Source organism: Achromobacter dolens, from assembly GCF_902859745.1.
Taxonomy (GTDB): domain Bacteria; phylum Pseudomonadota; class Gammaproteobacteria; order Burkholderiales; family Burkholderiaceae_B; genus Achromobacter; species Achromobacter dolens.
Genome location: NZ_CADIJW010000001.1, coordinates 339,713 through 396,433 on the forward strand (window position 1 = coordinate 339,713; position 56,721 = coordinate 396,433).

Sequence of the window (56,721 nt, forward strand, 5' to 3'; positions counted from 1 at the left end):
GTACTCGGGAGCCGGCTCGCCGGCGGTGGGCGCATCGGCGGCGTGCACGGGGGCGGCAAGGGCGAACAGCGCGAGCGCGGCCAGGGTGTTGCGGGACATGGAATTCTCCTGTGTTGGACGGGATCGCCACAATAGGAGAAGCGGCATAAACGGCGAGACAAGACTCGCGCGGCGCGCGTAAAAGGCGCATCAATGGCGCGGCAGGTCGCGTCCGCCCCGTGCGCCGCGCGGCAACACAACGCGCCGCGCGGCCAAGCCTGGCTCATTCGAGCGCTTGCGTGCGGCTCCCGCCGTCAGCCCGCGAAGCGGTAGCCCACGCCGATCTCGGTCAGCAGGTAGGCCGGCTGCGCCGGATCGGCCTCGAGCTTCTGCCGCAGGTGCCCCATGTAGATGCGCAGGTAGTGGTTGCTTTCCACGTGCGATGGGCCCCAGACCTCGCGCAGCAGTTCGCGGTGGGTCATGACCTTGCCGCGATGGGCCAGCAGCGCGGCCAGCAGGCGGTATTCCATGGCGGTCAGGTGTACGTGCTGGCCGCCGCGCTCGACCACGCGCCTGGCGAAATCCACGCGCACGTCGCCGAAACTGATTTCGGCGGCGCTGCCGGCGCCGCCGCGGGCATGGCGCCGCAGCAGCACGCGCAGCCGCGCCAGTAGTTCGCTGACGCCGAATGGCTTAGTCAGGTAGTCGTCGGCGCCGGCGTCCAGCGCCGCCACCTTGTCGGCCTCGGCGGTGCGCGCCGACAGCACCAGCACCGGCACTTCGGTCCAGCCGCGCAGTTCGCGGATCAGGGTCATGCCGTCCTCGTCCGGCAGGCCCAGGTCCAGGACCACGGCGTCGGGCTGGCGGGTGCCGGCCTCGATCAGGCCGCGCTTGACGGTATCGGCTTCAAAAACCGCGCAGCCCTCGCTCTCCAGGGCCTGGCGCACGAAGCGGCGGATATTGGCGTCGTCCTCGATGATGAGGAGGGTGGGCTGAAAGTCGAACATGCGATGGACTCAGGCGATTTCGGGTTGGATCTGGGGCGGCGTGCCCAGCGGCAGCGTGAAGACGAATTGCGCGCCGCTTTGCTGGCCCGGCGCGTGTTCGACCCAGATGCGGCCGTGGTGCGCGCTGACGATGGCTTCGCATACCGCCAGGCCGAGGCCGACGCCGGGGGTGGCGGATTCGCGTTCGCCGCGGGTGAATTTCTCGAAGATGCGGCGTTCGGCGCCGGGCGCGACGCCGGGGCCGTTGTCGCAGACCGCGACGCGCAGCTCGCCGTCCTGCGCCACGGCGTGCAGGCGGATGGCGCTGCCGGCCGGCGTGTACTTGGCGGCATTTTCCAGCAGGTTGCAGAGCACCCGTTCGATCAGCACGCCGTCGCATTCGACCAGCGGCAACCCGGACAGGCTGTCGACCGTGACCCGATGCGCCGCCAGCGCTTCGCGCATGGCGGCCAGCGAGGCGCCGACCAGTTCCTCGATCGACTGCCACTCCAGCCGCAGCGGGGTGTCGCGGCTCTGCAGCCGCGCCATGTCGAGCAGGTTGGCGACCAGCGCGTGCATGCGCTGCGCCTGGTCGCGCATGGCGCGGATGGTGTCCTGGATGTCGGCCGGCAGCGCGTCCTGGCGCCGCGTCAGCGTGTCGGTCATGCCGACCAGGCTGGTGAGCGGCGTGCGCAGGTCGTGCGAGACCGCGGCCAGCAGTGAGTTTCGCAGCTTCTCGGATTCCATGCTGACCAGTGCCTGCTGCGCCACTTCCACGTAGTGCAGCCGTTCCAGGGCGATGGCGATGAGCGTGGCGTAGGCCTCGATCTGGCGGCGCGAGTCGGGCTGCGAGAACAGGCTGCGGCGCGGCGCCGCCAGCGCCAGCACGCCGCGGGTGCGCATCGGCGCCTTCAGCGGCAGGTACAGCAGGTCGCTGTTGGACAGCGTGGCGGTGCCGGCGCCCGCCGGCTGGCCGTGGTCGTAGACCCATTGGGCCAGCGCCGATTCCAGCGGCGGCATGTCGTCGGCGGCGGGCGAGGCCAGCTTCAGGCGGTCGTCCAGGCCCAGGATATAGAGCGCGCAGCGCGAGCCGAAGGTGGCGTGCACGAAGGCGCCGGCGGACGCGACGATCTGCTCGGGCAAGAGCGCCGATGACAGCTCGCGCGCGAACTCGTACAGGCTGCGGGCGTCGGCCTCGCGCTTGACCGAGGCCTGGGCCTGCAAGCGCAGGCCGGCGGTGAGCTGGCCGATCAACAGGCCCACGGCCAGCAGCACGCCGAAGGTCAGCAGGTACTGCACGTCGGACACGGCGAACGAGGCCAGCGGCTGCACGAAGAAGAAGTCGAACAGCCCCACGCTGACGACCGAGGCCAGCGCGGCCGGGCCGCGGCCATGGCGCAGCGCCACCGCCACCACCGCCAGCAGGAACAGCATGACGATGTTGGTCTGGTGCAGCGCGGGGAACGCCAGCGCCGACAGCGCCGTGGCCACTGTGCAATAGCAGAGCGCCCAGGCATAGCCGGCGAGCGCCTGCGGGCCGCGTTCGTCGGCCGCTTGTCGGCCGCGGCGCCCGAGCGTCAGCGGATCGCGGCCCGGCACGCTGGCGGCGGGCAGCGGCGGGGCGCCCAGGCGGATGATGTCGATCTCGGGGCAGCCGGCGGCCAGCATGTCGGCGAAGCTGTGGCGGCGCCACAGCCAGCCGGGGCTGATGGCCGCGGTCAGCAGCGCCGACAGCGACAGCCGCAGGCGCTGCAGGCCGCTGGCGCGGGTGCGGCCGACGATGGCCTTGGTGATGTTGTGGCGGCGCACGTAGCGCACCACCGCGTCGACCATGTCGCCGCCAGCCAGGGTTTCACAGCGCGCGCCGAGCGAGTCGGCCAGCGCCAGGCTGCGTTGCAGCCGTTCCTGCTCGGCCTGCGGCGGCGGCGCGGCGCGCGGCACGTCGATGGTGACCACATGCAGGTCGCATTCGAGCTGCTGGCTCAGGCGATGGGCGCTGCGGATGACGTATTCGGCGTCGGCGTCGGGGCCGATGCAGGCCACCACGGCTTCGCGCGTGCGCCACACCGGCTCGATGGCGCGGTCGCGGCGATAGGCCTGGACGTCGTCGTCGACGTGGTCGGCGGTGCGGCGCAGCGCCAGTTCGCGCAGCGCGATCAGGTTGCCCTTGCGGAAGAAGTTGCGGGTGGCGTGGCGCGCCTGCTCGGGCAAGTAGACCTTGCCTTCCCGCAAGCGGCGCAGCAGCTCGTCGGCCGACAGGTCGACCAGGATGACTTCGTCGGCGGCGTCGAAGACCTCGTCCGGCACGGTCTCCCAGACCCGCACGCCGGTGATGCTGCCGACGGCCTCGTTGAGGCTGTCCAGGTGCTGTACGTTGAGCGTGGTCCAGACGTCGATGCCGGCCGCCAGCAGTTCCTGGATATCCTGCCAGCGCTTGGCGTGGCGCGAGCCGGGCGCGTTGGAGTGGGCCAGTTCGTCGACCAGCACCAGGTCCGGGTGGGCGGCCAGCGCGCCGTCCAGGTCGAATTCCTTGAGCGCGTGGCCCCGGTAGGCGACGTCCTTGAGCGGCAGGACCGCCAGGCCCTCGAGCAGGGCGGCGGTTTCGCGGCGGCCGTGCGTTTCGACGATGCCGGCCAGCACGCGGGCGCCCTGCGCGGCGTGGGCGCGGGCGGCCACCAGCATGGCGTAGGTCTTGCCGACGCCAGCGGATGAGCCGAAGTAGACCCGCAACTTGCCGCGCACCGCCTGGCGCGCGGCGTCGTCGAGGTCTTTCAAGAGCGCGTCCGGATCGGGACGCTCGTCAGGATTGTCGGCCATGAACGCGCAAGCGAAGTGGGGGAGCGGCTGGCAATACTATACGCCGGCGTGTCATTTCACCGGCGCCAGTTGGTCCAGCGCCAGGTTGAGCTGGAGCACGTTGACGACCGGGTCGCCCAGCACGCCCAACCAGGGCTTGGAGGTGCTAGCCTCGATGAGGGCGTCGACCTTCTCACGCGGCAGATGGCGGGTACGCGCCACGCGCGCGGCCTGGTAGGCCGCGGCGGCCGGGCTGATGTGCGGGTCCAGGCCGCTGCCCGAGGCCGTGATCAGGTCCACCGGCACTGGCGTGGGATTGTCCGGGTCGGCCGCCTTCAGCGCCGCGATGCGCGCTTGCACGGCCTCGGCCAGGGCAGGATTGCGCGGGCCCAGGTTCGAGCCGCCGGAGTTGGCGCCGTTGTACGGCATCGGCGAGGTGGCCGACGGCCGGCCCCAGAAGTACTGGGGGGCGCTGAACGACTGGCCGATCCACTCCGAGCCGACCACCTTGTCGCCCTGGCGGATCAGCGATCCCGACGCTTCGTGCGGGAACACGGCGGCGGCGATGCCGGTGGTCAGGAAGGGGTAGGCCAGGCCGGTCACCAGCGACAGGGCGGCGAACACGACCAGCGCGGGGCGCAGGATGCCGCCTTGGCGCGGCAGGGGAAGAGCTTGTTTCATGAGGAGTTCCTTTCCAGTGACGAGCGCGGGTCAGACCCAGCCCAGGGCGGCCAGCACCATGTCGACCAGCTTGATGCCGGCGAACGGCACCAGCAGGCCGCCCAGTCCGTAGATCAGCAGATTGCGGCGCAGCAGGACCGAGGCGCCCAGCGGACGGTAGCGCACGCCCTTGAGCGCTAGCGGGATCAGCACGATGATGATGAGCGCATTGAAGATCACGGCCGACAGGATGGCCGAGGCCGGCGTGGCCAGGCCCATGATGTTCAGCACGTTCAACTGCGGGTACACCGTGGCGAACGCCGCCGGGATGATGGCGAAGTACTTGGCCACGTCGTTGGCGATGCTGAAGGTGGTGAGCGCGCCGCGCGTCATCAGCATCTGCTTGCCGATCTCGACGATCTCGATGAGCTTGGTGGGATTGGAGTCCAGGTCCACCATGTTGCCCGCTTCCTTGGCGGCCTGGGTGCCCGAGTTCATCGCCACCGCGACGTCGGCCTGCGCCAGCGCCGGCGCGTCGTTGGTGCCGTCGCCGGTCATCGCCACCAGGCGGCCTTCGCCCTGGTAGGCGCGGATCAGCTTGAGCTTGGCTTCCGGCGTGGCTTCCGCGAGGAAGTCGTCGACGCCCGCTTCGGCGGCGATGGACGCGGCGGTGAGCTTGTTGTCGCCGGTGATCATCACCGTCTTGATGCCCATGCGGCGCAGCTCGGCGAAGCGCGACTGGATGTCGGGCTTGACGATGTCCTTGAGCTCGACCACGCCCAGCGCGCGGTTGCCGTCGCTGACCAGCAGCGGCGTGCTGCCGCGGCGCGCCACGTCCTCGGCCAGGCGCAGCACCTGTTCGGGAACCGTCGCGTCCTGCTCGGCCAGCCAGGCGCGCACCGCGTCGATGGCGCCCTTGCGGATCATGCGGTCGTTCAGGTTGACGCCGCTCATGCGGGTCTGGGCGGTGAAGGGCACGTACTCGGCATCGGCGGCGCGCACGGCCGGCGCGTGGATGGCCTTGTCGGCCAACGCCACGATGCTGCGGCCTTCGGGCGTTTCGTCGGCCAGCGAGGCCAGGCGCGCCGCGTCCGCCAGTTCGCGCGGCGATACGCCGGGCGCGGGCAGGAAGGTCGAGGCCTGGCGGTTGCCGAAGGTGATGGTGCCGGTCTTGTCCAGCAGCAGCACGTCGACATCGCCGGCGGCTTCCACGGCGCGGCCCGAGGTGGCGATGACGTTGGCGCCCATCATGCGGCTCATGCCCGCCACGCCGATGGCCGACAGCAGCCCGCCGATGGTGGTGGGGATCAGGCACACCAGCAGCGCCACCAGCACCGTGACGGTGACGGTGGTGCCGCCGCCGGCGGCCGTGACCGAGTAGATCGAGAACGGCATCAGCGTCGCGACCACCAGCAGGAACACCACCGTCAGGCCGACCAGCAGGATCGTCAACGCCAGCTCGTTGGGCGTCTTCTGGCGCTTGGCGCCTTCGACCATGGCGATCATGCGGTCCAGGAAGCTCTCGCCCGGGTCGGCGGCGATGCGCACGAAGATCCAGTCGGACAGCACCCGGGTGCCGCCGGTGACGGACGAGAAGTCGCCGCCCGATTCGCGGATGACCGGCGCCGATTCGCCGGTGATGGCGCTTTCATCGACCGACGCGACGCCGGCGATGACCTGGCCGTCGCCCGGGATGGTTTCGCCGGCTTCCACCAGCACCACGTCATTGCGGCGCAGCAGCCCGGAGGCCTGCTTGACGGCCTGGTTGCGCCACAGCGCCGGCTCGGCGCGGGCGGCATCCTCATCGCGGAACCCCTTTAGCAGGCGCGCATCGATGGTGGTGCGCAGGCCGCGCAGGGTGGCGGCCTGCTGCTTGCCGCGCCCCTCGGCCAGCGCTTCGGCGAAGTTGGCGAACAGCACGGTGAACCACAGCCACACGGAGATCGCGAGGATGAAGCCCGCGGGCGCCTCGGCCTGGCCGCGCAACGCCATGATCCACAGGATGGTGGTCAGGATGCTGCCCACGTAGACCACGAACATCACGGGGTTCTTCAGTTGCGCCGCGGGCGAGAGCTTGCGCAGGCTGTCCAGCAGCGCGGGACCGACGAGCGCGCCCGACCACATGCCGAACTTGCGTTCGAGCGGCGCGGCCGACGGCGCGCGGGCGGCGCCGCCGCCCGCGCCTTGGGTTGGCATATCAATCTTGGCCATTTTCTTTCCTAGCCTGTTGCATTCAGGGTTGCAGGTGTTCCGCGACCGGGCCCAGGGCCAGCGCGGGCACATAAGTCAGGGCGCCCACCAGCAGGACCGCGCCGATCAGCAGCACCACGAAGAGGGGGCCGGTGGTCGGCATGCTGCCGGGGCCGGCGGGCAGGCGGCGCTTGGCCGCCAGCGATCCGGCCATCGCCAGCACTGCGACGATGATGGCGAAGCGGCCGAACCACATGGCGATGCCCAGCAGCACGTTGTAGAAGGGCGTGTTGGCGGACAGGCCGGCGAAGGCGCTGCCGTTGTTGTTGGCGGCCGAGGACAGGGCGTACAGGATCTCGGAGAAGCCGTGGATGCCGGGGTTGAGCACGCCGGCCTGGCCGGCCGTCACCGACACTGCCAGCGCGGTGCCGCCGAGCACCAGCAGCGGCGTCGCCAGGATCACGATCGAGACCATCTTCATGTCATAGGCTTCGATCTTCTTGCCCAGGTACTCGGGCGTGCGGCCGATCATCAGCCCGGCGATGAAGACGCCCAGGATGGCGAACGCCAGCATGCCGTAGAGCCCGGAGCCGACCCCGCCGTAGACCACTTCGCCCAACTGCATCAGCAGCATCGGCGACAGGCCGCCCATGGCGCTGAGCGAATCGTGCATGCCGTTGACCGCGCCGCACGAGGCCGCGGTGGTGATGGTGGCGAACAGCGAGGTGGCGGCGATGCCGAAGCGGGTCTCCTTGCCTTCCATGTTGCCGCCCGGCGAGAGCGCGCTCATGGCGCTGTCGACGCCTGTTTGCGCGGTCATCGGATTGGGCTGTTGTTCGTAGTAAGCCGTGGTCAGCGCGAATACGACGAACAGCACGGTCATGGCCGCCAGAATGGCGACGCCCTGGCGCCGGTTGCCGACCATTTCGCCGAAGCTGAAGCACAGCGCCGCCGGGATCACCAGAATCGCCAGCATCTCCAGGAAGTTCGACAGGGCCGTCGGGTTTTCAAAGGGATGCGCGGAGTTGGCGTTGAAGAAGCCGCCGCCGTTGGTGCCCAGCATCTTGATCGCTTCCTGCGAGGCGACCGGGCCCATGGCCAGCGTCTGCGTCTGGGTGACCGCGGGGTCGGTCACGGGCTGGCCCTTGGCATCGAGCACCGGCTGCCCCTGGGCGTCCACGCGCGGTTGGTCATAGTGCAGGGCTTCGACCGTCTGCACGTCCTGATAGAGGCTGAAGTTCTGGATCACGCCCTGGCTTACCAGCGCCAGCGCCAGCACCAGCGACAGCGGCAGCAGCACGTACAGCGTGCTGCGCACCATGTCGGCCCAGAAGTTGCCCACCGTGGCCGAGCAATGGCGCGCCAGCCCGCGGATAAGCGCGAACAGCACCGCAATGCCGGTGGCGGCCGAGACAAAGTTCTGCACCGTCAGCGCCAGCATCTGCGTCAGGTAGCTCATCGTCGATTCGCCGCCGTAGCCTTGCCAGTTGGTGTTGGCCACGAAGCTGATGGCGGTGTTGAGCGAGGAATCGGGCGAGACGGCGCCCATGCCGGCCGGGTTCAGCGGCAGCAAGCCCTGCAGGCGCTGCAGCGCGTAGACCGCCACGATGCCCAGGATGTTGAAGGCGAGCACGGCCAGCGCGTAGCGCTTCCAGCCCATTTCGGCTTGCGGGTCGATGCCCGCCAGCCGGTAGATGCCACGTTCCAGCGGGCGGCCCCAGGCGGTCAGCCGGGATTGCCCGTTTTCCATGGCGACGCGGATATAGCGCCCGAGAAAGGGCGCGATCGCGAGCAGGACCGCCAGGTACACGACCAGCAGTCCGATGAATTCGGCAGTCATCAGAACTTCTCCGGTTTGAACAGCGCGACCAGCAGGTACACGAACAGCAGCGCGGACGTGATGCCGCTCAGCCAGTAGAGCCAGCTCATGGTTGCTCTCCCGAGGACAAGGCTTCGCAGAACGAGACCAGGGCGTAGGTCAGCCCGGCCATGACGGCGAAGATCGCGATATAGATGGCATCCACGTTTTTCCTCCCGGGAGCGGCGCTCCCTTCGAACGACGGGCCCGGGCGGCAAAAGGGGATGCGGACCGCGCGGGCGAAGTGACCAATCAGGACATCGGCAGGTTACGGAGCAGGGGGTAAAAACGGGGTATAGCTTTGGCGGGGGGGTGTAAACGGAACGTAAAGACGCGCTGTCATCCTCCGGTTCGTGGATGCGCCGCCATGGCGCGGCGCGGGTGCCCGGAAGCGGGCGGCGGGGTCGGCGGTAGTTGAGGCTGGCTCAAAATGGGTCCCGCCGGCAGCCCCTGGAATGCGGGTTGGGGCCGAATAAATCCCAATATTTAGAACACGAGCCTTAAAATGCACTACTGTGGTGCATGGAATATGTAAATGAATGCGCCGAATTAGGGCATTCCCCTAGTGTGGCATTCCCGCATCTGGTGCAGAATCTCTTCCCATGCAGGTGAGGAGACAAAGCCCTGCATGGGCAATTACCGGCGGCACCGGTACATAAAAAAGTAGCAGTACTCAAGAAAAGCAAAACGCACAACGGCTGGCACCAGGCAGTGCCGGCCGTTGTCGCATAAAAAGCCCGTATTCCGCACGCCAGGGTTTTTTCCAGCGCCGCGTTTCGCGTTATTCCCCAGGTTTCGCTCACGCCAGCTATGCCGGAATCCCGCGCTTCCTCCAAACCTGTCCCCACGCGCTACTGGCGCCGCAACGTGCGGCTGATCGTGCTGTTGCTGGCCGTTTGGGCGGCGCTGACCTTTGTCCCGTCCTATTTCGCCCGCGGCCTGTCGTTCGACTTCATCGGCTGGCCGTTTTCGTTCTGGATGGCGGCCTACGGCGCGCCGCTGGCCTATCTCATCCTCATCGGCATCTACGCGCGGATCATGAACCGCGCCGACCAACGCTCGGAAGAGGGCAAGGGGGACGCCTGATGCCGTTCGGCGGAGACACCCCGCAGCAATTCAGCATCCGGCTGCGCCGCATCTACGTGCTGTATACGGCTGGCTTCGCGCTGATGATTCTGCTGATGGCGCTGGCCGAGATCCTGGGCCTGCCGCGCAACTGGATCGGCTATGTGTTCCTGCTGGTCACGGTCAGCCTGTACGCGGGCATCGGCATCGTCTGCCGCACCTCGGACCAGGTCGAATACTACGTGGCTGGCCGGCGGGTGCCGGCCTTCTACAACGGCATGGCCACCGCCGCCGACTGGATGTCGGTGGCCTCCTTCATCGGCGTCGCGGGCACGCTTTACCTGACGGGCTACGGCGGGCTGGCCTACATCATGGGCTGGACCGGCGGCTACGTGCTGGTGGCGATGCTGCTGGCGCCGTACCTGCGCCGCTTTGGGCAATACACCATTCCCGATTTCATGGGCGCGCGCTACGGCGGCAACCTGCCGCGGCTGGCTGGCGTGGCCTGCGCCATCCTCTGTTCGTTCACCTACCTGGTGGCGCAGATCTATGGCGTAGGCATCATCACGACGCGCATGACCGGCATTTCGTTCGAGCTGGGCATCTTCGTGGCGCTGGGAGGCATGCTGGTCTGTTCGTTCCTGGGCGGCATGCGCGCCGTTACCTGGACCCAGGTAGGCCAGTACATCATCCTGGTCATCGCCTACCTGGTGCCGGTGGTGTGGCTGTCGATCAAGCATACCGACATGCCCGTGCCGCAATTGTCGGCTGGGGCGGTGCTGCAGCAAGTGACCGAGAAAGAGGTCTATCTGCAGAACGATCCGGCCGAGATCGAGGTGCGCCGCCTGTGGCAGGAGCGCGCCGACGAAATGGCGCAGCGGGTGCGCGACCTGCCCGAGTCCTGGGCGCTCGAGAAGGACAAGCTGCGCAGCCGCCTGGCCCAGCTCAATGCCGGTGATGCGCCGATGGTCGAGATCCGCTCTGTCGAGCGCGAGCTGGCGGCCTTTCCGCCCAATGTCGAGGAGGCCAGGATCGCCTGGTCTCAGGCCAAGGCCTCCTTCGAGGCGCGTGCCGCGCCACTGACCCCGCACGCCGAGCCATTTCCTTCCGAAGACCCGCAAGAGCGGCGCAACATGCGCATCAATTTCCTGGCGCTGGTGCTGTGCCTGATGCTGGGCACCGCGGGCATGCCGCACATCCTGATGCGGTCATACACGACTTCGTCGGTGATCGAGGCGCGCCGCTCGGTGTGCTGGTCGCTGCTGTTCATCCTGCTGCTCTATTTCATGGCGCCAGCGCTGGCGCTGCTGGTCAAGTACGAGGTCTATACGCAGGTGGTGGGGTCGAATTTCCTCAGCCTGCCGAACTGGGTGCATGCCTGGAGCGCGGTCGACAGCAACCTGCTGGATGTCACCGATATCAATCGGGACGGCGTGGTGCAGTTGAGCGAGATCAGTATCGGCGCCGACGTGGTGGTGCTGGCCATGCCCGAGATCGGCGGACTGCCCTACGTGATTTCCGGGCTGGTGGCGGCGGGCGGACTGGCGGCCGCGCTGTCGACCGCCGACGGCCTGCTGCTGACGTTGTCCAATTCGCTGTCGCACGACATGTGGTACCGGATGGTTTCGCCGCGCATGTCGGCGGCGCGGCGGGTGATGGTGTCCAAGATCCTGCTGCTGGTGGTGGCGTTCGGCGCGGCCTGGGTGGCGGCGCGCAAGCCGGCCGACATTCTCTTCATGGTGTCGGCGGCGTTCTCGTTCGCGGCCTCGTCGTTTTTCCCGGCGCTGGTGATGGGCGTGTTCTGGCGCCGCGCCAACAAATGGGGCGCCACGCTCGGCATGGCGGCGGGCCTGCTGGTGACCTTCGCCTACATGACGCACACGCATCCGTGGCTGCGCGAGTGGGTGCTGGGGATTTCGCGGACCCAGCCGGTGGACCTGTGGTGGGGCATCCAGCCGATCGCGGCGGGCGTGTTCGGCGCGCCGGTGGCGTTCCTGACGATCGTCGTGGTGTCGCTGCTGACGCCGCCGCCGGATCGCGCCACGCTGGCGCTGGTGGATTATCTGCGTCATCCGGGCGCGCCGAAGCCGCCAACGGAGAACGGCACGGTCTGAAACGGAGGCAGGCGCCGGGTGGCCCGGATATATGCCCGGCGCGGGCCGGATCCGGGCTCGCGCCTGGAACGGCTCAGTGCGACACGGACTTCGAGAAGACGTTCATGACCACCACGCCGGCGATGATCAGGCCGATGCCGACCAGCGCCGGGGTGTCCAGGTGCTGCTTGAAGAATAGCGCGCCGATCAGGGAGATGAGCACAATGCCCACGCCCGACCAGATGGCGTAGGCGATGCCGACCGGCACTTCGCGCAACGTCAGCGACAGGAAATAGAACGAGATCATGTAGCCGAACACCGTCACCACCGACGGCACCAGCCGTGAAAAACCTTCGGAGCTTTTCAGGGCGCTGGTGGCGAAGATCTCGGCGACGATGGCGATGCCCAGGTAGAGCCACTTCATTTGCGCGGCCCCTCGGATTGGCGCAGCAGCACCAGCAGGGCGCCGGCGCCGCCTTCGCGCTCGGGCGCCTCGGAGAATGCCAGCACTTCGTTCTTCTGCACCAGCCAGGTGCGGGCCTTGTCTTTCAGCACCGGTTCCAGGCCCTGCGAGCCATAGCCCTTGCCGTGCACGATGCGCACGCAGCGGATGCCGTGTTCCTGGCATTCGTCCAGGAACGACAGCATGGCGTGGCGCGCCTGTTCCACGCGCAGGCCGTGCAGGTCGAGTTCGGCGCCGGCGCGCCACTGGCCGCGGCGCAGGTTGCGCGCGGTGTCGGGCGCGGCGTCGCCGCGCACGAAGGCGGTGCCGCCTTCGGACAGCAGGTGCGTGATTTCGCCGCCGTCCGAGACGCCGGCATCGGCGCGCGTGGCGGTCTCTCCCAAGGCGTTGGCGCGGCGCAGGGCCGGGGCCGGCTGCGGCACAGGCTTGTGCTCGGCGCGCGCGACCTGCCTGATCGGCTTGACCGTCTGCATGCTGCGCCGGAACGCGGCCATGTCGTCGGCCGGATCGGCGTCCGCGCCGGGCGCCGGCGCGGTTTTCTTCAGCGCCGCCACGCGCTGGGCGAGGGCGGCGCGCTCCAGCTCGGCCTGCAGGTCTTTCTTGAGGCGTTTCAGGTCGGCCGCGCCGACCTTATTGCCCCGCATTCTCCAGCCACCGTTGTGCGTCCAGGGCGGCCATGCAGCCCGTGCCGGCGCTGGTGATGGCCTGGCGGTAGACGTGGTCCTGCACGTCGCCGGCGGCGAACACGCCCGGGACCGAGGTCATGGTGGCCATGCCGGACAGGCCGCTCTTGGTGACGATGTAGCCGTCCTTCATTTCGAGCTGGCCCTGGAAGATCTCGGTGTTGGGCTGGTGGCCGATGGCGATGAAGGCGCCGGTGGCCTTCAGGTCTTCGGTGGCGCCGGTGTCGACGTGGCGCACGCGCACGCCGGTGACGCCACTGTCGTCGCCCAGCACTTCTTCCAGCGTGTGGAACAGCTTCAGTTCCATGTTGCCGTTTTCGACCTTGCTCATCAGCTTGTCGACCAGGATCGGTTCGGCGCGGAACTTGTCGCGGCGGTGGATCAGGGTGACCTTGCGGCAGATGTTGGACAGGTACAGGGCTTCCTCGACGGCGGTGTTGCCGCCGCCGACCACGACCACGTCCTGGTTGCGGTAGAAGAAGCCGTCGCAGGTGGCGCAGCCGGACACGCCGCGGCCCATGAAGGCCTCTTCGGACGGCAGGCCCAGGTACTTGGCCGAGGCGCCGGTGGCGATGATCAGGGCGTCGCAGGTGTAGACCTTGCCGGTGTCGCCGGTCAGGGTGAACGGCCGCTTGGACAGGTCGACCTTGGCGATGTGGTCGAACAGCATTTCGGTGTTGAAGCGCTCGGCGTGCTTCTGGAAGCGCTGCATCAGGTCCGGACCCTGCACGCCGTCGGCGTCGGCCGGCCAGTTGTCGACGTCCGTGGTGGTCATCAGTTGGCCGCCTTGGGCCAAACCTGTAACAAGGACGGGGCTCAGATTGGCGCGTGCCGCATAGACGGCCGCCGTGTAGCCGGCGGGGCCGGATCCGAGTATCAAAACTTTAGCGTGCGTAGGCGTGGACATGGGCGGGTATCTTTAGGTTAACGCCCAATTATAATGAGCCGCATGCCGCGTATCTCGACTGCTTCTCCGCGCGCTTCGCGCAACACCCGCAACGGGCCCTCGCCACTGCAGACGCGTATCTCCGCGTTGCTGCGCGAAGCCCGCTGGATCCTCTTCGCCGCCCTGGCGGCCTGGCTCACCCTGGTGCTGGCCACCTGGAGCGCCGCCGACCCGGGCTGGTCGCACTCCGTCCCCGCCGGCGTCATCCACAACAAGGGCGGGACGCTGGGCGCCTACCTGGCGGACATCCTGCTGTACCTGTTCGGTTTCTCCGCCTGGTGGTGGGTGATCCTGCTGCTGCACCGCGTGCGGGCGGGTTACCGCCGCCTGGCCAGCCATCTTCGTGTTACCAATGGTAAGCAGCCTGAGGTGTTACCCCGGGTCCACTGGGAAGAGGGCATCGGTTTCTTCCTGCTGCTGGTCGGCTCGCTGGGCATGGAGGCCCTGCGCCTGGCCAGCCGCGGCACGCATCTGCCGGGCGCCTCGGAAAGCGCCAGCGGCGCCGGCGGCGTCATCGGCCACACCCTGGCCGACCTGATGGGCCGCAGCATCGGCTTTACCGGCAGCACCCTGGCCTTTTTGGTGATGCTGGCGATCGGCCTGAGCCTGTTTTTCTCGTTCTCGTGGCTGACCGTGGCCGAGCGCGTCGGCACCTGGATCGAAGGCCTGGTGCGTCGGGTGCGCAATTCCTACGCCGCGCGCGAAGACCGCAAGGTCGGCGAGGTGGCCAAGGCCGTGCGCACCGAGCAGGTGGTGGCCAAGCAGGAAAAGCTGGTGCACGAACAACCGGTGCGCATCGAGCCGGCGATCACCGTGGTGCCCAAGTCCGAGCGCGTCGAAAAGGAAAAGCAGCAGTCGCTGTTCTTCGCGCCGCCGCCGGGCGGCGAGGGCGACCTGCCGGCCATCAGCCTGCTGGATCCGCCGCTGGCCAACCAGGAAACCGTGTCGGCCGAGACCATCGAGTTCACTTCGCGCCTGATCGAAAAGAAACTGGCCGACTTCGGCGTGTCCGTCACCGTGGTGGCGGCGCAGGCTGGTCCGGTCATCACGCGTTACGAAATCGAGCCGGCCACCGGCGTCAAGGGCAGCCAGATCGTCAACCTGGCCAAGGACCTGGCGCGCGCGCTCAGCCTGGTCAGCATCCGGGTGGTGGAGACCATTCCGGGCAAGAACCTGATGGGCCTGGAACTGCCCAACCCGCGCCGCCAGGTGGTCAAGCTGTCCGAGATCCTGGGCTCGCAGACCTACCACGCCAGCCATTCGGTGGTGACCATGGCGCTGGGCAAGGACATCGCCGGCAATCCGGTGGTGGCCGACCTGGCCAAGATGCCGCACCTGCTGGTGGCGGGCACCACCGGGTCGGGCAAGTCGGTCGGGATCAACGCCATGATCCTGTCGCTGCTGTACAAGGCCGACGCCTCGCACACCCGCCTGATCCTGATCGATCCGAAGATGCTCGAAATGAGCGTCTACGAAGGCATTCCGCACCTGCTGGCGCCGGTGGTCACGGACATGCGCCATGCCGCCAACGCGCTGAACTGGTGCGTCGGCGAAATGGAGAAGCGCTACCGCCTGATGAGCAAGATGGGCGTGCGCAACCTGGCCGGCTACAACACCAAGATCCGCGACGCCATCAAGCGCGAGGAGCCGATCCCGAATCCGTTCTCGCTGACGCCCGACCAGCCCGAGCCGCTGTCGCCGCTGCCCACCATCGTGGTGGTCATCGACGAGCTGGCCGACCTGATGATGGTGGTGGGCAAGAAGATCGAAGAACTCATCGCCCGCCTGGCGCAGAAGGCGCGCGCGGCCGGCATCCACCTGATCCTGGCGACGCAGCGTCCCAGCGTGGATGTCATCACCGGGCTGATCAAGGCCAACATTCCGACCCGCATCGCGTTCCAGGTGTCGTCCAAGATCGACTCGCGCACCATTCTCGACCAGATGGGCGCGGAGACCCTGCTGGGCCAGGGCGACATGCTCTACATGCCGCCGGGCACCGGTCTGCCGGTGCGTGTGCACGGCGCCTTCGTCAGCGACGATGAAGTGCACCGCGTGGTCGAAAGCCTGAAGGCGCAGGGCGAGCCGAATTATGTCGAGGGCCTGCTGGAAGGCGGGCTGGACGGTGACGGCGGCGAAGGCGCCAGCAGCGTCACCGGCATCGGCGGCGACGCCGAGTCGGACCCGATGTACGACCAGGCCTGCGAGGTGGTGCTCAAGCATCGCCGCGCCTCGATCTCGCTGGTGCAGCGCCATCTGCGCATTGGTTACAACCGTGCGGCGCGGTTACTGGAACAGATGGAGCAATCGGGTATCGTGTCGGCGATGCAGTCCAATGGCAACCGGGAGATCCTGGTGCCCGCCGCCGCTCGAGAGGAAGCATGATGAAGACGTTTCGTGGCCTGGCCGCCGGCCTGGCCTTCTGCCTGGTCCCGGCGTTGACGCCGGCCGCGGCGATGGCCGCCAGCGCGCAGGAACAGTTGCGCGCGTTCGTGGGGTCGGTGACGGCGGCGACGGGCGCGTTTTCCCAATACACCGTCAATACGCAGGGGCGCACGCAGCCGGCGCAGACGGGCGTGTTCTCGTTCCAGCGGCCGGGCAAGTTCAAGTGGTCGGTGCAGAAGCCCTATGAACAGTTGGTGATTTCCGACGGCAAGCAGGTGTTCCAGTTCGATCCGGACCTGGCGCAGGTGACCGAGCGCAAGGTGGATGCGGCCATCGGGACGTCGCCGGCGGCGATCCTGTTCGGGTCGGGGTCGCTTGAGCAATCGTTCGATGTGTCGGCGCTGCCGTCCAAGGATGGCATCGATTGGCTGCGGGCGAAGCCGCGCACGGCGGATGCGGGGTTTTCGCGCGTCGATATCGGGATGAAGGACAATCTGCCGGTGCGGGTTGAGCTGCTGGATTCGTTCGGGCAGACGACACGGGTGGATCTTTCCGGGATCGTTCCTAATCCCAAGCTTGGGGAGGGGGAGTTTCGGTTTGTGGCGCCTAAGGGTGTGGATGTCGTCAAGATGTAGGGAGTCCTGCGGCGTCTGTGCTGACTTGCCTTTGAGTTCTTGAGTATTTCTTTCTTGGTTGGTGCAGTGGTTGCTTCGTAGGCCGCCCGTCACGGGGCGCGCAGGCGGTGAGCGCGCCAACGATTGCGGTCCGGAGCGTTCGCTCCGGACTTCCCCTTCCTCATCTTCGTCCAGGCCTTCGGCCTTCGCTTCAGATTCCGTCGGGCGCATCGACGGCGCGCTCACCGCCTGCGCGCCCCGCGCCGGGCTACGGTTTCGAGATGCGTGGCGCTGTTAGACCTAGGGGGCATGCGAGAGGCTTGCGTCGCCCGCCGGAGTCGGCCGCGCGGGCGGCCGATTCCGGCATACGTGATGTCTTGCGGCGGGGTGTTGGTCGCTGCGCGCTTGCGGTGAGTGGGGGGATGGATGGACCGCTGCGCTGCTAGTGGTCGAAGAGGAGCTGTGCACCATCCGGCGGCGTGGTTGCCGCACACCATCCAGTTATTGGCAGGCGCGGGCAACCGAAAACACTACCGCTCACGCCTTGAGCGTCGCGTCAGGTCACGGGCGCTTATACGCAACACAATCAATTTCCACCTTTGCATCCACCATCAGCGGCGACTGCACGCAGGCGCGGGCGGGGGGATTGTCGCCGAAGTATTCCTTGAAGACCTTGTTGAACGAGGGGAAGTCGCGGGCGTCGTCGAGCCAGACGCCGCAGCGCACGACGTGTTCGGGGCCGTAGCCGGCTTCCTTGAGGATGGCGAGGACCTGCTGGATGGCCTTGTGGGATTGGGCGACGGTGCCGCCTTCGATGACTTCGCCGTTTTCCATCGGGACCTGGCCCGAGACGTAGAGCCAGCCGTCGGCGGCGACGGCACGCGCGAAAGGCATGTGGGAGCCGCCTTGGCCGGTGCCGCCGGCGACGCCGTAGCGGGTGATGCCGTTGTTGTCGGGGGTGGGGGTGGTGCTGCTCATGTCAGGGCTCCTGGAGGGCGGGGGTGGAGGCGGCGAAGCTGGCGCGCAGGTCGCCGTTGCGGGGCAGCCAGCGGCCGGCGCGGTCGCCGGTGGGTTGGCCATGGCGGTAGGACAGGACGCCGTTGACCCAGACGGCCTCGATGCCGGCGGCGGTCTGGACGGGGGCGGCGAAGGTGGCGCGGTCGATGACGGTGGCGGGGTCGAACAGCACCAGGTCGGCGTGGAAGCCTTCGCGCACCAGGCCGCGTTCGGCCAGGCCGAAGCGGGCGGCGGACAAGCCGGTCATCTTGTGAACGGCTTCGGGCAGCGGGAACAGGCCGACGTCGCGGCTGTAGTGGCCGAGCACGCGCGGGAAGGCGCCCCACAGGCGCGGGTGCGGCATGGGGTCGTTGGGCAGGCCGTCGGAGCCGACCATGGTGAGCCGGTTCGACAGCACGCGGCGCACGTCGTCCTCGTGCATGTTGTGGTAGACGGCGCCGGCCGGTTGCAGGCGTTTCGCCGCTTCCAGCAGCGTCACGTTCCAGTCGGCGGCGATGGCGGACAGTTTGCGGCGGGCCTGTTCGGGGTGCGGCACCGACCAGGTGATGTCGATGTCGAATTCGTCGGTGACCTGCTTGAGGTCGAGCGTCGACGAGCTGGCCGAGTAGGGATAGCAGTCGCAGCCCACGTGCTGCATGCGGCCGGCGTTCTCCAGCTTGAACAGCACTTCCTTGGTGCGGCCCCAGTTGCCGGCGCCCGCGCATTTCAGGTGCGACACCACCACCGGCACGCGGGCGTGCAGGGCGATGTCGAAGGCTTCCTGCATGGCTTCCAGGATGGCGGCGAATTCCGAGCGCAGGTGGGTGGTGTAGAGCGCGCCGAATTCGTCCAGGACCTCTGCCAGCAGCTTGACCTCGGCGGTGTCGGCCTCGATCGCCGAGCCGTAGGCCAGGCCGGTGCTCAGGCCGATGGCGCCGTGCGCCAGGGCTTCGCGCAACTGGTCGCGCATGGCCATCACCTCGTCGCGCGTGGCGCTGCGGTCGAGACGGTCCATGTGGTTGTTGCGCAGGGCCGTGTGGCCGACCAGCGCGGCGACGTTCACGGCGGGCTGCGCGGCCTCGATGGCGCGGGTGTAGTCGGCGAAGGTCGGGTAGGCGAAGTCGTCGCGCTGGCCCAGCAGGTTCATCGGGTCGGGCGGCTCGCCACGCAGCGAGACCGGCGAGGCGCTGATGCCGCAGTTGCCCACCACCACCGTGGTCACGCCCTGGGACAGCTTGGGCAGCATGCCGGGCGTGCGGATGGCGTTGGTGTCGTCGTGGGTGTGGACGTCGATGAAGCCGGGCGCGAGCGCCAGGCCGGCGCCGTTGATGATCTGCGCCGCCGGCCGGCCGGACAGGTCGCCGATGGCCGCGATGCGGCCGCCGGCCAGCGCCACGTCGGCGGTGTATTCGGCGCCGCCCGAGCCGTCGAGCACGCGGACGTTGCCGATGAGGGTGTCGTACATCTTGGTTTCCAAATTCAATCGCCCAGCGGCAGCCGGTTGGGGCCGCCGCGATGTTCGTCCAGCGCCAGCTTGATGCGGCGCAGGCGTTCGCGGTTTTCTTCCTGGTTCAGCATGGCCAGCTCGGTCGACAGCAGGTCGATCGCCAGCATCATGGCGTAGCGCGAGGCCGAGGGCTTGTAGATGAAGTCGGTTTCGTCGGTGCGGATCGGCAGCACCACGTCGGCCAGCTTGGCCAGTTCCGAGGTGGCGTCGGTGACGGCGACGATGCGGGCGCGGTACTGCTTGACGATGCGCGCCGCGCCGACGATTTCGGGCGTCAGGCCGGAGGCCGACAGGATCACCACGGCGTCGCGCTCGTCGAGCGTGGCGGCCACCATGCGCAGCAGCACGGCGTCGCTGTACACCGCGATCGGGTAGCCCAGTCGCACCAGGCGCGACTGCACTTCCTGCGCCAGCACGGCCGAGGCGCCGCCCATGCCGAACACGTAGACCATGCGGGCGCCGTCGACGATGGCGGCGGCGGCCTCGAACAGCGGCTCGGTGAAGGTCGGCAGGTGGGCGCGCAGGGTGCTTTCGATGTCAGCATAGATCCGCGCGTAGAACGTGCTTTCCTCGGCCGGCGTGCTCTGGTCCAGGAAGCGGCTGCCCACGGTGCTGGCCTGCGCCAGCTTCATCTTCAGGTCGCGGGTGTCGTCGCAGCCCACGGTGCGGGCGAAGCGCGAGATGGTGGCGATGCTGACGCCGGCCTTGGCCGCCAGTTGGTCCACGGTGGCGCTGGCGCTCCAGATGATGTTGTCCAGGATGGCGTCGGCGACCTTGCGCTCGGTCACGCTCAGGTCGTCCCGGCGGCTGCGGATCTGGAAGACGATGTCGCGGATGATGTTCATGTGGTGTTCCTGGGTCGGGGTGGGCGAGGCGCTACGCGGCCAGTTCGGCGTCGCCGAGGCGCGAACAGGCCGCGAAGTGGCCCGGTCCGACGTTGACGTCGCGCGCCTCAGTCGTGGCGCAGGCATCGATGGCGTGCGGGCAGCGGGTGCGGAAGACGCAACCCGACGGCGGGTTGACCGGGCTGGGAATGTCGCCCTTGAGCAGGATACGCGAACGCGGCGCGCGCGGATCCGGCACCGGCGCCGCCGACAGCAGCGCGCGGGTATAGGGATGGCGCGGCCGCGCGTAGACCTCGCTGGTCGGGCCGCGTTCCATGACGCGGCCCAGGTACATCACCACCACCTCGTCGCACAGGTAGTCGACCACGGCCAGGTCGTGCGCCACGAACAGCATGGTCAGCCCCAGGTCGCGCTGCAGGTCCTGCAGCAGGTTCAGCACCTGCGCCTGCACCGACACGTCCAGCGCCGACACCGGTTCGTCGGCCACGATGAAATCGGGCTCCACCGCCAGGGCGCGGGCGATGCCGATGCGCTGGCGCTGGCCGCCGGAGAACTCGTGCGGATAACGGCGGCTGTGGTCGGCGTTCAGGCCGACGCGTTCGAGCAGTTCGCCGATGCGGGCCGCGCGGCGGTGCTGCGCCAACTTATGGGTGTCGAGCGCTTCGCCCAGGATCTCGGCCACCGTCATGCGCGGGTTGAGGCTGGCGTAGGGGTCCTGGAACACGATCTGCATGCGGCGGCGCCACGGCAGCATCTCTTTCTCGGACAGCCTGGTGATGTCCTGGCCGTCGAACAGCAGGCGGCCCGCGGTGGGCGCGAACAGGCGCAGCAGGGCGCGGCCGGTGGTGGTCTTGCCGGAACCGGACTCGCCCACCAGGCCGACGATGGTGTTGCGCGGCACGTCGAAGCTGACGCCGTCCACCGCCCGCACCACCGGCGCGTTGCGCGCTTGCGAGGTGGGGAAGTGGACCTTCAGGTCCTCGATGCGCACCAGCGGTTCGGCGGCGCGCGCGGGTTGGGGGCTTGCGGTCATAGCGGGGTCACCTTGATGCAGCGGGCGCGGTGCTGGTCCTGCACCGCCACCAGTTCGGGCACGTCGCGACGGCAGTTGTCGTCGGCCAGCGCGCAGCGCGGCGCGAAGGTGCAGCCGGCCGGCAGCGACAGCACGCTCGGCACGTTGCCCGGGATGGCGCGCAGGCGCTCGCCCGAGGCCAGCAGCGCGGCGGTCGGCAGACAGGACAGCAGGCCTCGCGTGTACGGATGGGTGGGCTTTTCGAACAGGTCGTAGACGCCGGCGTCCTCGACCACGCGGCCGGCGTACATCACCGCCACGCGATGCGCGATCTCGGCCACCACGCCCAGGTTGTGGGTGATGAACAGGATGCTCATGTTCATCTCGGCCTGCAGTCGGCGCAGCAGGTCCAGGATCTGGGCCTGCACCGTCACGTCCAGCGCGGTGGTGGGTTCGTCGGCGATCAGCACCGCCGGGTTGCAGGCCAGCGCCAGGGCGATCATGACGCGTTGGCGCATGCCGCCGGACATCTGGTGCGGATACTCGTTGACGCGCCGGTCGGCCGCCGGGATCTCGACGCGGTCGAGCATGTCGCGGGCGCGCTTCATGGCGGCCGCTCGCGATCCGCCTTCGTGCTGCAGCACGGCTTCGGCGATCTGGTCGCCCACCGTGTACAGCGGGTTCAGGCTGGTCATCGGCTCCTGGAAGATCATGGCGATCTCGGCGCCGCGGATGCGGCGCAGCGTGGCCGGCGAGGCGTGGGCCAGGTCGTGTTCCTGGCCGCGGCGGTCGCGAAAGCGGATCTTGCCCGCCTCGATGCGGCCGGCCGGCTTGGGCAGCAGGCCCATGATGGACAGGCTGGTGACGGATTTGCCGGAGCCGGATTCGCCGACGATGGCCAGCGTTTCGCCGCGGGCCAGGTCGAAGGTGACCCCGTCCACCGATTTGGCGACGCCGTCGCGGCTGTGGAACCAGGTCTTCAGGCCTTCCACCGACAGCACGATGTCTCGGGTGCTTGCGGTCATGATTACAGCTCCTTGCGCAGGCGCGGATCGAGCACGTCGCGCAGGCCGTCGCCGACCAGTTGCAGCGACAGCACCGACAGGACGATGGCGATGCCGGGGAAGATCATGATCCAGTCGGCCGAGCCCATGTACTGCTGGCCGGCGTTGATCATGGTGCCCCAGGTGGGGATGTCGGGCGAGACGCCCACGCCCAGGAACGACAGGCCGGCTTCGGCCAGGATCGCGTAGGCGAAGATGAAGGTGCCTTGCACCAGAATGGGCGACAGCAGGTTGCGCAGCACGTGCACGGTGACGATGCGCCAGGTCGACACGCCCAGCGCGCGGGCGGCCTCGACGAACGGCAGCTCGCGGATCACCAGCGTCGAGGCGCGCACGATGCGGGCCAGGCGCGGCGTGTAGACGATGCCCAGCGCGATCACCACGTTCACCAGCGACGGTCCCAGCGCGGCCACCAGCGAGATCGCCAGCAGGATGTCGGGAAACGCCATCATGGCGTCGATCAGGCGCGACACGAACTTGTCGGCCGAGCGGAAGAAGCCGGCGATCAGGCCCAGCGCGATGCCCAGCACGCTGGACAGGATCACCACCGAGAAGCCCACCATCAGCGACAGCCGGCCGCCGTAGATGACGCGGCTGAACACGTCGCGGCCAAAGTCGTCGGTGCCGAACCAGTGCGCGGCGCCGGGCGCCTTGAGGCGGTTCATGATGGACAGCTTGAACGGGTCATAGGGGCTGACCCACGGCGCCAGCAGTGCCGCGGCCACCAGCACGATCAGCACGATCAGGCTGATCAGCACGGTCTTGCGAGCCACCAGCAGGCGCAGCACCTGCCAGCGGTCCGCGCCGGCGTTAACGGTAGTTGGACTAGTCATTTCGGTCGTTTCGTTCGCAACACTTCCAAGCGGGGCCACCGCGGAGCCGGCTTTGCCGGGCCGCCCATGGCGCTCCTGTGAGGGGGGGACGCCGAAGGCGGGTCGTGGGTGGGTTCATCATCAATAACGGACGCGCGGATCGACCAGCAGGTACAGCAGATCGATGAACAGGTTGATGAGCACGTAGATGGCCGCGATGATCAGCAGCGCGCCCTGGATGACGGGGTAGTCGCGGCGTAGCACGGCCGACACCACCAGGCTGCCCACGCCGGGCAGGCCGAACACGGTCTCGGTGACGACGGCGCCGCTGATCAGCAGAGCGGTGGTCAGGCCCAGCACCGTCAGGATCGGGATCAACGCATTGCGCACGGCGTGCTTGAGGATCACGCGGCTTTCCGGCAGGCCCTTGGCGCGGGCGGTGCGCACGTAGTCGTCGCGCAGCACGTCCAGCATGCTGGCGCGGATGAAGCGGGTGATCAGCGCCGAGTTCACCAGCCCCAGCACCACCGCCGGCAGCACCAGGTGCGACAGCCGCGTCGCGAACGAGGCGTCCGGGCCGCCGTAACCCGACACTGGCAGCCAGCCCAGCTTGACCGAGAACACCTGCATCAGCAGCAGCCCGAGCCAGAAGCTCGGCACGCTGGAGGTGAACATCGAGAACGACAGCACCGACTGGTCCAGCGTGGTGCCGCGCTTGACCGCCGACAGGATGCCGACCGGCAATGCGATCAGCGTGGCGATGCACAGCGACATCAGCGTCAGCAGCAGGGTCGGTTCGGCGCGGTCGGCCAAGGCCGCCAGCACCGGCTTGTTCATGAAGATGGATTGGCCCAGGTCGCCCTGGACCAGCTTGCCCAGCCACGACACGTACTGCACCGCCAGCGGCTGGTCGAGCCCCAACTGGTGCTCCAGCGCGGCGATGTCGGCCTGGCTGGCCTGGGGGCCGAGCATCACGGCGGCCGGGTTGCCGGGCGTGACGCGGATGATGACGAACACGATGGTCGCGACGATGAACATCACGGCCACCAGCCCGACCAGCCGGTTCAAGAGATAACGCAACACAGTGGCATCCTAAGGATCGGTGCGCCGATGCCGGCGCTGTGGTTCAGGCGGGGCGGGCCCTGAGCGGACCGCCCCGCGGCCTGGCTTACTTCTGCGCTTTCCAGGCGTTCCAGAAGAACGGCCACGGCGCCGGCTTGACGCCTTGCAGCGACGGCGAACGGGCCGCCTGCGCATTGAAGTCGCCGACCTTCACGAACGGCACTTCGTCATACACGGCCTGCTGCACGTCGGCCCAGCGCTTGACGCGTTCTTCCTGGGTGCGGGCCTGGTTGAAGGCATCCATCACCTGCGCGCGGCGCGGCGTGTCCCACCAGCCCGGCGCGTCCTTGGACGGGAAGTCGATCAACGCGGGTTCGGGCAGGAACACGCTGTGGGTGATGAAGATGTCCCACACGGCCGGGTCCTGGCGGCGCTGCGTCAGCGTGGCCCAGTCGACCACCTGCATGTCGACGGTGAAGCCGGCGGCCTTGAGGTATTCCGCGGCCACCAGCGCCATCTTGTAGTGGAACTCGTACTGCTGGCTGGTCAGGATGCGGATCTTTTTGTCGGCCACGTTGGCGCTGTCCAGCAGCTTCTTGGCCGCGGCGGCGTCGCCCTTGTTGTAGACCTTGCCGCCCAGCGACGTGGCCCACGGGTAGCCTTCCGGATACAGGTCGCCGTTGAGCTTGTAGAAGTCCTTGTTGCCGAACGCGGCGAACAGCATGTCCTCTTCGTTAAGCGCCAGTTGCACCGCCTGGCGCACCGCCAGGTTGGACATGATGCCCTGCTTGGTGTTGAGCACCAGGCGCGGCCAGCCGAAGGGCTTGAGCATGATCGGGTCGGAGCGGCCGCCCTTGAGCTTGTCCAGCGCTTCCACCGGCAGCGAGTCGACGTAGTCGAACTGGCCCGCGGCGGCGGCTTCGGACCGGGTGTTGGCGTTGGCGACCGGCACGAAGCGGATCTCGTCCAGGTATTGCTTGCGGGCGCCGCCGTAGCCGTCGGGCTCGCCTTCGCGCTGCTTGTAGCCCTCGAAGCGGGTCAGTTGGATGTACTGGTCCGGCACGCGCGCCTTGAGCTGGTAGGGGCCGGTGCCGACGATCTCGGTCAGCACCGGGGCGATCTTGCCCTTGGGCATGATCACGGCGGCGGCGTTGTTCATGGCCAGCAGCGCGGTCAAGGGGGCGTAGGGCTGCTTGAGCGTGATGCGGATGGTGTTGGCGTCGGGCGCCTCGATGTTGGCGATGACCTTGGCGGCCATCTTGCCGCGCGTGGCGGTCTCGGTCCAGCGCTTGAGCGAGGCCAGCACGTCCGACGAATCCATCTTGGAGCCGTCATGGAAGGTGATGCCCTGGCGCAGCGCGATGGTGTAGACCAGGCCGTCCGGCGTCACCTCGGGCATCTTGTCGGCCAGCAGCGGCGTCAGGTTCCACTTGGCGTCGAAGGTGTACAGCGTTTCGAAGAAGTGCTGCGTCAGGATGCCGACCAGGTCGGCGGTGCTGCTCATCGGGTCGAGCGTGGGCGGCTCGCCGATGGTGGCGACGGAAATCGTGCCTCCCTTGACCGGCGTGGCACAGAGGGCGGGGGACGACAATGCGGTCAAGCCAATTGCGCCGGCCACGAGCAGGCTTTTCAGCCCACCGCCTTGCCGGGAGGTGCGGAAGTTCATGATTCTCTCTCCAGAGGGTCAAAAACAGGTTGTCGCGTGATTCAGTGAAAGGCCGGTAAGGCGCCGGATGCCCGAGTTCGTTCTTGCCCCCCGGGCGCGGGGCTTGTCGGTAGCGCAACGGAGCGCGCGGCCGCGCCGCGCGCAAGGGCTCAGAAAAAGGTGTCCGCGACGTCGATGACGCGGTACTGCTCGTTCACCAGCAGGACCTGGCGCCACTTGTCGAACGTCAGGCAGGGATGGGAGATGTCGAAGGCGATCATGTCGCCAACCTGGATGTCGTCGTTCTCGCCGATCTGCATGAACGCGTGCTGGTCCATCATGGCGGTGAGCTTCCATTGGGACGGCGCGGCGCCAGGCGCACTTTGCCCGGGACGGAAATGCAGCGACGGCGTCGGCAGGCCGGCATCGAAGGCGGCGTCGCGCTTGCCCATGGCCATGATGGCGCGGCCGGGTTCGGGCAGCGACTGTACGTAGGCCCAGACCTGCAGCGCGGGTTGCAGGCCCGGCTCCATCTTGTGGGCTACCGGGTTGTGGGCATTGATGCGCTCGGCGGCCGAACGGTAGACGCCGACGTCGTGCGACAGGTAGCAGCCGGGGCGCAGCACGACTTCCAGCGGCGCGCCGATATCCAGTTGCGAGAATTCCTCGGCCACCACGTCGAACCAGGCCGAGCCGGCGCCGGAGATCAGGGCGGGGCCGTTCTTGCGCAGGCGGCCGGCGGTCGCCAGGCCGCGCAGCGCGTCGGTGGCGCGGCGCAGGAAGGCGCGGATCGCGGTTTCCTCCTGCAGCACGCCTTCGTAGACTTCGATGCCGGCCAGCGCCAGCCCGGGCCAGCGGCCGATTTCCTCGACCACGGACTGCAATTGCGCGTCATCGCGCACGCCGGTGCGCCCGCCCTTCGGGCCCAGTTCGATCAGGACCGGCAGCACCAGGCCCTGCTCGCCGAAATAGCGGCCCAACTGGGCGGCGTTGGCGGCCGAGTCGACGATGCAGAAATAGGTGAACGCCGGATCGCGCAGCAGCTTGGCGATCAAGGCCATGTTGGCGCGGCCCACCAACTGGTTGGCCATCAGCACCCGGCGGATGCCGTGGTTATAGGCGGCCGCCACCTGCGGCGCGGTCGCCAGGGTGATGCCCCAGGCGCCGTTGTCGATCTGGCGCTGGAACAGCGCGGGGCTCATGGTGGTCTTGCCGTGCGGCGCCAATTTGACGCGGTAGGCTTCCATGAAGCGCTGCATCCATTGCAGGTTGTGCCGCACCCGGGCCTCGTACAACACCGCAACCGGCAGGCTGACGTCCTCGGCCAGCAGGTTCCAGTTCAGCGCCGCCACGCCGGCGTTGGTACAGGCGGCGGGAAACGCGCCCAGGCCCTTGCCATTGACGTCCAGGGGAGCTGCGGTGGTGGAGGAATGAGGCATGGCGCGATTCTTCTATGGAAAATATTTACGGTAAATCCGTTTTTTTCAATTATCCTGAAAGAAATTTACAAACGGCAGTTGGGAGTTACCCGTAGTTGGCGACCGCCATGGCAGACGCCGGCAGGCGCCGGCCAGGCGAACCGACAGGCGGCTGCACTCTCGCGGCCATTGGCGCGACAATAGGAAATCCGCGGCGATGCCTGTTTGCCGCCCCCCAACAAGGAAGATTCATGCTGAAAGTCGCTTTGGGCCAGTTCGCCGTCAGCCGCGTCTGGGAAGAAAACGCCCAGGTGTGCGTCGATCTCATGGCGCGCGCCCGGGATGGCGGGGCCGGCCTGCTGGTGCTTCCCGAGGGCATCCTGGCGCGTGACATCACCGATCCGCAGATCGTGCTGAAGGCCGCCCAGCCGCTGGATGGCCCCTTCATGACGCGGCTGCTCGAGGCCAGCCGCGGCTCCTCGCTGGCCACCATGATGTGCGTGCACGTCCCGACCGGCGACGGCCGGGTCTGGAACACGCTGGTCACGCTGCAGGACGGCCGCATCGTGTCGCAGTATCGCAAGCTGCACCTGTACGACGCCTTCACCATGAAGGAATCGACCAACGTCACGCCCGGCAACGACATTCCGCCGCTGCTGGAGATCGGTGGGCTGAAGGTCGGCCTCATGACCTGCTACGACGTGCGCTTCCCGGAACTGGCCCGGCGCCTGGCGCTTGACGGCGCCGACCTGCTGGCGCTGCCGGCGGCCTGGGTGCGCGGCCCGTTGAAGGAAAAGCACTGGGAAGTGCTGGTGACGGCGCGCGCGCTGGAAAATACCTGCTACGTCGCCGCCACCGGCGAGTGCGGCGAACGCAATATCGGCTGCAGCATGGTGGTGGATCCGCTGGGCGTGGTCACCGCCCAGGCCGGCGAGGCCCCGGCGCTGGTGTTCGCCGACATCGATCCCGAGCGCCTGGCGCACGCCCGCAAGGTGCTGCCGGTGCTGGCCAACCGCCGCTTCGGGACCCCGGAACTGGCCTGAAGCGACGGTTTCTCGCGGGGCTGCCGGGTGGGCCGCCGCACGCGGGTTCCCGGCCGGGCCGCCCGGGGCGCGGGGCGGCCGGACATGTTGTAATACTGGCTTGATTTCCTTGCCGTCTTCCCCCATCTGCTGCCAATGAGCAACGATCTCTTCGCGGCCGATCCCGCCCATCGGCCTTACGTGCCCCTGGCCGAACGCCTGCGCCCGCGAACGCTGGCCGACGTCGTCGGCCAGTCGCACCTGCTGGGGCCGGACAAGCCGCTGCGCGTGGCCTTCGAGTCGGGCCGCCCGCACTCCATGATCTTCTGGGGCCCGCCCGGCGTGGGCAAGACCACGCTGGCGCGCCTGATGGCCGACGGTTTCGATGCCCAGTTCATCGCCATTTCCGCCGTGCTGGGCGGCGTCAAGGACATCCGCGACGCCGTCACCGTGGCGCAGGTGGCGCAGGGCCAGGGCCGCCGCACCATCCTGTTCGTCGACGAGGTGCACCGCTTCAACAAGGCGCAGCAGGACGCGTTCCTGCCTTACGTCGAAAGCGGCCTGTTCACCTTCATCGGCGCCACCACCGAGAACCCCTCGTTCGAGGTCAACTCGGCGCTGCTGTCGCGCGCCCGCGTCTACGTGTTGCAATCGCTCACGCCCGAGGAACTGCAGCAACTGGTCGACCGCGCCATCACGGCGTTCAACGACGGCCACGAAGAGGGCGCGCGCATCCACATCGACGCAGACGCGCGCGAACAGTTGGCGGCCTGGGCCGACGGCGACGCGCGCCGCCTGATCAGCGCGGTCGAGGTGGTGGCCGAATCGGCGCAGGCCGCCGGCCGCGACACGGTCGACGCGGCCTGGCTCGAGATCTCGCTGTCGCAGAACCTGCGACGCTTCGACAAGGGCGGCGACGCCTTCTACGACCAGATCAGCGCGCTGCACAAATCGGTGCGCGGCTCCAACCCCGACGCCGCGCTGTACTGGTTCTGCCGCATGATCGACGGCGGCGCCGATCCCAAATACCTGTCGCGCCGGCTGGTGCGCATGGCGGTCGAGGACATCGGCCTGGCCGACCCGCGCGCCACCGACCTGGCGGTCAACGGCGCCGACATCTATGAACGGCTGGGTTCGCCCGAGGGCGAACTGGCGCTGGCCCAGGCGGTGGTCTACATGGCCTGCGCGGCCAAGTCCAACGCCGTCTACAACGCCTACAACCAGGCGCGCAAGTTCGCCGCCGAGCACGGCAGCGCGCCGGTCCCGATCCACCTGCGCAATGCGCCCACCAAGCTGATGAAGCAACTGGGGCACGGCAAGGCCTACCGCTACGCCCACGACGAGCCGCATGGCTACGCCGCGGACGAGCAATATTTCCCCGATGGGCTCAAGCCTTCCTTCTACCGGCCGACCGATCGCGGCCTGGAGGCTAAAATCCAGCAGAAGTTGGCATTCCTGCGCGAGCTGGACGCGCAGGAACGCGCCAAGAAACGGTAACGGGCGCCGCCCGTTGCTTCCCGCAATCTCACCGACATCACCATGCTAGACCCGATACTGCTGCGCAAAGACCTGCAAACCGTCGTAGACCGCCTCAAGAGCCGTGGCGTGTCCTTCGACACGGAACGGTTCAACGAGCTGGAGTCTCGCCGCAAGGCGGTCCAGACCGAAACCGAATCCCTGCAAGCCCGCCGCAACGCGCTGGCCAAGCAGATCGGTCAGCTCAAGGCCAAGGGCGAGGACGCCAGCGCCGTCATGGCCGAATCGCAGGCCGTGCCCGAGCGCCTGAAGCAACTGGAAGAAGAGCTGGCCGCCCTGCAGCAGCCGCTCAACGAGCTGCTCATGTCGGTGCCGAACCTGCCGCACGCCAGCGTGCCGCTGGGCGAATCCGCCGACGACAACGTCGAAGTGCGCCGCTGGCTGCCGGCCGCCGCGGGCGCCGATGGCAACCCGCCCGCGCTGCCGTTCGAGCCCCGCGACCACGTCGCGCTGGGCGAACCGCTGGGCCTGGACTTCGATACCGCCGCCAAGCTGTCGGGCGCGCGTTTCTCGTTCATGCGCGGTCCCATCGCCCGCCTGCACCGCGCGCTGGCGCAGTTCATGCTCGACCTGCAGACCGGCACGCACGGCTACACCGAGTGCTACACGCCGTATATCGTCAACGCCTCGACGCTGTACGGCACCGGCCAACTGCCCAAGTTCAAGGATGACATGTTCGCCGTGTCCAAGGGCGGCGGCGACGACGATCCCAAGGTCGACGAGCACGGCAAGCCGTTCGTGCGCGAAGACCAGTACCTGATCTCCACCTCGGAAATCACCCTGACCAGCGTGGTGCGCGACACCATCCAGGCGGCCGCCGACCTGCCGCTCAAGCTCACCGCCCACACGCCGTGCTTCCGTTCCGAAGCGGGCAGCGGCGGCCGCGACACGCGCGGCATGATCCGCCAGCACCAGTTCGACAAGGTTGAAATGGTGCAGGTCACGCAGCCCGACCAATCCTACGAAGCACTGGAGGACATGGTCGGTCACGCCGAGCGCGTGCTGCAATTGCTGGGGCTGCCGTACCGGGTGATGCTGCTGTGCACCGGCGACATGGGTTTCGGCTCGGCCAAGACCTACGACCTGGAGGTCTGGCTGCCGGCGCAGAACACCTGGCGCGAGATCTCGTCGGTGTCCAACTGCGAAACGTTCCAGGCCCGCCGCATGCAGGCGCGTTTCCGCAACGCGCAGGGCAAGCCGGAATACGTGCATACCCTGAACGGCTCCGGCCTGGCCGTGGGCCGTGCCCTGGTGGCGGTGTTGGAAAACCACCAGCAGGCCGACGGCAGCATCGTGGTTCCGCAGGCGCTGCAACCTTACATGGGCGGCCTGACGGTATTGAAGCCCTGACGCCCGGCTGAGCGATCCGGCAATAAAAAAACGGAGCCCGCGGGCTCCGTTTTTTATTGCCGCTCGGCGTGGGCACGCCGCTTGCTGAGGATGCAAGTCGGCCACATGGTGGATGGGGCGGAAAACGCGGCCTATTTATGATCGAGACATATTCCTGTCGTCTCGATGGATTATGTTGGCGACGCCAGTACTGGATTTTGATGTGAGCAATTGTGTATTTTCAATAAAAGGGCCGGATAGTTCGGCACAATACACCTGCGTTCAACGCGCTTCATTCACATAAATAACAAGGAGTTGTCCATGACTTCAAGAATGATTGGAGATTTTCGTGTGAGATGCTCTGTGGCTCAAGATGACGAGCAGGGCTACCGTGTGCAGATATGGACCCGCCGGGTAGGCGGAACCGCGCCGGAAAAATGCTGGACGGTGCCCGGACAGGCGCCGTTCAACAGCTTGCACGAAGCGGAACAGGAAAGCCGGCAATTGTTTGAAGAAATAAACGGCGTTCGTTTCAACGGTGAACCGGAGTTTGCGCATGCGTCCGCATAATGGTTGGTGGCGGGCGTCGAGTGCTCCGCGTCGTTGGATCGATCTTGTTCAGGAAGCGCCGCGTTGGGCCGCAGGCAAGCCCGTCGCGGTGCCGCAGCAGCCGCCCGCCGTCACGGCGGGCAAACCCGTCCAGGCCCCTGTCGCCTGACGTGCCTTCCGTGGGGTACCGGAAATTACCCTGTGGAAAAAAGGCCACTCGCAAGAGTGGCCTTTGTATTTATTGCGGTGGGCTGGGAGCCCGGCGGCATCAACGATGCCAGCCGCCGCGGCCGTGATAGTAGCCGCGATCGGGGCCGCGCCAGTGGCCGCGCGGGCCCCAGTAGCCGCCGCCGCGGATATAGACAGGGGCCGGATAGACCACGGGGGGCGCCACATAGACGGGCGCCGGACGGTAGTAGACGGGGGGCGGCGGGGCGTAGACCGGCGCCGGCGCCACGTAGACGGGCGCGGGCGCGGCGTAGACCGGAGCCGGGTATACCACCCCGGGCACGCCGATCGAGATGCCGACATCCACCCGGGCCAACGCGACGCTGGAGATCAGCAGACCCGCGACACCTGCCCCTGCGATGAGCCATTTTTTCATGTTGCACCTGCCTGCTGCGTGACGCAGCAAAGTTGAGTATTCGTTGACGCTATTTTCGGTCTTTTCGGATCGGCAGGGGTAAGCGGGCGGCCCTCAATAGCGACAATCCGCAACGGGGGCGGGGCGACGAACGTTCCCCATGCTGCGTCGCGGCAGGCCGGCTTCACTCTGGTAAACCCCCGTCTGAAATCGACTGAAATAAGGTGGAATGCGGTGAAGCGGGGGCGGCGAGTTACAGGCAGTCACGATCCTGGGGCCTGATTTCCCCTGGCAGCAACACCGGTGCGCCAGCGCCAGTCGGTTGGCGGCCTGGAGCGGACTGGCAGGGCCGGCGGACGCCTAGGCCTCTTGCGGCTGCTGGCAGCGGAATTCGACCACCCACACCCAGGGGTTGGCGGCCCAGGCGTGCGCGCCATAGCGTTCGCACCAGGTCAAGGCAAAGGCCGTCTGCAGGGGAACGCCGGGCAACAGCGCCGACGATTGGTAGAGCGCCTGGGTGCCTTCGGCGCGCGCGTCGGCGTCCGACAATTTTTGCAGGCGCTGGATGCGCACGCCCACGATTACGGCGGTGGCGAAGGGCTTGCCGGATTCGTCTTCGAGCGTGATGCTCTCGCCCGACCGGCCATAGGGGCAGGTGACCCACGGCGAGGTTTTGCGCAATTCGGTCGCGCCTTCGCGGGTCGGGCCCATGGCCACCCATTTGCCGGAATCCGCCGCATCGGCATACCAGGCGGTCGTCAGCTTGGTGGGCTGCGGTTTGACGATGCGCCGGGTTTGCACCTTATAACCATCCAGGATGGCTTGCTTGAGCGGCTCGCTGAATTGGAGTGCTTGCCTTTTCATACCTGTTGTTCCCCTCACGTTCGACGCTTGCATACCAGCAGTGCTGTGGCCGCGTCGACACGTGCCAACATGGCGGGTTATCCGAAACCTCGCATGGAACAGTATGACGCGTGGCAATCGCCGTGTCAGGCAAACGGTTACTAGTGTGTCTTTTTGAATACGTTCCAAGGTTGTTTGTATACTCGACGTATGAATACTGACCTGCACGATCTCAAGCCCGGTTACTACTGGTACACCATGGCCAACGACCCGCTGGCCGTCATCCACATACACGACGACGGCGGCGCCACGTTGATGGGCACCGACTATCGCCTCGGCGCCGAAGGCGTGGCGGACATGATTCGCCAGGGCCAGCGCTTCTTCTGGATCGAACCGCCGCAGCAGGCCTGATCCGGCGCGGCCGCCCGACGCGGGCAGGCGAGGCCGAGGACCTATCCATGACCGACATGTTGTTAAACGACGTTCGACTGCCCGATGGCGCGGCGGTCGACGTAGCGATATCCCGCGGCCGTATCGAACGCGTCGGACCGAATCTGCAGGCGCCGGCCCATGTGGCGCGGGAAGCGGGTGCCGGCCTGCTGCTGCTGCCCGGTCTGGTCGAGGGGCACACGCACCTGGACAAGACCACCTGGGAATCCCCCTGGTATGTGAATCAGGTGGGGCCGGCGTTGACCGACCGTATCGACAACGAGCGGGCCTGGCGCGCCGCCAGCGGCCATGACGCCGCCAGCCACTCGCGCGCGTTGGCGCTGGCCTTCCTGCGCGAAGGCACTACGCGCATCCGCAGCCACGTCGACGTCGATACCGATGCCGGACTGCGCCATCTGGAGGCGGTGCACGCCACCCGCGAGGCACTGGCCGGCCTGATCGAGATCCAGACCGTGGCGTTTCCGCAGTCAGGGTTGCTGGGGCGGCCAGGCACGGCCGCGCTGTTGGACTTGGCCCTGGCGCAAGGCGCGGATGTGCTGGGCGGGCTGGATCCCTGCGCCATCGACCGCGACCCGGCACAATCGCTCGACGTTCTGTTCGGCTTGGCCGACAAGCACGGCAAACCCCTCGACATTCACCTGCATGAGCCGGGCGACCTGGGCGCGTTTTCGCTCGACCTGATCCTGGACCGGGTGCAGGCGCTGGACATGCGCGGCCGCGTCGTCATCAGCCACGCCTTCTGCCTGGGCGGCGTGGACGCCAAGCGGCTGGACGGCCTGCTCAAGCGCCTGGCCGCGCTGGACGTGGCGCTGCTGACCACCGCGCCGCCGTCGCGGCCGGTGCCTGCGCTGCGCGCCTGTCGCGAGGCCGGCGTGACGCTGTTCGGCGGCAACGACGGCATCCGCGACACCTGGACGCCGTACGGCAGCCCCGACATGCTGGCGCGTGCCATGATGATCGGGTTGCGCAACGACCTGCGCCGCGATGACGAGATCGGCTGGGCGTTCGATTGCGTCAGCGGCGCCGCGGCGCGCGCCTGTGGCTTCGCCGACTACGGACTGACGCCCGGCGCCCGCGCCGACCTGGTGCTGGTGGCGGCCAGCGGCGTGGCCGAAGCCGTGGCGCAGCGCGTCCCGCGTCGCCTGGTGATTTCGGGCGGTGCGGTGGTGGCGCGTGACGGCCGCTTGCTGGATAGCGTGGCGGCGTAGGCGTCGCCTCGCCGTCAGCGGTCCGCCGCCGCCTGGCTCTGCGCCAGTTCCACGAATACCCGCATCAATTCAGAGCGCACGCCGGAGCGCGGCCAGAGCGCGCCGACCGTGCGCACGGGGCATGGCGCCGGCAGCGGCCAGCGCCTGACTGGCGCCGACGCGCCAGTGGTGGCCCAGTCGGGCAATAGCGCCACCCCCAATCCTTCCGACACCAGCTTGGCGATCGAGTCGATGCCGTCCAGCTCGAAGCGCACGTGTGGCCGCAGGTCACGGGCGCGCAGGTAGTCGTCGGCCATGCGGCCGCCCACCACGCTGCGGTCGTAGCGGATATAGGGCTCGCGCGCGATCACCGCCAGCGGGTCGCTCACCGCCATGTCGGCCGGCGTCACCAGCACCAGCGGTTCGCGCCGCAGGTCGCGCCAGACACAGGACTTGGGCAGCGCGAACAGCGGATGCACCAGCAGCGCGCCATCCAGTTCGCCAGCCAGCACCTTGCTGTAGAGCAGGGTGGTGGGCGCCGGTTCGATGTAGATCTCGATGTGGGGATAACACGCCGCCCAGGTGCGCAGCACCGGCGGCATGATGCCGGTGAGCGCGGTGGGCGTGGCGCCCAGGCGCAAGGGGCCGGCCGGCAGGTCGGACTCGGTTGCCGCCGAACGCAGGTCGCGCAGGTCGCGCAGCACGTTGCGGGCGCGCTCCAGGATGCGGGTGCCGGCGGCGGTGGGTTTGACGGTGCGGCCCGAGCGGGCGATCAGCGCGCTGCCCATGTCGGCTTCCAGCGCGCGCAGGCGCTGCTGCACGGTGGCCGGCGTCAGCCCCTGGTGGCGCGCGGCCTGCGCGATGGAGCCCAGTTCCACCACATGTACATAGGTCTGCAGGAATCTCGAATCCATCGGCGGGCGCTCATAGAAGATGCTTTTTACATATTCTAAAGATGGATGAAGATAATTGTTTGTTTCTTTGATGGCGGCAAGAATGCGCTTGAGCGTTGCGCCAGCGCAAGGCGCGCCGGCAGCGCGACCCGCACTATTCCCGTTATCAGGAGCCAGCCGTGCCCATCATTGAATCCATCGACGTTTGCGCCGCCGCGGTGCCCTTGGACAAGGTCACCTCGTTTTCGAACCGCACCGTCTCCACCCGCCACTACGGACTGGTCAAGGTCCGCAGCGCCGATGGCGTCGAAGGTATTGGCTTCTGCTACGTCGGCAGCGCCGGCGGCGCGATCTTCGAGGCCGCCGTGCAGAGCCTGCTGGCGCCGGTGCTGCTGGGCAAGGACTCGCACGCGGTCGAAGGGCTGTGGCAGGCGATGTACCAGGAAGCGCTGCTGCAAGGGCGCCAGGGCACGGTGATGCGCGCGCTCAGCGCGCTCGACATCGCGCTGTGGGACCTGAACGCCAAGACGGCGGGGCTGCCGCTGCACAAGTTCCTGGGCGCGGTCGAGCTGGAGTCGGTGCCGGCCTATGCCAGCGGCGGCTACTACCTGGATGGCAAGACGCCGCAGCACCTGGGCGAGGAAATGGCCAGCTACGTGGCCAAGGGCTTCTCCGCCGTCAAGATGAAGACCGGGCGCCTGTCGCCGCGCGAGGAAGAGGCGCGGCTGAAGGCGGCGCGCGAGGCCGTCGGGCCGGATGTCGAGCTGATGATGGACTGCAACAACGCCTGGCAGGACGTGACCCAGGCCATGCAGTACATCCGCCGCTTCGAGCAGTACGAGCCGTACTTCATCGAGGAGCCGTTCGGCCCCGATGACATCGACAGCCACGCCAAGCTGGCGCGCCTGACGCACCTGCCCATCGCCACCGCCGAGATCGGCTATGGCCGCTGGTATCACAAGGAGCTGCTGGACAAGGGCGCGGCCGGCATCCTGCAGACCGACGCGGCGGTGTGCGGCGGCATCACCGAATGGAAGCGCATCGCGGCGACCGCGGCGAGCTATGGCGTGGTGGTGTGCCCGCACTGGTTCCACGACGTGCACGCGCCGCTGGTGGCCGCCACGCCCAATGCGCGTTATGTTGAATTTTTCTGGGACGACCAGGTCCTGAATTTCCGCAAGCTGGTGGACCGCCAACTGACCCACAAACAGGGGCGTGTGGTGCTGCACCAGGAGCCGGGGCTGGGATTCGGTTTCGATGAACGCATGGTCGAGCGCTACGGCAAGTGGACCCGCGTCGGCCGCTGACAGGAGAGTTTTCATGAGCACACGCGCCGCAGACCGGCCGCAAGGCGTCTATTCCCCGGTCCTCACGCCCTTCAACGCGGACCTGTCGCCCAGCGTGCCGCGCTTCGTCGGGCATTGCCGCGCCCTGCTGGAACAGGGCGCGGGGCTGGCGATCTTCGGCACCAACTCCGAGGCCAATTCGCTCAGCGTGGCGGAAAAGCGCCATCTGCTGGATGCGTTGCTGGATGCCGGCCTGCCGGCCGCGCGCATGATGCCCGGCACCGGCGCCTGCGCGTTGCCCGACGCGGTGGAGCTGACCCGTCATGCGGTCGAGGCCGGCTGCGGCGGGGTGCTCATGCTGCCGCCGTTCTACTACAAGGGCGTCAGCGACGAGGGCCTGTTCCGCGCCTTCGCCCACGTGATCGAGCGGGTCGCCGACGAGCGCCTGCGCATCTACCTGTATCACATCCCGCCGGTGTCGGGCGTGCCGATCAGCCTGGGCCTGATCGATCGGCTGCTGGGCGAATTTCCCGGCATCGTCGCTGGCATCAAGGACAGTTCCGGCGACTGGAACAACACCGCGGCCATGCTGCGCGACTTCCAGCCGCGCGGCTTCGACGTGTTCGCCGGCACCGAAACGGTGTTGCTGGAAACGATGCGGGCCGGCGGCGCGGGTTGCATCACCGCCACCGGCAACGTCAATGCAAGCCCGATCGTCGCGTTGTACCGGTCGTGGCGCGAGGCCGGCGCCGAGGACCGGCAGCGCGCCTTGAACGAGACCCGCGCCATTTTCCAGTCGTACCCGATGATCCCGGCCATGAAAGCCGCGATCGCGCAGCGGCGCAACGATCCGGTGTGGGCCACGGTCCGGCCGCCGCTGGTGGAGCTGGACGCCGCGCAGTCGGCGCAACTGGCCCAGCGGCTGGCGGCCCCCGCCGCCTGACCGCGCCAGCAGGACCCGCAGGACGCCGCGGCCCAGCCGGCCGCGGCCGGCAAGGCTTACCAACAGTCGCCGGGCATGGACCCGGCGCGCGAGGAGACAACCATGCAACGCAGGGAATTCATTACCGGCGCCGCGGCGCTGGGGGCGGCGCTCGTCCTGCCGTCGGCCAGGGCGCAGCAACCGCTGCCGCCGGGCCCGGTCAAGATCGTGGTGGGATTTCCGGCGGGCGGCGGCACCGATGTGCTGGCGCGCCTGCTGGGCCAGAAGCTGGGCGTGATGTGGGGCATCCCGGTGATCGTCGAGAACCGCGCCGGCGCGGCCGGCATCATCGCCGCCGAGCAGGTGGCGCGCCAGCCTCCCGATGGCAACACGCTGCTGATGGCGCACGTCAACAGCCACGGCATCGCGCCCGGCCTGCAGCCCAGGCTGGCCTATTCGGCCGAGCGCGATTTCTCGCCGATCGCGCTGGTGGGCAAGACGCCGACGCTGCTGATTGGCGGCGCGGCGCAGCCGGCCAAGACCCTGCCCGAGCTGGTGGCGCTGTGTCGCGCGCAGCCCGGCAAGATCATCTTCGGCTCGGCCGGCAGCGGGTCGGCGCAGCATCTGGCGCTGGAGATCTTCAAGGCCCGCGCCGGCATCGACGTGCTGCACGTGCCTTACAAGGGCTCGGCGCCGCTGATGAACGACCTGCTGGGCGGCCACGTGCAGTACTGCTTCGAGGGCATGACCACGGCCACGCCGCTGATCCAGTCCGGCAAGGTGCTGGCCTTGGCCCAGACGCTGCGGCAGCGTTCCAGGAGCCAGCCCGATGTGCCGACGGTGGCCGAGCAGGGCTATCCCGGGTTCGAGGCCAGCATCTGGTTCGGCATGGTGGGCCCGGCCAACATGCCCGCCGACATGGTCGCGCGCATGAACCAGGACATCGACCGCGTCCTGGCCATGGCCGACGTGCAGGAAAAGCTGGCGCAGGTCGGCGCGGAAGACGGTGGCGGCAGCGTGCAGCGCTTCGCCGACTTCATGCGCGACGAGCAGCGCAAGTACGCCAAGACCATCCAGGACGCGAAGATCGTGGCCGAGGGGTAGGGGCAGGACTTGCGGCAAGAAGGCAAAGAAAAAGGCCAATCCCGGGGGATTGGCCTTTTTTTGAATACTGGCGGAGAGGGTGGGATTCGAACCCACGGTACGGGGATACCGTACGCCTGATTTCGAGTCAGGTACATTCGACCACTCTGCCACCTCTCCGTGGCTGGATTCCGCAACGGTGAAATTCCAGTGGCCGGTTCAGGGCAAGCCCATCAGCGGTTCCTGGTTTCCCACGATCAGATTCCTGGTCGGAAGAATCTGCGTTGTCGGAGCAGCGAAGCCCGCAATTCTACAGCAAAAAAAAGTTTTGTGTAAAGCCTTTCGATGTTGGGCGCTTCAGACGGTTTCCCCGGCTTCCCGCATGGGTAATCTTTGCTCAGAATCGGACTGTCTCGAATTGCACGCTTCGCGCCGATGAATCTGATCCTCATCCTGTTGCTGGCCGCCGTCCTGTGCGTGCCGCTGACCCAGCGGCTGGGGCTGGGCGCGATCCCGGGCTACCTGCTGGCCGGCGTGCTGGTGGGGCCGTCGTGCCTGAAGCTGGTGACCGACGTGGGCGACATGGTCAATGTGTCGCAGTGGGGCGTGGTGATGATGCTCTTCATCATCGGCCTGGAACTGGCGCCCCGGCGCCTGTGGGCCATGCGCCACGAGGTGTTCACGCTGGGGGCGTCGCAGATGCTGGCCTGCGGGCTGCTGCTGGGGCTGGTGTTCGGCGCCGCGCTGCGCCATCTGGCCGGCATGGGCTGGCAGGCGGCGGTGCTGTGCGGGCTGTCGCTGGCCCTGTCGTCCACCGCGGTGGCCATGCGGCTATTGGAGGAGCGCGGCCTGACGCGCACGCCGATGGGGCGCTCGGCGCTGGGAGTGCTGCTGTTCCAGGACATGGCGGCGATCCCGATGCTGGTGGCGGCCGGACTGCTGGGCAGCGGTGCCGCGTCGGAGCCGTCCTTCAAGGAGGCCTTGATCGCGGTGGCAGTGGTGGCGGTGGCCTACCGGCTGCGGCTGCTGGGCTGGGCCGCCAAGGCGCAGTTGAAGGAGTTGTTCACGGCGGCGGCGCTGCTGATGGTGGTCGGCACCGCCCAGTTGTTCAACTACGCCGGCCTGTCGGCCGGCCTGGGCGGCTTCCTGGTGGGGGTGCTGATGGCCGAGTCGCGCTATCGCGACGAACTGGAAAACGCCATCGAGCCGTTCAAGGGCCTGCTGCTGGGCCTGTTCTTCGTCGCGATCGGCATGTCCGTGAACCTGCACGTGGTGGCGGATCACTGGGCTTTCATCCTGGCGGGCGTGACGGCGCTGCTGCTGGTCAAGGCGCTAGTGCTGTATGGCTTTGCGCGGTTCCTGGGCCTGCCGCGCTATCACCGCCTGCTGTTCGCCATGGTGCTGGCGCAGGGCGGCGAATTCAGCTTCGCCATCTTCAACGAAGCCTGGAGCAACCGTTTGATGGACCTGGACCAGCGCGACGTGCTGGCAGTGGTGGTGGCGGTGTCGATGGGCGTGGTGCCGATCCTCATCAAGCTGCTCGAGCGAGTGCCGGAGCGCCTCGGGGGCATGGCGGACCTGCCGGCGCCGCCGCCCGCCGAGACGGCGCAGGACCGGTCGGATTCCGCGCCGCCGCCGGGCCAGGCGGAGCCATCGGATTCCCCGTCGCCGCGTCCTTGACCCCGCGCCGCGTGGGGGCATGGCATGATGGGCGCCTTGCCGGGCAGCTACACTTGACGCTGTTTTTCAGCCCGTGTTTCGCCCACGGCGGCGACCGGCATGTTCCGGTCGCCGCCCGCCTTCCGCGCCTCGCCACAGGAGAACATCTATGCTCAAAGGAAAAGTCGCAGTCGTCACCGGTTCCACCAGCGGGATCGGCCTGGGTATCGCCACCGCGCTGGCCGCGCAGGGCGCCGATATCGTCCTGAACGGCTTCGGCGACGCCGCCGAGATCGAAAAGGTGCGCGCCGGCCTGGCGGCCCAGCATGGCGTCAAGGTGCTGTATGACGGCGCCGACCTGTCCAAGGGCGAGGCCGTGCGCGGCCTGGTCGACAACGCGGTGCGCCAGATGGGCCGCATCGACATCCTGGTCAACAACGCCGGCATCCAGCACACCGCGCTGATCGAGGACTTTCCCACCGAAAAATGGGATGCCATCCTGGCGCTGAACCTGTCGGCCGTGTTCCATGGCACCGCCGCCGCGCTGCCGCACATGAAGAAGCAGGGCTTCGGCCGCATCATCAACATCGCCTCGGCCCACGGCCTGGTGGCCTCGGCCAACAAATCCGCCTACGTCGCCGCCAAGCACGGCGTGGTCGGCTTCACCAAGGTGACCGCGCTGGAAACCGCCGGCCAGGGCATCACCGCCAACGCCATCTGCCCGGGCTGGGTGCGCACCCCGCTGGTCGAAAAACAGATCTCGGCGCTGGCCGAAAAGAACGGCGTCGACCAGGAAACCGCCGCGCGCGAATTGCTCAGCGAAAAGCAGCCGTCGCTGCAGTTCGTCACGCCTGAACAACTGGGCGGCACGGCCGTCTTCCTGGCCTCCGATGCCGCCGCGCAAATCACCGGCACCACCGTCTCCGTCGATGGCGGCTGGACGGCGCGCTGATCAAAGGAACCTCCGAATGCTGTTTCTGCTTTCCCCCGCCAAGAAGCTGGACTACGACTCGCCGGTGCACGTCGAGACGCACACCCAGCCTTTGTTCGTGGACCAGGCCGCCGGCCTGATCAAGGTGCTCAAGACCAAGACCGCGGACGACATTGCCGAACTGATGAGCCTGAGCCCGGCGCTGTCCGAGCTCAATGTGCAGCGCTATGCGCATTGGAAGCGCACCTTCACGCAGGCCAATTCGCGCCAGGCCGTGCTGGCCTTCAACGGCGACGTCTACGAGGGCCTGGAGGCTTCGACCCTGTCGGCCAAGCAACTGGACTGGGCCCAGGAACACGTGGCCATCCTCAGCGGCCTGTACGGCGTGCTGCGGCCGCTCGACCTGATGCAGCCCTACCGCCTGGAAATGGGCACGCGCTTGGAAACGCCCAAGGGCAAGAACCTGTACGAGTATTGGGGCAGCGGCATCGCCGAGTACCTGAACGAGCGCCAGGCCGGGCAGAAGGCGCCGGTCATCGTCAACCTGGCTTCCGAAGAGTATTTCAAGTCGGTCGACCTGAAGGCGCTCAAGGCGCGTGTGGTGCAGTGTGTGTTCCAGGACTGGAAGAACGGCGCCTGGAAGATCATCAGCTTTCACGCCAAGCGCGCGCGCGGCCTGATGGCGCGCTACGCCATCCTGCACAAGGTGTCCAAGCCCGAAGGCCTGCACGGCTTCGACCTGGAGGGCTACAAGTACGACGCCTCGGCCTCGACCGAGGACAGGCTGGTGTTTCGCCGCAAGCTCTGAGCGGGACGCGGGTAGCGCGGAAAACCGGCCCCGAAAGGGCCGGTTTTTTTGTTCCCGCGAAGCGCGGCGGCTCGATTCAGGCTGGCGCCGCGACCGGCGGCGCGTGCTGCGGATCGGCCAGCGCCAGCAGTTCCTGGCGGATCATGTGCGCAGCCTTGATCATCTGCTTGACGGGATAGACCAGCGCCGCCTGCTCGCCTTCGGTGTCGAACTGGGTCGGCAGGTCGGCGGGGGGCTGCGCGCGGTTCTCGTCGAGCAGGTCGACCATGCCGGCCAGCGCCCGCTGCACCGCCTCGGGCGTAGCCGGCAGCGCGGCCAGGATGGGAATGGCGGCGGTGATCTGCGAGGCCAGCACGTGGTTCTGGATCAGCAGGTTGTTCAGCTCGGGCACGCTGACCTGGTGCGACTTGGGCTCGCTCATCATGCGGTAGAAGGCCTCGGCGAAATTGCTGAAGGCGATGTGCACGTTCTTGCGCGCCAGGCGCCAGGCCAGGTCGGCGTCGGTGACCGCCGGGGTGGCGTCTGCGGCCGCGCTCACCGGGGCGCCATGCGCCTGCATCGCTTCCACGTAGCGCATGCCGGCCACCAGGTATTCCCGGTTGGCGCGGGTGGCCGCCGCGGCCAGCGGCTTGAGGTAGCGCGCCTCCCACCAGGGCAGGATGTAGCTGCACACCAGCGCCAGCGCGCAGCCGATCAGCGTGTCGATGGCGCGTTCGCCGATCACCGCCATCGACACCGTGCCGGGCGAGACGAAGTGGAACACCAGCACCACGAACAACGTATTGAAGATGGCGCTGGCCATGTAGTTCAACTGCACCATGCTGTTGCCCATGATGCAGGCGCCCAGCAGCACCGCGAACAGGATGGCGGGCTTGTCGGTGACGTTGAACAGCAGCAGCGCGCAGAGGCAGCCGATCAGCGTGCCCATCAGGCGCCAGCCGTTGCGCTGGCGGGTCAGCGCGAAGCCCGGCTTCATGATGATGACGATGGTCAGCATGATCCAGTAGTTGTGCGCCGAGAACGCCGGCGACAGCCAGCGGCTGGCCAGCGTCATGGCGATGGCGGCCGCCGCCGTCACGCGCAGGGCGTAGCGAAAGTGCGGCGAATCCAGGCGCAGGTTGCTGGTCAGCAGGCCGAATCGGAATTCCTGGCGCGAGATGAAGCGCGTCAGCGATTTGTTGATGCGCAGCACGTCGGTGGGCTTGGCGTGGGGCGAGGCGGCGGTGTGGTCGGCGAGCCGGTCGACGATGCGGGCCGAGTTGCGCAGCCGGCGCAGCACCTGCACGATCAGCGCCAGCATTTCGGGCTCGCGTTCGCCCAGGCCCTGTTGCTTGAGCTGTTCGATCTCGTATTCGATGGCGCGCAGTTCGGCCTTGGCGCTGCTGCGGTACTGCACCTTGCGGCCGCGCGACACGTCCAGCGCAATGCGGTTCAGCTCCAGCGACATCTTCACCAGCGCGTCGCGCATGAACATCAGGCAGTCGTTGCCGGCCAGCGCGCGCCGCAGGGCCGCATAGTCGGTGTGGGTGGCCACCAGCGTGTCCAGCAACTGCAGCATGTCGACGAACATGTTCCAGAGCATCACGCGGTGGCGGTCGCCCAGGCCCTTGCCGCGGGGCAGTGCGCGCAGCACCATGTCGCGCGCGGCCTGGTGCTTTTCGGTCATGACCGACTGGCGCTGGATCAGGGTGCGATAGGCCTCGTCCAGGTCGGCGGTCTCGTCGTAGAAGGCGGCGCGCGCGGCGACATAGTCGGCCGTGGCGAACAGCGCCACCGACATCGCCTGTTGTTCTTCCCGCAGCCAGAACAGCCGTGAAAATCCCAGACTGAACGCTACGTAGAACAGCGCCCCGCCCAGCGTCGCGGCGGCGTGCGCCAGCACCTCGTGCGGTTCCAGCGGCGAATGCATGGTCAACGTCATCAGCAGCAGGCCGGCAAAGCCGATCAGGCCGCCGCGCTTGCCGAACACCGTGAACATCGAATAGACGAAGCACTGCGCGATGACCACCAGCCAGATCAGCACCGGGTTGGTCGAGGCCAGGCCGGTGATGATGACGGTCAGCGTGCCCAGCGCGGCGCCGCCCAGCATCTCGTTGGTGCGGTGCCGCTGCGGCCCGCCGGGTTGGTCGATGATGGCCAGGCATTGCGCCCCGAAGGTGGCCACCAGGCCGGTGGTGTAGTGACCGAACAAGCCGCCCAGCACCAGGACCGGCAACAGCATGCCGACGCCCTGCCGCACTCCGCCGAAGAAGTAGTGGCTGTAGAGAAAACGGCGAATGCTGGCAATGCGCAGATCCATGGGCGGCGGGACTCGAATCCGGGTGACGTGTCAAGTATAGAGAGGCCGGTCGCGTTTTAGGGGCCAGATGGTTACCAGACTTTCCCGCATGGCGCGGCGCGACTTCCGTGCAACGTCCGCGGAACCTCGATTTGCTACGTTTGACGCAACGCGGTAAATTGCTCCACTTGCGCCGGTCTGCCTATCCGAAACCGGCGCGATGAGGCGGATGGCCAGGGTCACCTCCCAGCCATCTTGCAGCAGACCTATTTGCCGTTGGCCGCGCCACAAGCGTGTGTTGCCAAGGCTTCCATTTCGACCTCCAGCGTCCCCCAGGGGCGTTTGCACTGCGTTCTGTCGAACGTATGTCGGGTCGGCAGGGTGTCCGGGTGGCGTGGCTCCGTGAGCCGCTAAGCGCCGGATCATGTTGCCGTAGCCGGCATGGGTTCCGTTGCCGCCGTATCCGGGCGCGCAGCAGTCAGGGTTGCAGGGCCGGTTTTGAAAGGAATGACAACATGGAAATGAATGGCGCCGATATCGTCGTGCGCTGCCTGGCCGATGAAGGCGTGGAACACGTTTTCGGCTACCCTGGCGGCGCGGTGCTCTACATCTACGACGCGATTTTCAAGCAGGACAAATTCCAGCATATCCTGGTTCGTCACGAGCAAGCCGCCGTGCACGCGGCCGATGCCTATTCGCGCTCGTCGCAGAAGGTCGGCGTCTGCATCGTGACCAGCGGTCCGGGCGTGACCAATGCCGTCACCGGCATCGCCACCGCCTACATGGACTCCATCCCCATGGTCATCATCAGCGGGCAGGTGCCCACTGCGGCCATTGGCGAGGACGCCTTCCAGGAATGCGACACCGTCGGCATCACCCGTCCCTGCGTCAAGCACAACTTCCTGGTGCGCGACGTCAAGGACCTGGCCGAAACCATGCGCCGCGCGTTCTACATCGCGCGCACCGGCCGTCCCGGCCCGGTGCTGGTGGACATCCCCAAGGACATCACCGTCGCGCAGTGCAAGTACACCCCGCCCAAGGGCGAGATCTCGATGCGTTCCTACGCGCCCGTCAACAAGGGCCACCAGGGGCAGATCAAGAAAGCCGTGCAGATGCTGCTGGCCGCCGAGCGGCCGATGATCTACACCGGCGGCGGGGTCATCCTGTCGAACGCCGCGCCCGAGCTGAACAAGCTCGTGTCGCAACTGGGCGCGCCCTGCACCAGCACCCTGATGGGCCTGGGCGGCTTCCCGGCCAGCAGCGGCCAGTTCGTGGGCATGCCCGGCATGCACGGCACCTACGAGGCCAACATGGCGATGCAGCACTGCGACGTGCTGCTGGCCATCGGCGCCCGCTTCGACGACCGCGTGATCGGCAATCCCAAGCACTTCGCCCAGAACGCCCGCAAGATCATCCATATCGATATCGACCCGTCGTCGATCTCCAAGCGCGTGCGCGTGGACGTCCCGATCGTCGGCAACGTCAAGGATGTGCTGGCCGACCTGAGCGCGCAGTACGAGGCCGCCTCGGCTGAGCACAAGCCGGCTTCCATCGCCAAGTGGTGGGAGCAGGTCGAGACCTGGCGCGGCAAGGAATGCCTGAAGTTCGCGAATTCGGACGAAGTCATCAAGCCGCAGTTCGTGGTGGAAAAGCTCTGGGAAGTGACCGGCGGCGACGCCTTCGTCACCTCCGACGTGGGCCAGCACCAGATGTGGGCCGCGCAGTACTACAAGTTCGACAAGCCGCGCCGCTGGATCAACTCCGGCGGCCTGGGCACCATGGGCGTGGGCCTGCCGTACGCCATGGGCGTGCAGATGGCCAATCCGGGTCATGACATCGCCGTGATCACCGGCGAGGCCTCGATCCAGATGAACATCCAGGAACTGTCGACCTGCGCCCAGTACCGCCTGACGCCCAAGATCGTCTGCCTGAACAACCGCTTCCTGGGCATGGTCCGGCAGTGGCAGCAGATCGATTACGGCTCGCGCTATTCCGAGTCGTACATGGATTCGCTGCCCGACTTCGTCAAGGTGGCCGAGGCCTACGGCCACGTGGGCCTGCGCATCGAGCGCCCGGCCGACGTCGAGCCGGCGCTGCGCGAAGCGTTCAAGAAACACAAGGAGCGCCTGGTCTTCCTGGACTTCATCACCGACCGCACCGAAAACGTGTGGCCGATGGTCAAGGCCGGCCGCGGGCTGACCGAAATGCTGCTCGGCTCTGAAGACCTGTAAGGAGGCCACCATGAAGCACGTGATTTCCGTCCTCCTCGAGAACGAGCCCGGCGCGCTGTCGCGCGTGGTCGGCCTGTTCTCGGCGCGGGGCTACAACATCGAGACCCTGACCGTGGCGCCCACCGAGGACGCCACACTGTCTCGCATGACCATCGTCACGACCGGCTCGGACGAGGTCATCGAGCAGATCACCAAGCACCTGAACCGCCTGGTGGACGTGGTCAAGGTCGTGGACCTGACCGAAGGCGCGCACATCGAGCGCGAGCTGATGCTCGTCAAGGTGCGCGCGGTCGGCAAGGAACGCGAGGAAATGAAGCGCATGGCGGATATCTTCCGCGGGCGCATCATCGATGTGACCGACAAGTCCTACACCATCGAATTGACCGGGGTGCAGGAAAAAGTACAGGCCTTCCTGGAAGCCCTGGACCGCAGTGCCATCCTGGAAACCGTGCGCACCGGCGTGTCCGGCATCGGCCGCGGTGAACGGATTCTGAAGATTTGACCGGCCTTCCAGGCCAAGCCGCACCCTACATACGAACCAACGAATATCCAAGATATCTGGAGCACCCCATGAAAGTTTTCTACGACAAAGACTGCGATCTCTCCCTCATCAAAGGCAAGACCGTTGCCATCATCGGCTACGGCTCGCAAGGCCACGCTCACGCCCAGAACCTGAATGACTCGGGCGTGAAGGTCATCGTCGGCCTGCGCAAGGGCGGCGCTTCGTGGGACAAGGCCGCCAACGCCGGCCTGCAGGTCAAGGAAGTGGCGGAAGCCGTCAAGTCGGCCGACATCGTCATGATGCTGCTGCCCGACGAGAACATCGCCTCGGTCTACAACAAGGAAGTGCACGCCAACATCAAGGCGGGCGCCGCCCTGGCCTTCGCCCACGGCTTCAACGTCCACTACGGCCAGGTCGTGCCGCGTGAAGACATCGACGTCATCATGATCGCCCCGAAGGCCCCCGGCCACACGGTGCGCAACACCTACAAGCAGGGTGGCGGCGTGCCCCACCTGGTGGCCGTGTACCAGGACAAGTCGGGCGCCGCGCGCGACGTGGCCCTGTCGTACGCCAGCGCCAACGGCGGCGGCCGTGCCGGCATCATCGAAACCAACTTCCGTGAAGAAACCGAGACCGACCTGTTCGGCGAACAGGCCGTGCTGTGCGGCGGCACCGTCGAACTGATCAAGGCCGGTTTCGACACGTTGGTGGAAGCCGGCTACGCGCCCGAAATGGCGTACTTCGAGTGCCTGCACGAACTGAAGCTGATCGTCGACCTGATCTACGAAGGCGGCATCGCCAACATGAACTACTCGATCTCGAACAACGCCGAATTCGGCGAGTACGAGACCGGCCCGAAGATCGTCACCGACGAAACCCGCAAGGCCATGCGCCAGTGCCTGACGGACATCCAGACCGGCGAATACGCCAAGAAGTTCATCCTGGAAAACGCCGCCGGCGCCCCGACGCTGACCTCGCGCCGCCGCATCAACGCGGAATCGCAGATCGAAGTGGTGGGCGGTAAGCTGCGCGCCATGATGCCCTGGATCGCCGCCAACAAGCTGGTGGACAAGTCCAAGAACTGATTCCGGGTTTCGATTCCGGTTTCCGCGCGGGGTTTGCGCCCCGCGCGCGCCGGCCGAAAGCGGCATGCCTGGCGAGGGCATGCCGTTTTTATTTGCGCAGAAAGTGCGCGAAGGCGGGCGCGCCGCGGGAAGCGCGGGCGGGCTTTGCGCGCCGGCGGGGCCGGATCGCGGCGGGCACGGCCCTTGCCGCGGCCCGTTGCGAGGCCAGATGAGTTAACCTTTCAATGTCTGTCGTAAGTAATTGAGACCATGCCCAATTTTTCCATGCGCGATTCCGAGAACCGCCACCGAAGCATCTACCTGCTGCCCAACGCATTCACCACCGCGGCGTTGTTCGCGGGGTTCTATGCCGTGGTGCAGGCCATGAACAACCGCTTCGAGGTCGCCGCCATCGCCATTTTCGTGGCCATGGTGCTGGACGGCATGGACGGCCGGGTGGCCCGCCTGACCAACACCCAATCGGCCTTCGGCGAGCAATACGACTCGCTGTCCGACATGACCTCGTTCGGCGTGGCGCCCGCGCTGGTGATGTACGAATGGATCCTGAACGACCTGGGCCGCTGGGGCTGGCTGGCGGCGTTCGTCTACGTGGCCGGGGCCGCGCTGCGCCTGGCGCGCTTCAATACCAATATCGCGGTGGTCGACAAGCGCTATTTCCAGGGCCTGCCGAGCCCGGCGGCGGCGGCATTGGTGGCCGGTTTCGTCTGGCTGGCGGTGGACAACAAGCTGCCGATCCACGACAGCGTGATGGCCTGGGTCGCGTTCACGCTGACCATGTACGCCGGCATCACCATGGTGTCCAACGCGCCGTTCTTCAGCGGCAAGAGTTTCGCCCTGGGCCGCAGCGTGCCGTTCTGGGGCATCCTGCTGGTGGTGGCGGTGTTCGTGTTCGTGTCCAGCGATCCCCCGGTGGTGCTGTTCGGCCTGTTCGTGCTGTACGGCTTTTCGGGCTGGGTCATCTGGGCCTGGCGCTGGAACCGTGCCCGCCGGCTGCAGCAGGAGCGCCGCGGCCAGTCGTCCTGAGCGCGTCGCCCGCCAAACGAAAAACCCGCCTGGATGCAGGCGGGTTTTTTCATGGTGGCATCAGCGCCACATGAAGCGGTCATCGTCGTACATCGGGTCCGGGCCGGGATGGAAGTGCGTCACCCCGTTGCCGTCGCGGCCCATGTAGACGTACATCAGCGAATTCCAGACGCTGTTTTCCTTGTAGCGGTACGACCAGATCACCTCGCGTTTTTCGCCCAGGCCGGCCTGGTCGATGCGGGCCGGCGGGCCGAACTCGCAGCGCACGCGCTCGGGGCTCCATTGGCCTTGTTCCAGCACCTTGAAGTGGGCGTCGGTCAGCAGCGGCATGACGTGGTCGACGCGGCCGTCGGCGCCGACGTTGGCGCCCCAGGCATACTGGCCCATGGGTTGCTGCGTCCAGATCACGCGGCGGCCGCCGTTGGCCTGCGGGCATTCGAAGTTGGGGCGGCCGAACTGGGCCTGGACGTCGGCCAGGGGCGTGCCGGGGGCGACCTGGGCCAGGTTGGCGCAGGCGCCCAGGCTGGCGAGGGCCGCAGCGGCCAGGGTGGTGCGGGCAAGTTTGTAATAATTCGACATATTGTTGCTCCTGTGGCCTCCCGTCGAGTCGGCGGCGCGACTCACGGCGGCGGGGCGGTGGCGTCACTGGGGTAATTCTAGCGAATCGGCTATAATCAGCAGGCTTTATCAAGTGTATTGATTTTGCAAGATGCTTTGCGCCGGCAACGGGGCTGGCTGGAGCGGGAGCAAATAAGGCGCCAAACCTTGTTCTCCGGCATTTCCAGGGTGGTCCCGAAGCAGCAGTGAGAACGCAACAACGCTTATCGCCGGCCGCGATTTTTTTCCAAACCACGTCAGGGCGCCTCGGCCCTGTCGCATGTCCGAAGAGGTCATCAATGTCTGTAGCTGACATCAAGAAATCCGATATCGTTGCGCAGTTCCAACGCGCTCAAGGCGATACCGGCTCCCCCGAAGTCCAGGTGGCTCTGCTCACCGCCCGTATCAACGAACTGACCGGTCACTTCAAAGAACACATGAAGGACCATCACTCGCGCCGCGGTCTGCTGCGTATGGTCAGCCGTCGCCGCAAGCTGCTCGACTATCTCAAGGGCCGCAATCCCGATTCGTACCGCGCACTGATCGAAAAACTCGGTCTGCGCAAGTGATCGACGGGGCTGGCTCCCCATGACGCAACCGTGGTCGGTGCGACGCATGTCGCGACGGCCACGGTTTTTCATTTGTAAGGAATAATCGTCATGTTCAATAAAGTGACTAAATCGTTCCAGTACGGCCAGCACACGGTCGTCCTGGAAACCGGCGAAATTGCTCGCCAGGCCTCCGGCGCCGTGGTGGTGTCGATCGAGGACACCGTCGTCCTGGCCACTGTCGTGGCCTCCAAGAAGGCCAAGCCGGGCCAGACGTTCTTCCCGCTGACCGTCGACTACATCGAAAAGACCTACGCCGCCGGCCGCATCCCCGGTGGTTTCTTCAAGCGCGAAGGCAAGCCGTCCGAAAAGGAAACGCTGACCTCGCGCCTGATCGACCGTCCCCTGCGTCCTCTGTTCCCCGAAGACTTCTACAACGAAGTCCAGGTGGTCATCCACACGCTGTCGGTCAATCCTGAAATCGACCCCGACATCCCCGCGATGATCGGCGCCTCGGCCGCGCTGGCCATCTCCGGCATCCCCTTCAACGGCCCGATCGGCGCCGCCCGCGTGGGCTACATCGATGGCCAGTACGCCATCAACCCGACCGCGTCGCAACTGAAGTCCTCGAAGCTGGACCTGGTGGTCGCCGGCACCGAAAACGCCGTGCTGATGGTGGAATCGGAAGCCGACCAGTTGTCCGAGGAAATCATGCTGGGCGGCGTGGTCTACGGCCACGAGCAGATGCAGGCCGTCATCAACGCCATCCACGAACTGGTCAAGGACGCTGGCAAGCCCGATTGGGACTGGCAGCCGCCCGCCAAGGACGAGGCCCTGATCGCCGCCGTCACGTCGGCCGCCCAGGAAGGCCTGAACGCCGCCTACCAGATCCGTGAAAAGCAGGCCCGCACCACCAAGCTGCGTGAAGTCTACGCCGACGTGTCGGCCAAGCTGAACGCCGCCGCCGCCGAAAAGGGCGAGCCGGCGCCGGACGCCGTCACCGTCGACAACATCCTGTTCTCGCTGGAATCGGCCATCGTCCGTGGCCAGATCCTGAACGGCGAACCGCGTATCGACGGTCGCGACACCCGCACCGTGCGTCCCATCAGCGTGCGCCTGGGCGTGCTGCCGCGCGCGCACGGCAGCGCCCTGTTCACCCGTGGTGAAACCCAGGCGCTGGTCGTGGCCACGCTGGGCACCAAGCAGGACGAGCAGATCATCGACGCGCTCATGGGCGAGTACCGCGATCGCTTCATGCTGCACTACAACATGCCTCCGTTCGCCACCGGCGAAACCGGTCGCATCGGCGTGCCCAAGCGCCGCGAAATCGGCCACGGCCGCCTGGCCAAGCGCGCGCTGATCCCGCTGCTGCCGGCCCCGGAAGACTTCCAGTACACCATCCGCATCGTGTCGGAAATCACCGAGTCCAACGGCTCGTCGTCGATGGCTTCGGTCTGCGGCGGCTCGCTGGCCATGATGGACGCCGGCGTGCCGGTCAAGGATCACGTGGCCGGCGTGGCCATGGGCCTGATCCTGGACGGCGGCAAGTTCGCCGTGCTGACCGACATCCTGGGTGACGAAGATCACCTGGGCGACATGGACTTCAAGGTCGCGGGCACCGAAAACGGCGTCACCGCGCTGCAGATGGACATCAAGATCCAGGGCATCACCAAGGAAATCATGCAAGTGGCGCTGGCGCAAGCCCGCGAAGGCCGCCTGCACATCCTGGGCAAGATGAAGGAAGCGCTGGACGGTTCGCGTGGCGAGCTGTCGGCTTTCGCCCCGCGCATGCTGACCATCAAGATCAACCCCGAGAAGATCCGCGACGTGATCGGCAAGGGCGGCGCCACCATCCGCGCGCTGACCGAGGAAACCGGCACCCAGATCGACATCTCCGACGACGGCACGATCGTGATCGCCAGCGTCGACGAAGCGCAGGCCAAGGAAGCCCAGCGCCGCATCGTCGAGCTGACCGCCGACGTCGAAGTGGGCCAGATCTACGACGGCTCGGTGCTGCGCCTGCTGGACTTCGGCGCCATCGTGCAAGTGCTGCCGGGCCGCGACGGCCTGCTGCACATCTCGGAAATCGCCAACTACCGCATCGCCAACATCAACGATGTGCTGAAGGTCGGCCAGCAAGTCCGCGTCAAGGTCATCGAGGCCGACGACAAGGGCCGCCTGCGCCTGTCCATCAAGGCCATCGGTGGCATCGAGCAGCAGCAACCCGCCGCTGAAGCCGCCCCGCAAGCGGAACCGCAAGCCGAATAAGGCCTGCCTTTCCTGCTGGAGCAAACGGCGCCGCGAGGCGCCGTTTTTTTTGCCCAGGCGCGGCGCTGATTCATCTCCTTTCGTCTTTGAATCCCCGGTATCTCCCATCTTCGCACGGCTTACGGTAAAGTCTTGCGCGTGACACGAGCGCCGGCGCGGCGCAAGCCGGCAAGGCGCCAACAGGGGGATTCGGATGGATCGAGCATGACGCGAGGGCGAGGATTCGCCGCGGCGGCGGCCGTGCTGGCGGGGATGCTGCTGGCGGGATGCATGTCCGCTCCGGGACCGGGCCAGGGCTCGCCCAAGGGCGAGGGCATGTCGGCCGACCAACTGGTGCAGACCGATTTCAACCGTACCGTCACCCTGGAAGTGCGCGACAACCTCGCCAGCCTCTACAGCCTGCTGGACAAGCTCTACCGGCGCAATCCGCGTGAATGGCGCAAGACCGGCGCGCCGGATCACGCCACCGCGGTCTCGCGGGTCAAGCATGCGATCGAGGTGCGCATCCCGCCCGCCGACCTGGCCGGCCTGCACGACATCCAGATCCTGGCGGTGTCGCTCGATCCCAACTACAGCGGCGACCGGGTCGGGGCCTTCATCTACGGCCTGGCCGACACCATCATCGCCGCCCACAATGGCAAGACCCGCCTGTACGCCACCGACGCGCTGGACGGGCAGCGGGTCTACAATGCCGCACGGAACGTCGAGGCGGCGGCCTGGCTGCTGGCGTCGCGCCGCAACAACCAGGGCGAACCGCTGCTGCTGGCCAACGAGATGTCGCCGCAGGCCACCAACCTCAGTTTCGAGCGCGAGTTCGGCGCCATCATCGGCCGGCTCGACCTGATCGCCAACCTGCTTGGCGAGAACTCGCGGCGCATCGGCATCAACTATGCGCAAGGGCTATTGCTGTTCAATTTCCTGCCGGTGCGCTAACAGGATTTTTCCACCGTGATCGATATCGCTTCCATCCAGACCGCCCGCGAGAACCTGCGCGGCCAGGTGCTCAAGACCCCGTTCACCCTGTCGCGCACGCTGTCCGACATCTTCGGCGCCGAGATCTGGCTGAAATTCGAGAACCTGCAGTTCACCGCCAGCTTCAAGGAGCGCGGCGCGCTCAACCGCATGCTGACGTTGTCGGACGAGGAACGCCGCGCGGGCGTGATCGCCGTGTCGGCCGGCAACCACGCGCAGGGCGTGGCCTACCATGCGCAGCGCATGGGCGTGCCCGCCGTGATCGTGATGCCGCGCTTCACGCCCACGGTGAAGGTCGCCAACACGCGCCGCTTCGGCGCCGAGGTGGTGCTGGCCGGCGATACCTTCGACGACGCCAAGGCGCATGGCTACGAGCTGGCCAAGCAGCGCGGGCTGATCATGATCCATCCCTACGACGACGAGGCCGTGATCTCGGGCCAGGGCACCGTGGCGCTGGAGATGCTGGAAGACCAGCCGCAACTGGACACGCTGGTGATCGCCATCGGCGGCGGCGGGCTGATTTCAGGCATTGCCACCGCGGCCAAGGCGCTCAAGCCGGGCATCGAGATCATCGGGGTGCAGACCGAACGGTTTCCCGCCATGTACGCCGCGGTCAAGGGGGTGTCGATGCCGGATGGCCAATACACCATCGCCGAAGGCATCGCGGTGAAATCGCCGGGCGGGCTGACGCAGCCCATCGTCAGCCGGCTGGTCGATCATATCGAACTGGTCAGCGAGGCCGACATCGAGCACGCCATTGTGGTGCTGCTGGAAATCGAGAAGACCGTGGTCGAGGGCGCGGGCGCGGCCGGCCTGGCGGCGCTGCTGCGCGCGCAGGAGGCGGGCAGCGAGCGCTTCAAGGGCAAGCGCATCGGCCTGGTGCTGACCGGCGGCAACATCGACCCCCTGATGCTGGGCGAGCTGATCGAGCGCGGCATGGTGCGCGCCGGCCGCCTGGCCCGCATCCGCGTCGACCTGCGCGACCTGCCGGGCGCGCTGGCGCACGCCACCAAGCTGATCGCCGACGCCCAGGCCAATATCACCGAGGTGCATCACCAGCGCGCGTTCACCTCATTGCCGGTGCGCAACGTGGAAGTGGATTTCGTGCTGCAGACGCGCGGCCCGGAGCATATCCAGGAAGTGATCGACATCCTGAACGCGGCCGGTTTCGCGGCCAGCAACCACGATCATTGAGTCAGGCGCGGCCCAGTTCCGGGTCGCGGCCCACCTGGTTCTTCAGCCGGTACAGCCGCTCGCGATGCAAGGTCGCGGCCAGCGGTTCGGGCTCGTGCCCCAGCGCCACGTAGTCCGCCGGAATCTGCGCGATGGCCTCGCGCATGCGGTCGGCGCCGTCCTGCCACCATTGCGCCAGCATGCGGTCCGGGTTGTACACGTCCAGGCCCTGCCGGCGCAGCTCCGAGCGGTTGAAGTCCTTCAGGTTCCAGGTCAGCACCTGCACCACCGGCGTCTGCGCCAGGCCGCAGCGGGCGCGGCGCGCCAGGCCGGCGGCGATGACGTGAAAGTCCTTGGGGTCGCTGTAGCGCAGCGCGGCTTCGTAGACCTCGGTGTCGTGCTCGATGGCCTGCGGGAAGCGGGCGTTCATCTCGATCCAGAACTCGGCCATCACCTCGGGCGGGATGTCCCAGATGCGGCAGGCGTTGCGGCGCCATTCCTCGCCGATGCGCTCGGTCCAGACGGGCTGGAACACGCCGGCCTCGGCCAGGCGCAGCAGCAGGCGGCGCAGGATGCCGGACATGAGGACGCAGGCGTCCAGGACGATGAAGGGCGGGGTGGCGGTCGGAGTGGTCAAGGCTGGCAGTGTGTTCGCAGCGGCCGGGACGCGGCCGCGACCGTGCAGTGTAAGCGCATCCGCCGGAACCCCAGGCTTCAAGGCTGCATCGCGACCTCCAGCGCGCGTTCCAGCGATGCCCGGATCATCTCGCCATGGCCGAACTGCGGGAAGGCTTCGTAGCTGGCGTCGGCGCCCGCGGACCTCAGGCCCTGGGCCATTTCGCGCACGGCGGCGCGCGGATCCTCGCCCGCGGCGGGCACCGCACCGCCGGGCAGGGGACGGTTGGGATCGCGCGGCTTGGTGCCGACCAGGATGGCCACCCGCTTGCCAGCAGCCCTGCGGGCGTCGAACCGCCGCCATTCCCCGACCAACGCGCCGTCGTGCCACCAGGCCGAGGGGTCGCCGACGATGTAGCGGGCGAAGGCCTGCGGTTGCGTAAACAGCACGTGCAGCGTGAAGAGCCCGCCGTACGAATGGCCCCACAGGTATTCGCGTTGCGGGTCGATGGCGGCGCGTTCGCGCACCAGCGGTTTCACTTTGGCGCGGATGAACTCCAGGAAAATGTCGGCGCCGCCGCCGACGCGGCCGCGCACCACGGGGTCGGGCACGGGCTTGCCATTCACGAATACCGGCGGCGTGTAGTCATAGGCTCGCGACACGACGTCGTTGCGGGTATCGACGTCGTAGCCCAGCGCCACCAGCACCGGCGTGCGGCCCCGTCCCAGCGTGTCCAGGTCGGCTGGTGTCAGCGTGGCCAGGGCGGCGTTGCCGTCCAGCATGTAGAGCACCGGGCTGCCCCCGCTGTCGGGCGCCTTTCTGGGGATGGCGATCTGGATGCGGTAGTGGCGCTTGCCGTCGTCCGAATCCAGATTGTGCGTTTCGTACCGGTACACCGCCGAGGGATGGTCGGCCACGGTTTCTCCCAGCAACTGCATGCCGGGGCGCGGCGGGGCGTCGGGCGTCGCCGCAGGCGCTTGCGCTTGCGCCGCCGTGACCAGGATGCACGCCAGCACGGCGGCGGAAATCGGACGCGGGATCTTGTTTTTCATGGAAGGCCTACCAGGTGTAGTTCAGGTTCGCCGAGATATTGCGCCGCGCACCGTAGTAGCAACTGGCGCTGCCCGAGCAGCTTGCCAGATATTCCTTGTCGGTCAGGTTGCTGGCGTTGAGGGAGAATTTCAGGCCTTTCAGGCTGGGAGAGAGCGCGCCCAGATCGTAGCGGATGGCGGCGTCGATCAGATTCACCGACGGGCTGCGGTACGCGTTGG

At 67.3% G+C, this 56,721-nt stretch carries 51 protein-coding genes and 1 tRNA gene (2 of these 52 only partly in view); 24 read left to right on the forward strand and 28 right to left on the reverse strand.

The window, feature by feature from the left end:
- From HV783_RS01505 to kdpF, 7 genes are all read right to left on the reverse strand, one after another.
- Positions 1-99 carry the 5' end (the start) of a TorF family putative porin gene (locus HV783_RS01505; RefSeq protein ID WP_175188578.1) on the reverse strand. It extends 663 nt beyond the left edge of the window, so only the first 99 of its 762 coding nucleotides appear in the window; its start codon is at positions 97-99; the stop codon falls past the left edge of the window.
- A 194-nt stretch (positions 100-293) separates the two neighbouring features.
- Positions 294-986 (reverse strand): two-component system response regulator KdpE, encoded by a 693-nt coding sequence (kdpE, locus tag HV783_RS01510; RefSeq protein WP_175188579.1) that lies wholly within the window; start codon positions 984-986, stop codon positions 294-296.
- A 9-nt stretch (positions 987-995) separates the two neighbouring features.
- Positions 996-3,782, reverse strand: coding sequence for a DUF4118 domain-containing protein (locus tag HV783_RS01515; protein WP_175188580.1), 2,787 nt, complete (start codon positions 3,780-3,782; stop codon positions 996-998).
- A gap of 51 nt (positions 3,783-3,833) precedes the next feature.
- The gene (kdpC, locus tag HV783_RS01520) at positions 3,834-4,442 is read right to left on the reverse strand and encodes a potassium-transporting ATPase subunit KdpC (protein WP_064523904.1); all 609 of its coding nucleotides are present in this window, start codon (positions 4,440-4,442) and stop codon (positions 3,834-3,836) included.
- Positions 4,443-4,472: 30 nt separating this feature from the next.
- A complete protein-coding gene (gene kdpB / locus HV783_RS01525) occupies positions 4,473-6,632 on the reverse strand; it encodes a potassium-transporting ATPase subunit KdpB (protein ID WP_175188581.1) in 2,160 nt (719 codons plus the stop codon).
- A 22-nt stretch (positions 6,633-6,654) separates the two neighbouring features.
- Positions 6,655-8,451: a potassium-transporting ATPase subunit KdpA gene (gene kdpA / locus HV783_RS01530; protein ID WP_175188582.1), complete on the reverse strand. Its 1,797-nt coding sequence runs from the start codon at positions 8,449-8,451 to the stop codon at positions 6,655-6,657.
- Positions 8,451-8,540 (reverse strand): K(+)-transporting ATPase subunit F, encoded by a 90-nt coding sequence (gene kdpF / locus HV783_RS01535; RefSeq protein ID WP_035360036.1) that lies wholly within the window; start codon positions 8,538-8,540, stop codon positions 8,451-8,453. Before kdpF ends, kdpA begins: the two co-directional genes overlap by 1 nt.
- Positions 8,541-9,279: 739 nt before the next feature.
- Between kdpF and HV783_RS01540 the strand changes: the two genes are divergently transcribed.
- On the forward strand, positions 9,280-9,555 hold the full coding sequence (locus HV783_RS01540) for a DUF4212 domain-containing protein (protein ID WP_054501716.1): 276 nt from the start codon (positions 9,280-9,282) through the stop codon (positions 9,553-9,555).
- Positions 9,555-11,648, forward strand: coding sequence for a sodium:solute symporter family protein (locus HV783_RS01545; RefSeq protein WP_054501715.1), 2,094 nt, complete (start codon positions 9,555-9,557; stop codon positions 11,646-11,648). Before HV783_RS01540 ends, HV783_RS01545 begins: the two co-directional genes overlap by 1 nt.
- 73 nt (positions 11,649-11,721) lie before the next feature.
- Here HV783_RS01545 and HV783_RS01550 read toward each other — a convergent pair whose 3' ends face one another.
- Genes HV783_RS01550 through trxB form a run of 3 tightly spaced genes read right to left on the reverse strand, consistent with a single transcriptional unit; the run spans position 11,722 to position 13,680 of the window.
- Positions 11,722-12,051 (reverse strand): DMT family transporter, encoded by a 330-nt coding sequence (locus HV783_RS01550; RefSeq protein ID WP_026382315.1) that lies wholly within the window; start codon positions 12,049-12,051, stop codon positions 11,722-11,724.
- Positions 12,048-12,734: a Smr/MutS family protein gene (locus tag HV783_RS01555; protein WP_175188583.1), complete on the reverse strand. Its 687-nt coding sequence runs from the start codon at positions 12,732-12,734 to the stop codon at positions 12,048-12,050. The genes HV783_RS01550 and HV783_RS01555 overlap by 4 nt, the downstream gene beginning before the upstream one ends.
- A complete protein-coding gene (gene trxB / locus HV783_RS01560; protein WP_054501713.1) occupies positions 12,721-13,680 on the reverse strand; it encodes a thioredoxin-disulfide reductase in 960 nt (319 codons plus the stop codon). Before trxB ends, HV783_RS01555 begins: the two co-directional genes overlap by 14 nt.
- Positions 13,681-13,722: 42 nt before the next feature.
- Here trxB and HV783_RS01565 point away from each other — a divergent pair, with 42 nt between their 5' ends.
- Both HV783_RS01565 and lolA read left to right on the forward strand, forming a co-directional pair.
- Complete coding sequence (locus tag HV783_RS01565) at positions 13,723-16,101, forward strand: DNA translocase FtsK (RefSeq protein ID WP_116793613.1); 2,379 nt, start codon at positions 13,723-13,725, stop codon at positions 16,099-16,101.
- Positions 16,101-16,736 (forward strand): outer membrane lipoprotein chaperone LolA, encoded by a 636-nt coding sequence (gene lolA, locus HV783_RS01570; protein ID WP_116793614.1) that lies wholly within the window; start codon positions 16,101-16,103, stop codon positions 16,734-16,736. The genes HV783_RS01565 and lolA overlap by 1 nt, the downstream gene beginning before the upstream one ends.
- Positions 16,737-17,276: 540 nt before the next feature.
- Here the strand turns inward: lolA and HV783_RS01575 are convergent.
- The 9 genes from HV783_RS01575 to HV783_RS01615 all read right to left on the reverse strand — a co-directional run bounded on the left by HV783_RS01575 (position 17,277) and on the right by HV783_RS01615 (position 27,097).
- The gene (locus tag HV783_RS01575; RefSeq protein WP_051429010.1) at positions 17,277-17,693 is read right to left on the reverse strand and encodes a RidA family protein; all 417 of its coding nucleotides are present in this window, start codon (positions 17,691-17,693) and stop codon (positions 17,277-17,279) included.
- A 1-nt stretch (position 17,694) separates the two neighbouring features.
- Positions 17,695-19,176, reverse strand: coding sequence for an N-acyl-D-amino-acid deacylase family protein (locus HV783_RS01580; protein WP_175188584.1), 1,482 nt, complete (start codon positions 19,174-19,176; stop codon positions 17,695-17,697).
- Between the two features lie 14 nt (positions 19,177-19,190).
- A complete protein-coding gene (locus HV783_RS01585) occupies positions 19,191-20,063 on the reverse strand; it encodes a MurR/RpiR family transcriptional regulator (protein ID WP_049071791.1) in 873 nt (290 codons plus the stop codon).
- Positions 20,064-20,094: 31 nt separating this feature from the next.
- Positions 20,095-21,096 (reverse strand): ABC transporter ATP-binding protein, encoded by a 1,002-nt coding sequence (locus tag HV783_RS01590; RefSeq protein WP_054501710.1) that lies wholly within the window; start codon positions 21,094-21,096, stop codon positions 20,095-20,097.
- Positions 21,093-22,100 (reverse strand): ABC transporter ATP-binding protein, encoded by a 1,008-nt coding sequence (locus HV783_RS01595; RefSeq protein WP_054501709.1) that lies wholly within the window; start codon positions 22,098-22,100, stop codon positions 21,093-21,095. Before HV783_RS01595 ends, HV783_RS01590 begins: the two co-directional genes overlap by 4 nt.
- 2 nt (positions 22,101-22,102) lie before the next feature.
- Positions 22,103-22,972, reverse strand: coding sequence for an ABC transporter permease (locus HV783_RS01600; RefSeq protein ID WP_175142102.1), 870 nt, complete (start codon positions 22,970-22,972; stop codon positions 22,103-22,105).
- A gap of 120 nt (positions 22,973-23,092) precedes the next feature.
- Complete coding sequence (locus HV783_RS01605; RefSeq protein ID WP_054501707.1) at positions 23,093-24,034, reverse strand: ABC transporter permease; 942 nt, start codon at positions 24,032-24,034, stop codon at positions 23,093-23,095.
- Positions 24,035-24,119: 85 nt separating this feature from the next.
- On the reverse strand, positions 24,120-25,679 hold the full coding sequence (locus HV783_RS01610) for an ABC transporter substrate-binding protein (RefSeq protein ID WP_049071798.1): 1,560 nt from the start codon (positions 25,677-25,679) through the stop codon (positions 24,120-24,122).
- Positions 25,680-25,828: 149 nt separating this feature from the next.
- A complete protein-coding gene (locus tag HV783_RS01615) occupies positions 25,829-27,097 on the reverse strand; it encodes an amino acid deaminase (protein WP_175188585.1) in 1,269 nt (422 codons plus the stop codon).
- Positions 27,098-27,327: 230 nt separating this feature from the next.
- On the opposite strand from HV783_RS01615, the gene HV783_RS01620 reads away from it, so the two are divergent.
- The 4 genes from HV783_RS01620 (at position 27,328) to HV783_RS01635 (ending at position 31,533) form a co-directional block, all read left to right on the forward strand.
- Entirely contained in the window at positions 27,328-28,119 is a 792-nt protein-coding gene (locus HV783_RS01620; protein WP_081273456.1) for a deaminated glutathione amidase, read from the forward strand.
- A 135-nt stretch (positions 28,120-28,254) separates the two neighbouring features.
- Entirely contained in the window at positions 28,255-29,595 is a 1,341-nt protein-coding gene (locus HV783_RS01625; protein WP_049071800.1) for a replication-associated recombination protein A, read from the forward strand.
- A gap of 42 nt (positions 29,596-29,637) precedes the next feature.
- The gene (gene serS / locus HV783_RS01630; protein WP_064524647.1) at positions 29,638-30,984 is read left to right on the forward strand and encodes a serine--tRNA ligase; all 1,347 of its coding nucleotides are present in this window, start codon (positions 29,638-29,640) and stop codon (positions 30,982-30,984) included.
- A gap of 300 nt (positions 30,985-31,284) precedes the next feature.
- Positions 31,285-31,533 (forward strand): hypothetical protein, encoded by a 249-nt coding sequence (locus HV783_RS01635; protein WP_080977324.1) that lies wholly within the window; start codon positions 31,285-31,287, stop codon positions 31,531-31,533.
- Positions 31,534-31,780: 247 nt separating this feature from the next.
- Here HV783_RS01635 and HV783_RS01640 read toward each other — a convergent pair whose 3' ends face one another.
- Together HV783_RS01640 and HV783_RS01645 are read right to left on the reverse strand one after the other, a co-directional pair.
- Positions 31,781-32,116, reverse strand: a complete 336-nt coding sequence (locus HV783_RS01640; RefSeq protein ID WP_054501704.1) for a virulence factor — start codon at positions 32,114-32,116, stop codon at positions 31,781-31,783.
- Between the two features lie 339 nt (positions 32,117-32,455).
- Positions 32,456-32,959 (reverse strand): ASCH domain-containing protein, encoded by a 504-nt coding sequence (locus HV783_RS01645; protein ID WP_054501703.1) that lies wholly within the window; start codon positions 32,957-32,959, stop codon positions 32,456-32,458.
- Positions 32,960-33,148: 189 nt separating this feature from the next.
- On the opposite strand from HV783_RS01645, the gene HV783_RS01650 reads away from it, so the two are divergent.
- Positions 33,149-33,349: a hypothetical protein gene (locus HV783_RS01650; RefSeq protein ID WP_049071804.1), complete on the forward strand. Its 201-nt coding sequence runs from the start codon at positions 33,149-33,151 to the stop codon at positions 33,347-33,349.
- A gap of 47 nt (positions 33,350-33,396) precedes the next feature.
- Positions 33,397-34,596, forward strand: coding sequence for an amidohydrolase family protein (locus tag HV783_RS01655; protein WP_175188586.1), 1,200 nt, complete (start codon positions 33,397-33,399; stop codon positions 34,594-34,596).
- Positions 34,597-34,610: 14 nt separating this feature from the next.
- On the opposite strand, the gene HV783_RS01660 is transcribed toward HV783_RS01655, so the two are convergent.
- Complete coding sequence (locus HV783_RS01660) at positions 34,611-35,489, reverse strand: LysR family transcriptional regulator (protein WP_054501701.1); 879 nt, start codon at positions 35,487-35,489, stop codon at positions 34,611-34,613.
- A gap of 158 nt (positions 35,490-35,647) precedes the next feature.
- Here HV783_RS01660 and HV783_RS01665 point away from each other — a divergent pair, with 158 nt between their 5' ends.
- The 3 genes from HV783_RS01665 to HV783_RS01675 all read left to right on the forward strand — a co-directional run bounded on the left by HV783_RS01665 (position 35,648) and on the right by HV783_RS01675 (position 38,780).
- Positions 35,648-36,775, forward strand: coding sequence for a mandelate racemase/muconate lactonizing enzyme family protein (locus HV783_RS01665; protein ID WP_054501959.1), 1,128 nt, complete (start codon positions 35,648-35,650; stop codon positions 36,773-36,775).
- Positions 36,776-36,788: 13 nt separating this feature from the next.
- Positions 36,789-37,697, forward strand: a complete 909-nt coding sequence (locus HV783_RS01670) for a dihydrodipicolinate synthase family protein (protein WP_054501700.1) — start codon at positions 36,789-36,791, stop codon at positions 37,695-37,697.
- Between the two features lie 102 nt (positions 37,698-37,799).
- On the forward strand, positions 37,800-38,780 hold the full coding sequence (locus HV783_RS01675) for a Bug family tripartite tricarboxylate transporter substrate binding protein (RefSeq protein WP_144655872.1): 981 nt from the start codon (positions 37,800-37,802) through the stop codon (positions 38,778-38,780).
- 68 nt (positions 38,781-38,848) lie between these two features.
- On the opposite strand, the gene HV783_RS01680 is transcribed toward HV783_RS01675, so the two are convergent.
- Positions 38,849-38,939: transfer RNA gene (locus HV783_RS01680), tRNA-Ser, on the reverse strand.
- Positions 38,940-39,194: 255 nt separating this feature from the next.
- Here HV783_RS01680 and HV783_RS01685 point away from each other — a divergent pair.
- From HV783_RS01685 to yaaA, 3 genes are all read left to right on the forward strand, one after another.
- Complete coding sequence (locus HV783_RS01685; RefSeq protein ID WP_175188587.1) at positions 39,195-40,439, forward strand: cation:proton antiporter domain-containing protein; 1,245 nt, start codon at positions 39,195-39,197, stop codon at positions 40,437-40,439.
- Between the two features lie 148 nt (positions 40,440-40,587).
- Entirely contained in the window at positions 40,588-41,370 is a 783-nt protein-coding gene (locus HV783_RS01690; protein WP_049071820.1) for a 3-hydroxybutyrate dehydrogenase, read from the forward strand.
- Between the two features lie 16 nt (positions 41,371-41,386).
- The gene (gene yaaA / locus HV783_RS01695) at positions 41,387-42,157 is read left to right on the forward strand and encodes a peroxide stress protein YaaA (protein ID WP_054501677.1); all 771 of its coding nucleotides are present in this window, start codon (positions 41,387-41,389) and stop codon (positions 42,155-42,157) included.
- Positions 42,158-42,233: 76 nt separating this feature from the next.
- Here yaaA and HV783_RS01700 read toward each other — a convergent pair whose 3' ends face one another.
- Positions 42,234-44,456, reverse strand: a complete 2,223-nt coding sequence (locus HV783_RS01700) for an FUSC family protein (RefSeq protein ID WP_175188588.1) — start codon at positions 44,454-44,456, stop codon at positions 42,234-42,236.
- 440 nt (positions 44,457-44,896) lie between these two features.
- Here HV783_RS01700 and HV783_RS01705 point away from each other — a divergent pair, with 440 nt between their 5' ends.
- The 4 genes from HV783_RS01705 (at position 44,897) to pssA (ending at position 49,276) form a co-directional block, all read left to right on the forward strand.
- A complete protein-coding gene (locus tag HV783_RS01705; protein WP_255288689.1) occupies positions 44,897-46,666 on the forward strand; it encodes an acetolactate synthase 3 catalytic subunit in 1,770 nt (589 codons plus the stop codon).
- Positions 46,667-46,676: 10 nt separating this feature from the next.
- Positions 46,677-47,168 carry an acetolactate synthase small subunit gene (ilvN, locus tag HV783_RS01710; protein WP_006217868.1) on the forward strand — a complete coding sequence of 164 codons (492 nt, stop codon included), beginning with the start codon at positions 46,677-46,679 and terminating at the stop codon, positions 47,166-47,168.
- 68 nt (positions 47,169-47,236) lie between these two features.
- The gene (ilvC, locus tag HV783_RS01715; protein WP_049071830.1) at positions 47,237-48,253 is read left to right on the forward strand and encodes a ketol-acid reductoisomerase; all 1,017 of its coding nucleotides are present in this window, start codon (positions 47,237-47,239) and stop codon (positions 48,251-48,253) included.
- Positions 48,254-48,502: 249 nt separating this feature from the next.
- Complete coding sequence (gene pssA, locus HV783_RS01720) at positions 48,503-49,276, forward strand: CDP-diacylglycerol--serine O-phosphatidyltransferase (RefSeq protein WP_006389119.1); 774 nt, start codon at positions 48,503-48,505, stop codon at positions 49,274-49,276.
- A 60-nt stretch (positions 49,277-49,336) separates the two neighbouring features.
- Here pssA and HV783_RS01725 read toward each other — a convergent pair whose 3' ends face one another.
- Complete coding sequence (locus HV783_RS01725; protein ID WP_175188589.1) at positions 49,337-49,855, reverse strand: hypothetical protein; 519 nt, start codon at positions 49,853-49,855, stop codon at positions 49,337-49,339.
- Between the two features lie 317 nt (positions 49,856-50,172).
- On the opposite strand from HV783_RS01725, the gene rpsO reads away from it, so the two are divergent.
- The 4 genes from rpsO (at position 50,173) to HV783_RS01745 (ending at position 54,855) form a co-directional block, all read left to right on the forward strand.
- Positions 50,173-50,442 carry a 30S ribosomal protein S15 gene (gene rpsO / locus HV783_RS01730; RefSeq protein WP_006223612.1) on the forward strand — a complete coding sequence of 90 codons (270 nt, stop codon included), beginning with the start codon at positions 50,173-50,175 and terminating at the stop codon, positions 50,440-50,442.
- A 90-nt stretch (positions 50,443-50,532) separates the two neighbouring features.
- Positions 50,533-52,689: a polyribonucleotide nucleotidyltransferase gene (pnp, locus tag HV783_RS01735; RefSeq protein ID WP_175142109.1), complete on the forward strand. Its 2,157-nt coding sequence runs from the start codon at positions 50,533-50,535 to the stop codon at positions 52,687-52,689.
- Between the two features lie 204 nt (positions 52,690-52,893).
- Positions 52,894-53,622, forward strand: coding sequence for a hypothetical protein (locus HV783_RS01740; RefSeq protein ID WP_054501672.1), 729 nt, complete (start codon positions 52,894-52,896; stop codon positions 53,620-53,622).
- 15 nt (positions 53,623-53,637) lie between these two features.
- The gene (locus tag HV783_RS01745) at positions 53,638-54,855 is read left to right on the forward strand and encodes a threonine ammonia-lyase (protein WP_175142110.1); all 1,218 of its coding nucleotides are present in this window, start codon (positions 53,638-53,640) and stop codon (positions 54,853-54,855) included.
- A 1-nt stretch (position 54,856) separates the two neighbouring features.
- Here the strand turns inward: HV783_RS01745 and HV783_RS01750 are convergent, their stop codons facing one another.
- From HV783_RS01750 to HV783_RS01760, 3 genes are all read right to left on the reverse strand, one after another.
- The gene (locus tag HV783_RS01750; protein ID WP_437341315.1) at positions 54,857-55,480 is read right to left on the reverse strand and encodes a PIN domain-containing protein; all 624 of its coding nucleotides are present in this window, start codon (positions 55,478-55,480) and stop codon (positions 54,857-54,859) included.
- 68 nt (positions 55,481-55,548) lie between these two features.
- Positions 55,549-56,502 carry an alpha/beta hydrolase gene (locus HV783_RS01755; protein ID WP_175167744.1) on the reverse strand — a complete coding sequence of 318 codons (954 nt, stop codon included), beginning with the start codon at positions 56,500-56,502 and terminating at the stop codon, positions 55,549-55,551.
- A gap of 7 nt (positions 56,503-56,509) precedes the next feature.
- Positions 56,510-56,721 carry the 3' portion of a TonB-dependent siderophore receptor gene (locus HV783_RS01760; protein ID WP_175188591.1) on the reverse strand. It continues 2,245 nt past the right edge of the window, so only the last 212 of its 2,457 coding nucleotides appear in the window; the start codon falls outside the window, past its right edge; its stop codon occupies positions 56,510-56,512.

Excerpts from the sequence above, each read along its gene's own strand:
- ilvN (WP_006217868.1), top strand. The coding sequence starts at position 46,677 with ATGAAGCACGTGATTTCCGTCCTCCTCGAGAACGAGCCCGGCGCGCTG.
- HV783_RS01675 (WP_144655872.1), top strand. The coding sequence starts at position 37,800 with ATGCAACGCAGGGAATTCATTACCGGCGCCGCGGCGCTGGGGGCGGCG.
- kdpE (WP_175188579.1), bottom strand. The coding sequence starts at position 986 with ATGTTCGACTTTCAGCCCACCCTCCTCATCATCGAGGACGACGCCAAT.
- HV783_RS01555 (WP_175188583.1), bottom strand. The coding sequence starts at position 12,734 with ATGCGGGGCAATAAGGTCGGCGCGGCCGACCTGAAACGCCTCAAGAAA.
- HV783_RS01565 (WP_116793613.1), top strand. The coding sequence starts at position 13,723 with ATGCCGCGTATCTCGACTGCTTCTCCGCGCGCTTCGCGCAACACCCGC.
- HV783_RS01590 (WP_054501710.1), bottom strand. The coding sequence starts at position 21,096 with ATGACCGCAAGCCCCCAACCCGCGCGCGCCGCCGAACCGCTGGTGCGC.
- pssA (WP_006389119.1), top strand. The coding sequence starts at position 48,503 with ATGCCCAATTTTTCCATGCGCGATTCCGAGAACCGCCACCGAAGCATC.
- HV783_RS01640 (WP_054501704.1), bottom strand. The coding sequence starts at position 32,116 with ATGAAAAAATGGCTCATCGCAGGGGCAGGTGTCGCGGGTCTGCTGATC.
- HV783_RS01725 (WP_175188589.1), bottom strand. The coding sequence starts at position 49,855 with ATGTCGAATTATTACAAACTTGCCCGCACCACCCTGGCCGCTGCGGCC.
- trxB (WP_054501713.1), bottom strand. The coding sequence starts at position 13,680 with ATGTCCACGCCTACGCACGCTAAAGTTTTGATACTCGGATCCGGCCCC.
- HV783_RS01615 (WP_175188585.1), bottom strand. The coding sequence starts at position 27,097 with ATGCCTCATTCCTCCACCACCGCAGCTCCCCTGGACGTCAATGGCAAG.
- lolA (WP_116793614.1), top strand. The coding sequence starts at position 16,101 with ATGAAGACGTTTCGTGGCCTGGCCGCCGGCCTGGCCTTCTGCCTGGTC.
- HV783_RS01690 (WP_049071820.1), top strand. The coding sequence starts at position 40,588 with ATGCTCAAAGGAAAAGTCGCAGTCGTCACCGGTTCCACCAGCGGGATC.
- HV783_RS01515 (WP_175188580.1), bottom strand. The coding sequence starts at position 3,782 with ATGGCCGACAATCCTGACGAGCGTCCCGATCCGGACGCGCTCTTGAAA.
- HV783_RS01575 (WP_051429010.1), bottom strand. The coding sequence starts at position 17,693 with ATGAGCAGCACCACCCCCACCCCCGACAACAACGGCATCACCCGCTAC.
- HV783_RS01580 (WP_175188584.1), bottom strand. The coding sequence starts at position 19,176 with ATGTACGACACCCTCATCGGCAACGTCCGCGTGCTCGACGGCTCGGGC.
- HV783_RS01585 (WP_049071791.1), bottom strand. The coding sequence starts at position 20,063 with ATGAACATCATCCGCGACATCGTCTTCCAGATCCGCAGCCGCCGGGAC.
- HV783_RS01645 (WP_054501703.1), bottom strand. The coding sequence starts at position 32,959 with ATGAAAAGGCAAGCACTCCAATTCAGCGAGCCGCTCAAGCAAGCCATC.
- HV783_RS01625 (WP_049071800.1), top strand. The coding sequence starts at position 28,255 with ATGAGCAACGATCTCTTCGCGGCCGATCCCGCCCATCGGCCTTACGTG.
- kdpB (WP_175188581.1), bottom strand. The coding sequence starts at position 6,632 with ATGGCCAAGATTGATATGCCAACCCAAGGCGCGGGCGGCGGCGCCGCC.
- ilvC (WP_049071830.1), top strand. The coding sequence starts at position 47,237 with ATGAAAGTTTTCTACGACAAAGACTGCGATCTCTCCCTCATCAAAGGC.
- HV783_RS01740 (WP_054501672.1), top strand. The coding sequence starts at position 52,894 with ATGACGCGAGGGCGAGGATTCGCCGCGGCGGCGGCCGTGCTGGCGGGG.
- kdpA (WP_175188582.1), bottom strand. The coding sequence starts at position 8,451 with ATGACTGCCGAATTCATCGGACTGCTGGTCGTGTACCTGGCGGTCCTG.
- HV783_RS01700 (WP_175188588.1), bottom strand. The coding sequence starts at position 44,456 with ATGGATCTGCGCATTGCCAGCATTCGCCGTTTTCTCTACAGCCACTAC.
- HV783_RS01540 (WP_054501716.1), top strand. The coding sequence starts at position 9,280 with ATGCCGGAATCCCGCGCTTCCTCCAAACCTGTCCCCACGCGCTACTGG.
- HV783_RS01550 (WP_026382315.1), bottom strand. The coding sequence starts at position 12,051 with ATGAAGTGGCTCTACCTGGGCATCGCCATCGTCGCCGAGATCTTCGCC.
- HV783_RS01670 (WP_054501700.1), top strand. The coding sequence starts at position 36,789 with ATGAGCACACGCGCCGCAGACCGGCCGCAAGGCGTCTATTCCCCGGTC.
- pnp (WP_175142109.1), top strand. The coding sequence starts at position 50,533 with ATGTTCAATAAAGTGACTAAATCGTTCCAGTACGGCCAGCACACGGTC.
- HV783_RS01660 (WP_054501701.1), bottom strand. The coding sequence starts at position 35,489 with ATGGATTCGAGATTCCTGCAGACCTATGTACATGTGGTGGAACTGGGC.
- HV783_RS01600 (WP_175142102.1), bottom strand. The coding sequence starts at position 22,972 with ATGACTAGTCCAACTACCGTTAACGCCGGCGCGGACCGCTGGCAGGTG.
- kdpC (WP_064523904.1), bottom strand. The coding sequence starts at position 4,442 with ATGAAACAAGCTCTTCCCCTGCCGCGCCAAGGCGGCATCCTGCGCCCC.
- HV783_RS01635 (WP_080977324.1), top strand. The coding sequence starts at position 31,285 with ATGACTTCAAGAATGATTGGAGATTTTCGTGTGAGATGCTCTGTGGCT.
- rpsO (WP_006223612.1), top strand. The coding sequence starts at position 50,173 with ATGTCTGTAGCTGACATCAAGAAATCCGATATCGTTGCGCAGTTCCAA.
- HV783_RS01655 (WP_175188586.1), top strand. The coding sequence starts at position 33,397 with ATGACCGACATGTTGTTAAACGACGTTCGACTGCCCGATGGCGCGGCG.
- HV783_RS01620 (WP_081273456.1), top strand. The coding sequence starts at position 27,328 with ATGCTGAAAGTCGCTTTGGGCCAGTTCGCCGTCAGCCGCGTCTGGGAA.
- HV783_RS01755 (WP_175167744.1), bottom strand. The coding sequence starts at position 56,502 with ATGAAAAACAAGATCCCGCGTCCGATTTCCGCCGCCGTGCTGGCGTGC.
- HV783_RS01545 (WP_054501715.1), top strand. The coding sequence starts at position 9,555 with ATGCCGTTCGGCGGAGACACCCCGCAGCAATTCAGCATCCGGCTGCGC.
- kdpF (WP_035360036.1), bottom strand. The coding sequence starts at position 8,540 with ATGAGCTGGCTCTACTGGCTGAGCGGCATCACGTCCGCGCTGCTGTTC.
- HV783_RS01650 (WP_049071804.1), top strand. The coding sequence starts at position 33,149 with ATGAATACTGACCTGCACGATCTCAAGCCCGGTTACTACTGGTACACC.
- HV783_RS01595 (WP_054501709.1), bottom strand. The coding sequence starts at position 22,100 with ATGACCGCAAGCACCCGAGACATCGTGCTGTCGGTGGAAGGCCTGAAG.
- yaaA (WP_054501677.1), top strand. The coding sequence starts at position 41,387 with ATGCTGTTTCTGCTTTCCCCCGCCAAGAAGCTGGACTACGACTCGCCG.
- HV783_RS01610 (WP_049071798.1), bottom strand. The coding sequence starts at position 25,679 with ATGAACTTCCGCACCTCCCGGCAAGGCGGTGGGCTGAAAAGCCTGCTC.
- HV783_RS01685 (WP_175188587.1), top strand. The coding sequence starts at position 39,195 with ATGAATCTGATCCTCATCCTGTTGCTGGCCGCCGTCCTGTGCGTGCCG.
- serS (WP_064524647.1), top strand. The coding sequence starts at position 29,638 with ATGCTAGACCCGATACTGCTGCGCAAAGACCTGCAAACCGTCGTAGAC.